Origin of the sequence: Bacteroides sp. An269 (genome assembly GCF_002159755.1) — a bacterium.
Classification (GTDB): Bacteria; Bacteroidota; Bacteroidia; order Bacteroidales; family Bacteroidaceae; genus Phocaeicola; species Phocaeicola intestinalis.
Window position 1 is genome coordinate 1 of sequence record NZ_NFJG01000013.1, and the last position, 51,121, is coordinate 51,121.

Annotated in this window: 39 protein-coding genes and 1 pseudogene; 29 read left to right on the top strand and 11 right to left on the bottom strand. The window is 46.8% G+C overall.

Going from position 1 to position 51,121, the window contains the following annotated elements:
• The first annotated feature begins 130 nt into the window (after positions 1 to 130).
• From B5F71_RS04415 to B5F71_RS04430, 4 genes are all read left to right on the top strand, one after another.
• Positions 131 to 637, top strand: a complete 507-nt coding sequence (locus B5F71_RS04415) for a hypothetical protein (protein ID WP_143269843.1) — start codon at positions 131 to 133, stop codon at positions 635 to 637.
• A gap of 204 nt (positions 638 to 841) precedes the next feature.
• The gene (locus tag B5F71_RS04420; RefSeq protein WP_087207971.1) at positions 842 to 4,090 is read left to right on the top strand and encodes a SusC/RagA family TonB-linked outer membrane protein; all 3,249 of its coding nucleotides are present in this window, start codon (positions 842 to 844) and stop codon (positions 4,088 to 4,090) included.
• Positions 4,091 to 4,109: 19 nt separating this feature from the next.
• Complete coding sequence (locus tag B5F71_RS04425) at positions 4,110 to 5,528, top strand: RagB/SusD family nutrient uptake outer membrane protein (RefSeq protein ID WP_087207973.1); 1,419 nt, start codon at positions 4,110 to 4,112, stop codon at positions 5,526 to 5,528.
• Between the two features lie 20 nt (positions 5,529 to 5,548).
• Entirely contained in the window at positions 5,549 to 6,721 is a 1,173-nt protein-coding gene (locus B5F71_RS04430; RefSeq protein WP_087207975.1) for a TlpA disulfide reductase family protein, read from the top strand.
• Between the two features lie 177 nt (positions 6,722 to 6,898).
• On the opposite strand, the gene B5F71_RS04435 is transcribed toward B5F71_RS04430, so the two are convergent.
• A complete protein-coding gene (locus B5F71_RS04435; protein WP_087208022.1) occupies positions 6,899 to 9,241 on the bottom strand; it encodes a glycosyl hydrolase 115 family protein in 2,343 nt (780 codons plus the stop codon).
• A 241-nt stretch (positions 9,242 to 9,482) separates the two neighbouring features.
• Here B5F71_RS04435 and B5F71_RS04440 point away from each other — a divergent pair, with 241 nt between their 5' ends.
• The 6 genes from B5F71_RS04440 (at position 9,483) to bla (ending at position 19,160) form a co-directional block, all read left to right on the top strand.
• Positions 9,483 to 10,163: a hypothetical protein gene (locus B5F71_RS04440; protein ID WP_143269844.1), complete on the top strand. Its 681-nt coding sequence runs from the start codon at positions 9,483 to 9,485 to the stop codon at positions 10,161 to 10,163.
• A 351-nt stretch (positions 10,164 to 10,514) separates the two neighbouring features.
• Positions 10,515 to 12,377, top strand: coding sequence for a hypothetical protein (locus tag B5F71_RS04445; protein WP_087207979.1), 1,863 nt, complete (start codon positions 10,515 to 10,517; stop codon positions 12,375 to 12,377).
• 25 nt (positions 12,378 to 12,402) lie between these two features.
• Positions 12,403 to 14,622, top strand: coding sequence for a hypothetical protein (locus B5F71_RS04450; protein WP_087207981.1), 2,220 nt, complete (start codon positions 12,403 to 12,405; stop codon positions 14,620 to 14,622).
• A 39-nt stretch (positions 14,623 to 14,661) separates the two neighbouring features.
• Positions 14,662 to 15,564, top strand: a complete 903-nt coding sequence (locus B5F71_RS04455) for a hypothetical protein (protein WP_140399969.1) — start codon at positions 14,662 to 14,664, stop codon at positions 15,562 to 15,564.
• 17 nt (positions 15,565 to 15,581) lie between these two features.
• The gene (locus B5F71_RS04460; RefSeq protein ID WP_143269845.1) at positions 15,582 to 17,873 is read left to right on the top strand and encodes a hypothetical protein; all 2,292 of its coding nucleotides are present in this window, start codon (positions 15,582 to 15,584) and stop codon (positions 17,871 to 17,873) included.
• 345 nt (positions 17,874 to 18,218) lie between these two features.
• Positions 18,219 to 19,160, top strand: a complete 942-nt coding sequence (gene bla / locus B5F71_RS04465; RefSeq protein ID WP_087207987.1) for a class A beta-lactamase, subclass A2 — start codon at positions 18,219 to 18,221, stop codon at positions 19,158 to 19,160.
• A 24-nt stretch (positions 19,161 to 19,184) separates the two neighbouring features.
• On the opposite strand, the gene B5F71_RS19780 is transcribed toward bla, so the two are convergent.
• From B5F71_RS19780 to B5F71_RS04475, 3 genes are all read right to left on the bottom strand, one after another.
• Entirely contained in the window at positions 19,185 to 19,370 is a 186-nt protein-coding gene (locus B5F71_RS19780; protein WP_140406872.1) for a hypothetical protein, read from the bottom strand.
• 97 nt (positions 19,371 to 19,467) lie between these two features.
• Positions 19,468 to 19,947: an S-ribosylhomocysteine lyase gene (locus tag B5F71_RS04470; RefSeq protein ID WP_087207989.1), complete on the bottom strand. Its 480-nt coding sequence runs from the start codon at positions 19,945 to 19,947 to the stop codon at positions 19,468 to 19,470.
• A 12-nt stretch (positions 19,948 to 19,959) separates the two neighbouring features.
• On the bottom strand, positions 19,960 to 20,655 hold the full coding sequence (locus B5F71_RS04475; RefSeq protein WP_087207990.1) for a 5'-methylthioadenosine/adenosylhomocysteine nucleosidase: 696 nt from the start codon (positions 20,653 to 20,655) through the stop codon (positions 19,960 to 19,962).
• Positions 20,656 to 20,744: 89 nt separating this feature from the next.
• Between B5F71_RS04475 and B5F71_RS04480 the strand changes: the two genes are divergently transcribed.
• Complete coding sequence (locus tag B5F71_RS04480) at positions 20,745 to 23,237, top strand: YfhO family protein (protein WP_087207992.1); 2,493 nt, start codon at positions 20,745 to 20,747, stop codon at positions 23,235 to 23,237.
• A gap of 116 nt (positions 23,238 to 23,353) precedes the next feature.
• On the opposite strand, the gene B5F71_RS04485 is transcribed toward B5F71_RS04480, so the two are convergent.
• Positions 23,354 to 24,103, bottom strand: coding sequence for a glycosyltransferase family 2 protein (locus B5F71_RS04485; protein ID WP_087207994.1), 750 nt, complete (start codon positions 24,101 to 24,103; stop codon positions 23,354 to 23,356).
• Between the two features lie 9 nt (positions 24,104 to 24,112).
• Positions 24,113 to 25,375 (bottom strand): glycosyltransferase family 4 protein, encoded by a 1,263-nt coding sequence (locus B5F71_RS04490; protein ID WP_022039013.1) that lies wholly within the window; start codon positions 25,373 to 25,375, stop codon positions 24,113 to 24,115.
• 76 nt (positions 25,376 to 25,451) lie between these two features.
• On the opposite strand from B5F71_RS04490, the gene B5F71_RS04495 reads away from it, so the two are divergent.
• Positions 25,452 to 26,273, top strand: a complete 822-nt coding sequence (locus tag B5F71_RS04495; protein ID WP_241148552.1) for a glycosyl transferase — start codon at positions 25,452 to 25,454, stop codon at positions 26,271 to 26,273.
• Between the two features lie 106 nt (positions 26,274 to 26,379).
• Positions 26,380 to 26,943 carry an NUDIX hydrolase gene (locus tag B5F71_RS04500; RefSeq protein WP_087207996.1) on the top strand — a complete coding sequence of 188 codons (564 nt, stop codon included), beginning with the start codon at positions 26,380 to 26,382 and terminating at the stop codon, positions 26,941 to 26,943.
• A gap of 38 nt (positions 26,944 to 26,981) precedes the next feature.
• On the opposite strand, the gene B5F71_RS04505 is transcribed toward B5F71_RS04500, so the two are convergent.
• Both B5F71_RS04505 and mnmA read right to left on the bottom strand, forming a co-directional pair.
• A complete protein-coding gene (locus B5F71_RS04505; protein WP_022039010.1) occupies positions 26,982 to 27,881 on the bottom strand; it encodes a serine acetyltransferase in 900 nt (299 codons plus the stop codon).
• Positions 27,882 to 27,971: 90 nt separating this feature from the next.
• Entirely contained in the window at positions 27,972 to 29,105 is a 1,134-nt protein-coding gene (gene mnmA, locus B5F71_RS04510; RefSeq protein WP_262483242.1) for a tRNA 2-thiouridine(34) synthase MnmA, read from the bottom strand.
• 268 nt (positions 29,106 to 29,373) lie between these two features.
• On the opposite strand from mnmA, the gene B5F71_RS04515 reads away from it, so the two are divergent.
• From B5F71_RS04515 to B5F71_RS04545, 7 genes are all read left to right on the top strand, one after another.
• Positions 29,374 to 30,090, top strand: coding sequence for a hypothetical protein (locus tag B5F71_RS04515; protein WP_022039008.1), 717 nt, complete (start codon positions 29,374 to 29,376; stop codon positions 30,088 to 30,090).
• Positions 30,091 to 30,178: 88 nt separating this feature from the next.
• Entirely contained in the window at positions 30,179 to 30,949 is a 771-nt protein-coding gene (locus B5F71_RS04520) for a lipopolysaccharide kinase InaA family protein (RefSeq protein ID WP_022039007.1), read from the top strand.
• Positions 30,946 to 31,845: a glycosyltransferase family 2 protein gene (locus B5F71_RS04525; RefSeq protein WP_087208002.1), complete on the top strand. Its 900-nt coding sequence runs from the start codon at positions 30,946 to 30,948 to the stop codon at positions 31,843 to 31,845. Before B5F71_RS04520 ends, B5F71_RS04525 begins: the two co-directional genes overlap by 4 nt.
• Before the next feature lie 17 nt (positions 31,846 to 31,862).
• The gene (locus tag B5F71_RS04530; protein WP_087208004.1) at positions 31,863 to 32,705 is read left to right on the top strand and encodes an alpha-1,2-fucosyltransferase; all 843 of its coding nucleotides are present in this window, start codon (positions 31,863 to 31,865) and stop codon (positions 32,703 to 32,705) included.
• A gap of 13 nt (positions 32,706 to 32,718) precedes the next feature.
• Positions 32,719 to 33,621: a glycosyltransferase family 2 protein gene (locus tag B5F71_RS04535; RefSeq protein ID WP_022039003.1), complete on the top strand. Its 903-nt coding sequence runs from the start codon at positions 32,719 to 32,721 to the stop codon at positions 33,619 to 33,621.
• Positions 33,621 to 34,502 carry a beta-1,6-N-acetylglucosaminyltransferase gene (locus B5F71_RS04540; RefSeq protein ID WP_022039002.1) on the top strand — a complete coding sequence of 294 codons (882 nt, stop codon included), beginning with the start codon at positions 33,621 to 33,623 and terminating at the stop codon, positions 34,500 to 34,502. Before B5F71_RS04535 ends, B5F71_RS04540 begins: the two co-directional genes overlap by 1 nt.
• Position 34,503: 1 nt before the next feature.
• On the top strand, positions 34,504 to 35,310 hold the full coding sequence (locus B5F71_RS04545; RefSeq protein WP_087208006.1) for a glycosyltransferase: 807 nt from the start codon (positions 34,504 to 34,506) through the stop codon (positions 35,308 to 35,310).
• A gap of 166 nt (positions 35,311 to 35,476) precedes the next feature.
• Here B5F71_RS04545 and B5F71_RS04550 read toward each other — a convergent pair whose 3' ends face one another.
• On the bottom strand, positions 35,477 to 36,742 hold the full coding sequence (locus tag B5F71_RS04550) for a glycosyltransferase family 4 protein (RefSeq protein WP_022039000.1): 1,266 nt from the start codon (positions 36,740 to 36,742) through the stop codon (positions 35,477 to 35,479).
• A 326-nt stretch (positions 36,743 to 37,068) separates the two neighbouring features.
• Entirely contained in the window at positions 37,069 to 38,901 is a 1,833-nt protein-coding gene (locus tag B5F71_RS04555; protein ID WP_022038999.1) for an ABC transporter ATP-binding protein, read from the bottom strand.
• Positions 38,902 to 39,163: 262 nt separating this feature from the next.
• On the opposite strand from B5F71_RS04555, the gene B5F71_RS04560 reads away from it, so the two are divergent.
• The 6 genes from B5F71_RS04560 to B5F71_RS04585 all read left to right on the top strand — a co-directional run bounded on the left by B5F71_RS04560 (position 39,164) and on the right by B5F71_RS04585 (position 46,555).
• Entirely contained in the window at positions 39,164 to 40,087 is a 924-nt protein-coding gene (locus B5F71_RS04560) for a lysophospholipid acyltransferase family protein (RefSeq protein ID WP_087208008.1), read from the top strand.
• Positions 40,077 to 40,793, top strand: a complete 717-nt coding sequence (locus tag B5F71_RS04565) for a glycosyltransferase (RefSeq protein WP_087208010.1) — start codon at positions 40,077 to 40,079, stop codon at positions 40,791 to 40,793. The genes B5F71_RS04560 and B5F71_RS04565 overlap by 11 nt, the downstream gene beginning before the upstream one ends.
• Before the next feature lie 5 nt (positions 40,794 to 40,798).
• Positions 40,799 to 42,511 carry a glycosyltransferase family 39 protein gene (locus tag B5F71_RS04570; protein WP_087208028.1) on the top strand — a complete coding sequence of 571 codons (1,713 nt, stop codon included), beginning with the start codon at positions 40,799 to 40,801 and terminating at the stop codon, positions 42,509 to 42,511.
• Positions 42,508 to 42,885: a GtrA family protein gene (locus B5F71_RS04575; RefSeq protein ID WP_022038995.1), complete on the top strand. Its 378-nt coding sequence runs from the start codon at positions 42,508 to 42,510 to the stop codon at positions 42,883 to 42,885. Before B5F71_RS04570 ends, B5F71_RS04575 begins: the two co-directional genes overlap by 4 nt.
• A 4-nt stretch (positions 42,886 to 42,889) precedes the next feature.
• A complete protein-coding gene (locus tag B5F71_RS04580; RefSeq protein ID WP_087208012.1) occupies positions 42,890 to 43,834 on the top strand; it encodes a glycosyltransferase family 2 protein in 945 nt (314 codons plus the stop codon).
• 180 nt (positions 43,835 to 44,014) lie between these two features.
• Entirely contained in the window at positions 44,015 to 46,555 is a 2,541-nt protein-coding gene (locus tag B5F71_RS04585; RefSeq protein WP_087208014.1) for a glycoside hydrolase family 9 protein, read from the top strand.
• 129 nt (positions 46,556 to 46,684) lie between these two features.
• Here the strand turns inward: B5F71_RS04585 and typA are convergent, their stop codons facing one another.
• Positions 46,685 to 48,490 carry a translational GTPase TypA gene (gene typA, locus B5F71_RS04590; RefSeq protein WP_022038992.1) on the bottom strand — a complete coding sequence of 602 codons (1,806 nt, stop codon included), beginning with the start codon at positions 48,488 to 48,490 and terminating at the stop codon, positions 46,685 to 46,687.
• A gap of 218 nt (positions 48,491 to 48,708) precedes the next feature.
• Here typA and B5F71_RS04595 point away from each other — a divergent pair.
• The 3 genes and pseudogenes from B5F71_RS04595 to B5F71_RS04605 form a co-directional block, all read left to right on the top strand.
• Positions 48,709 to 48,870 (top strand): annotated as a pseudogene (locus B5F71_RS04595) (DNA adenine methylase); the annotation flags it as partial.
• 65 nt (positions 48,871 to 48,935) lie between these two features.
• Entirely contained in the window at positions 48,936 to 49,679 is a 744-nt protein-coding gene (locus B5F71_RS04600) for a hypothetical protein (protein ID WP_087208018.1), read from the top strand.
• Between the two features lie 167 nt (positions 49,680 to 49,846).
• Complete coding sequence (locus B5F71_RS04605) at positions 49,847 to 50,920, top strand: DNA methyltransferase (protein WP_158098035.1); 1,074 nt, start codon at positions 49,847 to 49,849, stop codon at positions 50,918 to 50,920.
• The last annotated feature ends 201 nt before the right edge of the window (positions 50,921 to 51,121 follow it).

The following is a 51,121-nucleotide window of genomic DNA, read 5'->3' on the forward strand; positions in this document are numbered from 1 at the left end:
TAACTTAATACCCCCATGACTTTATGCGTAAACAAAGTAACACATTAAATTTTGAAGGACAAAATATTTATGTAGGAATTGATGTGCATCTGAAGAGTTGGACAGTAAGGGTTTCTTAGGGCACAGGCATGTGATATTCGAAAACGCAGACGCCTGTATCGGATGTAATAAATGTATAAAGACCTGTCTTCAAGGTGTTTTCTTCAAACCGGATGCATCGGTTTCTTGTACGATGAATATGGGGATGGCATTCCGCATAGAGCGGTTGTTGCCATTAGCATTCGTGGCATCTGCCGTTACGGGCATCGGGCTGCACATTGCCGGGCATGGTACCAGTCATGAAACGTGGCACAATTGGGGAGTAGCCCATGTGGTGGCATCTTTCATCTGGCTTTTATCGGTAATGGCTCATGTGAGGCGGCATAAGCATTGGTATAAAACTCTTGTTTCAAAGAGAGTTACGTGCAAACGCCTGATAACCTTTTTCCTGTCCATAGCCTTTTTGATTGTGGCAGTTACGGGCATCTTGCTGGTAGCTTATGTGGAAGGACCAGGCTCTTCCATAGGATTGTGGCATTACAAACTCGGCATATTGTTATGGGTGCTTTCCCTGATTCATGCTCTTTATCGGAAATAGTGGGAAATATTCGTTTCATGCCGAACCACTGGATGGTTGGTAATGTTTAAAGGGAGATTCAAGAAATATCCGGTTGACGTATTCTAGATGCTCTAGTGGCATTCCGTTACAATATTTTCAGGATTTGCTTTCATATATTAAAACAATTTTGTAATATTGCAACAATTTTAGCGAATGAAACACCTTTAAATAACACAAGAAAGTATGAGACGAACGACATTTTATCGCTACCGTTTCTTCCTGACTTTGGCAGCTATTTGGCTGCTCACTCTTGAAGGAATGGCACAAGGTGCGTATAACCGTACCATTCACGGTATCGTGACCGATGAAAATAACGAACCGCTTCCTGCGGCATACGTTAAACAGGTAGTTGAGGCAGAAGGCAATTCCATTGCCGGCATCATCACAGACATGAACGGTCATTTCAGTCTGACACTTCCCAAATCAACACAAGAAATCGAGGTTTCCTTTGTAGGCTACGAAACCCAGCGGGTTCGCCTGACGGCAGCAGTTGATTATGCCATTCACCTCCAGCCTGCTACCGAACTGCTGGACGAAGTGGTAGTGACTGGTTATCAGACCATTTCGAAGGAGCGGGCAACAGGAGCTTTCTCGAAAGTAAATGCCGATCAGCTGGAAACCCAACGCATACCGGACATCAGTTCGATGCTGGAAGGACGGGTGGCCGGATTCAGCGACGGGCAAATCCGTGGAGTCACTTCCATGAACGGACTGACTACTCCTTTGTATGTCATCGATGGTTTCCCTGTAGAGAAGACTACCAATGATGGTTACGGCAACTGGATAGAAAGCGTGCCCGACATGAATCCTGAAGACATTGAAAGTATTACCGTACTGAAGGATGCAGCCGCCACTTCCATTTACGGAGCACGTGCGGCAAACGGCGTTGTGGTTATTACTACCAAGCGTGCCAAGAAAGACCAGCTCAACATTTCATTCTCTGCCACACTTACCGTACAGCCTTATTCTACCTATGCCGACAAGTATCTTGCTGATGCTGCCACTATGATAGGACTGGAAAGAGAATGGGCAGCACAGAATCCTAATTTGCAGGGAGAAGGGGCTTCTGCTTATGCGCAAAGCCTGTTGGATGACAATACCTACACATCGCAAGGAATCCGCGCCCTGTTAGGGTATTATGCCGGAACACTGTCCGAAGCCGATATGAACGCGCGCCTGACATCACTGGCATCGCGCGGTTATCGTTATTACGATGATATAGAACGCTACGGCATGCGCAATCCTTTTACGCAACAATACAACCTGAGCATCGGTAAAGGAAGCGAACGAAACACATTCAATGCTTCGGTCAGCTATCAGGGACAACAGATGAGCGACAAGTTTTCGGATAACCGCTCCATTGGTATCAACCTGCAGAACTCGACCCAAATTACCCGATGGCTGACCTTGGAGGTAGGCACTTACCTCAATTACGGAAGCGGTACAACGCAAAGTTACAGTCTTTTCTCGCCAGGATATACGTATATGCCTTACGATGGATTGATGAACGATGACGGTACGCGGTATACCAACCGGCAGGAAGACCGTTACAACGCATCACAAATGAGTACGCTGGTTTCCAACGGGCTGTATAACCTCGATATTACGCCATTGGACGAAACTGGAATGAATCTGACAGACCATCGTAATTTCAGCAATCGTACTTTCGCTCGCCTGAGTTTTAAGTTCACCGATTGGCTGAAATATACGGCTTCGTTTCAGTATGAATATGCGAACTACACGACCGAACAACTCCAGAATAAGGAATCGTATGATGTGCGTAATACCATTAATACATACGCCTCGGCAAACGGTGATGGTACGGCTACGTTCAATATCCCTTACGGCAATATCTTCTTTACCTCGGGAAATGTAACCCATGCCTATAACTTCCGCCAGCAGCTGGATTTCGACAAGACATTCGGCGGCATACATGAGGTAACGGCACTTTTCGGAACCGAGACGCGCGAAAACAAGAATAACTTCGACAACCGTACCTTATATAATTACGACCCCGACCTGCTGACGTATTCACTCATCGACCAAGCTGCGCTCAGCACCATGGGAAGCATTTGGGGATGGGGCAGTTTCGGAACTGGGAATGTAGCATACATCAATGAACTGACCAACCGTTATGTGTCATTTTATGGTAATGCGGCATATACGTACGACGGAAAATATACCGTGACCGGCAGCATCCGTTGGGATAAAACAAATCTGTTTGCAACTGGTTCGAAATATCAAAAGCGTCCCATCTGGTCAGTCGGTGCGGCGTGGAATGTCAACCGTGAGAAATTCATGCACGATATTGATTGGATAAACATGCTTAAATTACGCTTCAGTTATGGTATCGGGGGTAATATCGCCAAAGATTCGGCTCCTTATATGACTGCTTATTATAACAATAATATGCATGTGGGCGGAATTTCCGGAACCATACAAAGTCGCCCTAATCCTGATTTGCGTTGGGAAAAAACAACCACTACCAATATCGGTATTGATTTTTCTCTTTTGAAAAACCGTCTGAACGGTTCTATCGAATATTACAATAAGAAAGGTTCCGATTTGCTTGCCAATACAAACGGTGTGCCTACCGAAGGTTGGGGGTATAGCACCTATACCATTAACAACGGTAAGATGACCAACCAAGGATTCGAACTTTCGCTTTCAGGCACCGCTATCAGCACGCGAGATTGGACATGGGACATCGGCGGCGTATTGGGATACAACAAGAATAAAGTGACATACGTCAACGTAGAAGCACCTGTTTCTTACTTGGTTATTGATTATCCTTCTGCTTATCCGCGTGTGGGGAATCCTTACAATGCCATTTATGGATATCAATGGGCGGGATTGAGCGCTACCGGTACTCCGCAAGTATATGATGCAGAGGGAAACCTGTTTACTGATATGGAACCGACTGAAATAGAAGATCTCATTTATTTGGGAACCACAGTACCTGTTTACAGTGGTGCTATCAATACTACATTGCGTTGGCGCAACTGGGAATTGGCTGCACAGTTCCTTTTCGAGGGAGGACATAAGATGCGCAATACCAATGTGGCTTATCTCTCCGGTATGGGTCCCGTAAGCAAGCGCATTGCTGACCGCTGGCAACAACCCGGTGACGAAGCACATACGGATGTGCCACGTTATATCTCTTCGGAAAGTACTCTTTACAATTACAATTACTATAATATGTACGCCCGTTCTTCGGTTAACGTTATTGATGCCAGCAATTGGAGGATGAAGAACCTTTCGCTGACTTATCGTCTGCCAAGCAGTGTATGCGACAAATTGTATGTGAAGAACGCACGCATCATGATAGGTATGGAAAACGCGTTTACCGTAGCCAAAAGTGATGATGCCAAATACTTACTGGGTGGCTATGCCAAGCCGAATTACCTCTGTGGTATTTACCTGAACTTTTAACTAAAATGATTACAGATTTATGAAACACGTCATTTACATCTATATGCTTGTATGCGGGCTGGTTTTCAGCTCCTGCAACGATTATCTGGATATTGTGCCAAAAGGCAATAAAATTCCGTCTACTCTTGCCGATTATGAAGCTCTGTTGCGTGATGAGTATGCTATCGGACAGACTTCCATCAGCAATGCCCTTTATTTGCTGAATGACTATTACGTAACGGTCTCTAACCTGAATAGTCCCACCCTGACCCGTGCTAACTATATGTGGGATGAGACTGCTGATCGTATCTTGTTGAACAATGCCGATGAAAGTACATATTATCAGCTTTATGCTGCTATCTCTTCGTGCAACCTGATTGTAGAAAACGTGCCTTTTGCCACCGAAGCCACTGATGCCGAACGTGCCGAAGTCATCGCTTATGCCAAAGTTATCCGTTCCCTTTGTTATTTCGTATTGGCAAACTATTATGCCGATACGTATGATGCGGCAACCGCCGGCGAAAAGCTGAGCGTACCCCTCATCACAAGTGCCAATATCAATGCTCCTTCGCAGCAAGTGACTATACAAGCTATATACGACTTCATCATCCAAGGAGTGCAGGAAGCAATTGACGGTGGATTGCCCGAACAATCGATGACCGTGCTTCATCCCAATCTGGGCGCCGCATACGCCCTGCTGGCACGTGTATATTTGCAGATGCAGAATTACAGCGAAGCATTAAGCTATGCCAACTTAGCTCTTGGACAAAATGACCAGCTTTACGACTGGAACGCTTATTACGATGAACATCGTTTCACGATTGAGAATCCGGAAGACTATACCGGACTACCCACACCTACCGATTACTCGTATGTGGAGAACTATTATTTCCGTTGCGGAAACGGTTCGCCAAACTACACGACCAATGAACTCAATATACCGGTAGAGCGTGCCGAACGTTTTGAAGAGGGAGATGCACGTTTCTTATCCCGTTGGAAACTTTATTCGCAAAACCAAGACACGTACTACCGTGGAGTAGGAAACGGTTATTTCAACTGGGGAGGACTGACCACTACAGAAGTTTATCTTATCAAGGCAGAATGCCAGGCACGTCTGGCACAAGGAGGAGATTTCACAGAAGCGATGAACACCCTGAACGCTGTGCGCCAAACCCGTATCCGTCCCGAAGTATACCAGCCGCTGACTGCCTCGACATTAACCGAAGCTATCGAACTGATTCGCCGTACCAAAGACAATGAACTGATATTCTCCATTGTACCCTTTGCCGATGCACGCCGCTTCAACCAAGAAGGTACGTATGCACGCACCATGACGAAAACCTACGAAGGTGAAACTTATACGCTTCGTCCGGATTCTCATCTGTGGACAATGCCTTTCCCGGCAGGTGCTATTAACAATCCCGGAAACGGAAGCATTCAACAAAACGTGTCTAAATAAAAATACATAAAACAACAAGTATGAAAGTAACAAACTTAATGCAAATCTTGCTGCTGGGAACCCTTACGGCAGCTTGTACATCCCAAGCCCCTAAAGACGGTTATCTGATAAGTGGAACGATTGAAGGACTTCCAGACAGTGCCTACGTGCAACTCATGCCAGTATGTCACGAAAAAAGTGACCCGATAGCCGACACTCTGGCAATCGGAGGCAAATTCACCTTTATCGGGAAAATGGAAGAACCCCGCGCCGTATTACTTACCGTAAAAGACGCCTACGGCTCGCGCCGCCTGATGTTGGAAAATACAGCTATCGAAATCAAAGGTGCGGTTGTATCGGAAGATGTGAATGGAACTCCCTCGTATAGTCTCGACAAGTTATCCGTAAGTGGGTCTCCCCTGACAGCCCGTTACGATTCGCTGATGGCGGTACGCGGTCGTATGGATTCTCTATTCAATGCCAACCAGCAAGAACATAAAGCTCTCCTCGATGCTATACAAGAAGCCTATCAGGCAAAAGACCAGGCAAAAGTGGCAGAGTTGCGTGCAAGCGAGGCCGGTAAGCAAATGGCAGAAGATGAAATGCGTTTCTTCCAAACCGTAGATTCTGTTTATCGCCAAACGGTAATGGAAAACAAGGACACTTACTGGGGACCGTTGCTGATGATTTCGCTCACTTCTTACATGAACGAAGGCATGCGCTCGTGGTACGAAGAACTCTCACCTGCCGCACAAGCCTCTTATTATGGAAAACTGGTGAAAGACGAACTTTACCCGACTGGTAAAATTGGTGATAAGATGCCTGAATTTATGGTAAAAGATGCATCGGGAAAAGAAATCACTCTCCAAGAACTCTGCCAAGGAAAGAAATACATCCTGATTGACTTTTGGGCATCGTGGTGTAATCCGTGCCGCAAGGAAATTCCTAATATCAAAAAACTTTATGCACAGTACGCTTCTGAAGGTTTTGAGGTAATCAGTATTTCCATTGATAAGAAAAAAACCGATTGGGAAAAAGCTGTAAAAGAAGAACAGTTGAAATGGCCTAACTTCTTGGATGAAACCGGAGTGGCAAAGCTTTACAAGGTAAGAGCTGTTCCGACCATGTATCTGATAGATGCCGAAGGTCGGATGGTCGGTGATAATCTGAGAGGAGAAGCGTTGGCAGAAAAACTGGCTGATTTATTCGATTGACTTTGACTTCATTATGCCAATATGCAGTTACGGAAATGCAATGGATTTTTTCAGATGCATTTCCGTGATTGTTTTATATACAGCCTCTGGTAAGTTGAGATAATGCATGCATATATCTGCGTGAGGATGTGTAATATGGCTTACGCTTTCATCAACTTGTATGGTATAAGTTTCTGGCTACTGTTTAGCATAAAGATAAACCTGATCCAGCAGTATGCCTTCGTCTATCGCATGTACCGTCAATCGGTGTGAAGTGGATTTGCCGAGAGGAAAAGTGATGCGTCGCACAGCTTGGTTGGAAAGGATGTTTTGCTTCCATTCTTCGCTTCTTCCATACGTGCGGTACGAAATGATGTCCGACGGCTGACCGTCTACTTCTACCCGGATGCGCAGGTCTTTTCCATTGATGGGATGAGTGGGCAGGAAGCGGAGTTCCACCTCTACTGAATCGGCACGGCAATTCTCGAAGCTGAAGGATACAGCCTCACCTTGGCGGATGCCTGCTGCTTTGCCCTCGTAGCCCAAGTGTTCCCACATCACGGGATTACCTTCAGCGGCTTCCAGTGCGTTCCATTTATAAAGGTACGGGCGGTCGGGCTTCAGTGATTCCGCAGTATGCGTTTCGGGAATGGGCAGAAATACCGCTAAGTTGCGCGGCTTGTAGTCCATAATGCCTTTCCACTTCGGCGTATTGTAGTGGCGGGTAAGGGAAACGATGCTGTCGAATGCTGCTGTGCTTTGCTTCCAGTCTGTTTTGCCGTGACGTGCCAGTTGGGCGTAGAGGCATTTCTTGTTCATTTGGGAAGCTCCCTGAATGGGGTATTGTACTAGCTGGTAATACGTAGCCTGTTTGGTTTCAGGCATGAGTCTGCCCCATATAGCAACTTTGTCTTCCAGTTCCTGATAGGCGGCAAGCCGTGTGTGGATAAACGATTCGCTCCACGGCAGATCACTTACTATTTTGTACTGTGGGTCTTTCTCCTCAGTGCGTGTGCCTCCCATGAATTCCGGCTTGCGGATATGGGCAAGGCGATAGTGCTCTTGCATCATCGGAAGCAGGTAGGAGGATGCCTGAGTACCGAACTCGCGGGCAAGAAAGTTTTGCAGATGTCGGGTTACTCCTTCCTGTTCTATCTGGTTTATATTCCAAGCCATGTCCATAAACAATTCTATCTGATATTCGGCAGGTTTGATATCTCCTACATTTAGAATCCACATCTTACGGATGCCGCGGTCGTAGGCGGTCTTCATCTGTTGGTAGATGAGATATGGGCTGAGGGTGGATAGCCACAAATAGTCGTGTGGGCGCCCCCAGTAAGATATGTGGTAATAGATACCGTTGCCGCCCGGGCGTGCCGCTTCTTCTGCAGTAGGGAAATGGGTGATATATCCGTAATTGTCATCGCACCACATCAGAGTCACGTCTTCGGGTACTTCCAACCCTGCATTGTACACATCGAGTACTTCTTTATACGGTATCAATACTTGTGGCACGCGGGTTACATCGCCTTTGTATTTCGCCAGCAGTGCCCGCTGGTCTTTCAATATGTCGGTCAGTGCCCGCTTCTGTTCGTCTACGGTCTTGGCACCTAACATTCCGCTATCGTGTATGCCACGCATGCCTAACGTATAGATGTCATCCGATTGGCGGAGCAATTTTACCCGTTCTTCCCAAAAGGCTAGCACGTTTTCGCGATTGGTCAGGTAATTGTAGTCGCCTTTGCCCACGCGTCGCCATTCACCGTTGGTATTGCGCATCATTGGTTCGCAATGTGAAGTGCCGAGGTAGATGGCGTAACGGTCTGCTATTTCTTTGTTGCCTTCGGTAAAGAAGAAAGGTACCGAACATTCGTGCATTGCCGGCCAAAAGGTATTGGCACGCAGGCGTAAGAGCAGTTCGAAAATGCGTGCATGGGTTTTCGGACCGATTTGTCCCTTTATATTCGAAGGTTCGTGGTTGGTGTAGCTCCAAGGCATCAGTCCCCAGTCTTCATCGTTGATGAAAATGCCCCGGTAGGGTACCGTCGGATAGTCCAGCTTGCAGAAGCCCGCTTCGATGCGCCATTCCGTTTTTTTCTCCGGTGTAGCGTCTGCCCACCATTCCCAAGGCGATACGCCCAGCATACATGAGAGTTCTAAGATGCCATATGCTGTACCTCGTTTGTCGCTACCAGCCACCAATAGTTTTCCGTTTTTTAATACTTTAATGAAAAAAGCCTCCGGATGTCCGTCCAGGCAAGAAAGGTCTATCCCTTCTCTTTTTGCCACTTTTTCCAGAAGTGTACTCTTTCCTTGCGTTCCTATATAGATATCCCCTTCGGTTTCCATAACCGAGAAGGGTTGCGAAAGTACGGCTTCGCAATCCCGTTTCAGTAAGTCCAATGCAACCTGCACTACGGGTTCTTCACCTGATGCACAAGCCACATTCATCGTGCTACCTGTTTTCCATACAAAGTCTGTTGCTCCCAAAGCGCAAGAGGCAAGCCAACAGCACACAACAGTTAACCATAGTTTTCCCATAATTTCTTTATTGATGTTTTCTGCAAAGGAAAGGCATTTTCCAATATCCGTACATGGATTATTGTGCCTTTTTACTGGGAATTTGTGCATTATTGATGTTTGGTCTTTATTGCAGTACGTTTTTTCGGGAACTTGTTGAGGATAATGCGGTATGAACAAAAAACAGGAATGAGTGTTATGTTGTTTATAGGATGAATTGCTTCTATGATATGTATGTTATTTTGCTATTTTTTACTGTATTATGAGACGATTTTTGTTTGGCTTATGTCTTATATCTTGTTTGCATGTCAGGGCACAGGAAGAGAAACAACAGGTTTGGGGATGCGATTTGTATGCATCGTTTGACAATTACGGATGCTGGAGTGTGGAACCATCCGTCACATTCCGTCCTGTTTGTTATGCGGGGGTGTCGGTGGGTATGTTTTATAGTAGGCCATTTGTCGCAGATTATTCATTCAACGGGGTTACGTCTGATAACCGTTTGCGGTGGAGTGTGGAAGATGTGGAAAGCATCGGAGAAATATTTGCCTTTCGCTCTTCTCTCAGCCTGTTTACACCTCCTGTGCTTTTGGGCAGTGATAAAGAGTATGCACTTTATCTTACGGTATCGCCTGGTGCTACCGTTCCTTTTGTTGCAGATCGAAGGGTAGTCATTGATTATTATCCTAATCAAGCTGGAGCCTGGACTGCCATTCATCAGGAATCGATAAAAAATAGAGGGGCACGTAAAGTGTTTTGGCATATACGTACAGCACTGACTTTGGAAGTTGATGAACATCTGGCTTTTTTGCTGGCTTATACGTGTTCCGATTTTGATCCTTATGCTTCTTTCCGTAATTTGGTATGGGAAGGCAGGTGTTTCGAGGCAAAGAAGCACAGATTGTCGCATATGGTTTCGATTGGAATAGGTATTCGTTTCTGAAGTTTATATACATTAGACAGGCTTGCATCTCTGTATGGTAGAATATGGTATGGATGTTCTTTAGATTAGTCCAATAAGGATGCGCAAAATGAATATATACTTACTTTGCCGTTGCAGTTATCTTCGTAGGCTGTAGCAGTTATCTGAAATTGCTTATGAATATATCTTCGTTTTGCAGACATGTTAAATAGAAGGGATGTTCATAAATTGTTGAAAAAGCAAAGTGATGACATTGTTTTTTTGTCCCGTCTGAACAAAAAGCGGTTATCGGTTGTTGTATTGCTGGTGCCGGAAAAGAGTTCCGGCCGTTTGTAATTGATTGACTATTTATTTAATCAACCAACTGACAAAATGAAAAAAAGTTTTTGGATTACGTTCTTATGCAGTCTGATGCTGACGGCTTGTAGCCGGGAAGAATGGATGAAACCTCCAGGAGGGGAGGGAAGCAAGGCAGTCTTTGTCTTGCAATGTGCCGATTATGAAGGTGAAGATGTTCCGTCACGCCTTGTTACAAGCAAGGGCAGGACATACGACCGTGTTGTTTTTTATGTAGCGGACGAGGCAGGGCGTGTAGTGACCAACCTGAAAGGATTTTATGATTATGCAGCTTCAGAAATACACCTTGAAGGTTTGCAGGAAGGAGATTATACCTTGCTGGTATTGGGTATCCGGGGGGATGCCGGACAAGATGGGGTTTCTATCCGCGAACTGAATAATGTATCCGAGCCTTGGCTGATATTTCCTGCTCAATTGTCGAAACCGCTGGAAGCGGATTATTTCTATTCACGTACTTCTTTTTCTGTTTCCCGGAAACTGGGTGTAGACGGAGCCGAGATTATTGTTTCGGCACCTGGGCAGATTGTGCAACGGCGGATAGCCGGCAGGGTGGACTTTTCGTTCGCTTTTCGCAATCCTTACGTGCGTACCGCGGTCGTACACAAGGAAGTGATATGGGATGCAGTGTCTTTTTATACGACTCTTTCGGGCGACGGTTCGCTTTCGGACGAGGTGGATATGCAGCCTGCGGTCTGGCCGCTTGATTCGGTAGCTTCTTTTTGCTTGCCTCCAGCTTCCGGTGAAGTGCCTCTGCAGGGAACGGTCACGGTATTGACACGCGATTATCGGAAAAATCAGATAGAGCGGACGTATGATTTTACCGTCGATTCGTTGGTTTCAAACCGTATTTATCGGGTGCATACTCCGGTTGTACATCCCGATGATAAGGCAGGAGTGATGTTTGTTACTCCAATGGCGTATGAAGAAGGCGGGCACGCGAAAATCTTGCAAGATGAAGAGCGGAAAGAAATCTATACGGATACCCGCCAGCGTTCGTTCGACACTTCTCAGCCTTTACAGGTAGAGATAACCGATGACGGGCGTTTGCACATGCGCTTTTATTCACCGCGTGATTTGAGTGATGTGCTGGTGCGTGCCCGTTTTCCTTCGGTGAGCGATGAATACATTGACTTGGCTTACTTTGATACGGTACCGGCTTTTGCCGATTTTTACGGTCAGATTCCGCTTTTCACTTCAGAATGTATGTATCGTACCGTTTCGGGGAAATGGATAAAAGTGCCTCCGCAACCGTTGACGGCTGCCCTTGATGCCAGTTACGAAGTGATTTCGGGCGATGCTTATTGGGAAAAACTGCAAGCCATCCGTCATGGTTGGAAGGTGACTTTCAACCTGTATGGAGGTGATCCCGACCAGCCTAATGGCGGACCGGCAGGAAACTGGATGGGAATCCGTCCGGTGCATTGCCGTGAAGTGGTGGCGTTTTTCCTTAATTTCACCTATATGATTGATATGCAAGAACACGAGGATATCTTGCGTGCCAACGAGGACCGTCTTTACGGAAATGGAGGAGTAACCGACAAGGTAAGTGCTGAAACCGTATTGAAACAGATGCGCCAGCCTCGTTCATTGCGGGTAGGATTGGTCTATACGGGAAATGGAGTGCTCGGGTTGGGCGGAGGCGATGTGTTTGGGGCGTATCAGGGTGCTTGGCTCAGCCATTATACCGATACGTATGCCTGCGAGGTGATGTTTCACGAACTGGGGCACGTTATGGGGTATAGCCACGATAGTGCGTTCACTTACGGACCGTGGGCACAGGAGCTGATGAATCAGTTTTATGTAGACCATTTGTATTTGATGCCTATTGATTCGCCTGATTATCTGAAAAGCAAACAGAGTCCGGCTCTTTATAAATAATGAGTAGTTTAAAATGTAAGGAGTTATGAAGAAAAAGAGAATCATTTTATATGCATTGGGAGGCCTGTTGCTTGCAGGCTGTACCCGGGAAACGATGTCGGTCCCTTCGGTGTCGGAAGGAAAAATCATTGCCCGTGTGTCGGTGGATGATTTGGAAGGGAATGGGATAGAGCAGGATGCACGTATCCTGACGATACAAGGATATCGGTTTGAAGGGGAGGTGCTGAAAGAAATCATTACTTCATTCCGTGCGGGAGAAGACGGCAGCTATATCTTCCAGCCCCAAAGGGCGGAAGGAGAAATCTGCCTGCTTGCCAATGCCGGAAAGGTAAGGAATTTGCAGGAGGTGTTGCCTGATGTAACAACCAAATCAGAGTTTCTGAAACTAAGTGCCGATAAAGATGAATTGGCATCCGAAGAAGGTGGTCTGGCAATGAGCGGATGGATGAACCCGAACGGGATTTCGTCGGGGAAAAGCGAAGTATCGCTGAGGCGTAGCGTGTCGCGGATAGACCTTTCTTCTTTTGATAAAGGAGTAAAGGTACACCGTGTTACGGTTTCCCATATTTACCGGCAAGGTTATTTGAATGGTCAGGAATCGGTAGAAACACCAGATGGTGCCTCTACGTATGATTTTCGGAAAGAATATGTAGCTTTTGAGAATGGTAGTGAATGCTTGTTTTATTTGCCCGAACAGACAAATAACAAGTTGCAGGTGGAAATACTGGCTTCGTTCGATGGAGCGCAGCATCGGTTGGAAACTTCTTTGCCTGCCGCAATCCGGCGCAATGTGGTTTATACACTCTCGGTTTATGGAAGAGGGGGAAACCTGTCGGTATCGGTGACCGAAGACAATTGGCAAGCTGGTGGTGAGACAGAGTCCGGCCTTCAATTGAATGGGCTGGTCGATGTGGATGCTTCCCGCTTGTCGGAAGGTGTCCGTGTCAACCTTTCGAGAGATACGGTATTCATTCCTTATACACGTTCCGATTCACATCTGGTATTGCTGGGAGAATCCGGGGCGGATGTAGAAATAGAAGGGCAGGTAGACGGGGTTGTTGTACAACGGGTGGCAGGCAGGGGGCTGCAACCAATAGCCGACATATCTGTTTCGACCAGTATGCGGATGCCCGGAACAGAAGAGGAATATATATACTTGGAGGTATATCGGCAAAACGTGTATGCGGGCAGAGTCGTTTTGGTGGTCGAACCCAGTCCCATCCGACTGGAAGGACAAATCAAGCTGAACGAGCAAGGGATATGCGATTTCGACCGTTATGTTGAGGGTGAATTGGGGCGTTTGACTCTTCCTGCCGGCAAGATAGCCGGTATGGAGTTTGATTCTGGCACTTCCCGTTGGATAAAGCTGACGCCCGACGGAGAAACTTACCGCATCGTAGGCGGATGGAAACCGAACGACCCTCAGGCGGACGGACGTGTGCAGGAAGGCAGGTTGGTCATATCTGATGCAGATGGAAAGAACCGGGAAGTATATGTGATACGCCGGCGAAACTGGGGGCTTCCGGTGGTGAACATCAACGGTACGTGGTGGTGTAAATACAATTTGCGCGGAAATGTGAAAACATTCAGCGACCAGATATTGGCCGGTACAGATCCGGCAAAGGAAATAGACTTGGCAACTTATTTGAACACGTGCGACGAAAACGAACTGTTGCATTTGCTGGGATATCAGTATCAGGCAGGTTATCCCGACGGATATCCGTTGAAGCACAACGAAACGGCTTTTTATTATGAAGGTATGCGAAACTCTGCCGAAAATTTCGGTCTGTTATCTTCCGAAGAAATGGCTCCTGAAGGATATCAGATACCTGATTACGATGATTATGCCTTTTTTACCCGGAATACGGATTTCAATTTGGGCGGACAGGGAACGCATACGTACCGGAACGCGGCAGGGCAGGAGCTGACGGTCACGATAACCGAACGGGAAGTATCGTTCGAAGGGCATCTGTATGGAGTAATTGCCTTTTATGAGTTTCAGTACGAAGGTGCCCGCTGGGTACTTTGTGGGTTGGGACATCAATGGAACACCACTCCTGGAAACATTGCCCGGATGTCGTTGTTGCTTGCCACGCATGGGCATTCTTCGAACACGTGGGTAATGGAAGGATATGCGCATACAGAAAAACCGGGTGAGAACTGGTTGAAGTATGTGCCGCAGAACAATACAAAAACACGTACGATACGTTGCATAAAGAAACCGGTGGAATATATATATGAATAAATGAATGTTGAACAAATGATTATCAAAAACAAAAAGTGTATGAGAAAAATGACAAACGCGAAAACAGTATGGATGGGAAGTTTATTGTTTGGTATGTTCGGAACAATGGCTTGTGCCGATTCTGAGCATCCCGGTAATGAAGAAACGGCTGTAAGGCCTGTTGTCAAAGCCAGAGTAGCAGGTTATGACCAGCTGGCTGACACTGTAGACGGTGAAGACAAGGTAGAGCATATACAGGCTTGTCAGTTTATCGGAGGAACATTGGCTAAGGTGTATGACGACTTGGCTTTCGATGGTTCCGCTTTCAATTTACAGTTGACCGATTATGAAGGGGCGCTGTATGTGATTGCCAATACCGAAGGAATGATTGATTTGAACGCATTGCACGACCGGCGCATCACCGAAGACGAATGGAAACAGACCGTGCTGAACTTGAAGGAAGGGAAGGAGGTGCACTTCTTTAGCGGCAGTTTGAGTCTGGATAGCTTTGACAAGTCGCAGACCGAGCTTCCCTTGTCGATGAAACGAGGAATGGCACGCTTTGACATTGACCTGCAAACGGCAGGTACGGCATCTGTCGAAAGTCTGACATTGAAGAATGTGGCACGTTCGGTTTATCTGTTTGCCAATCCGGATGCCCATTCGCCCACAGGAGTAGAGCGCAAGGATACAACGGTCGTATTCTCCCGGCCGCTTACGGCAAATACTCCTGGTGTGTTGTACGTGTACGAGCAGGCAAATGAAGGGCTGGAGGTAAGTGTTACCGCAGTGATTGACGGCGAGCGGAAGACACTGACCAAGGTTTTATCGGAACCTGTGATACGCAATACAGTCAATAAGATTATCGTGCGTAAAGACTATATCAGTGTGAATCTGAATGTGAGTTTCGATGAATGGGAGCCAGGCAATGATACGGAACTGGAAGCGAAACATGCTTCTTAAACGTTTAAGGCATGTTTATGAAAACAAGGTTATATACAATCGGTTTGCTCTGTAGCCTGCTGTTTATCTCTTCCTGTTCCGACAGATGGGAACCGGAGGAAACTGTTTCCTCCGGGACAGCGGAACTATGTATCAGCAGATCTTCGTTTCAGGTAGCTGGAAAGCCGTCTTTGCTTTCTGGAGAAGACGAGATAACATCGCTTAGGGCATACCGTTTCGAAGAAGGCGTTTTGCAGAAAGTGTATGAGCCGTTATCGGTCGGGGAAGATGATTATCGTCTGCCGCTCGACCGGCTTTCGGGTACACTTTATGTAATAGCAAATGAAGAACCTGCGTGTGAAGAAGGAACGACAAAAGAAACAGATTGGTTGCAAACTGTACTGACAGCTGACCGGCACCGGATATCGAATTATTTTACCGGAAAAGCAGACTTGTCAGGCAAGATGGGAAAGGCTGTTTCAATACCGTTGGCTTTAACGCGTGGAGTAGCCCGTTTCGATTTCCGGATAGAAGTTCCGGAAGGGACGGTATCGGTGAAGCGTTTTGCGGTGAAACAAGTGGCACGGCAGGCTTATCTTTTTCCAGGGGATGCAGTGCGTTCGCCCGAAGGGACAGCCAAGGAAGACTGCATCATCAGTACGCCGGATGCGCCCCTGACACGCGATTCGTTAGGAATACTGTATGTGTACGAACAGGCTAATCCGGATTTGTCGGTGAGTCTGGAAGCAGAAATAAATGGCAAGGTGTATGCTTTCGAACAGCCGTTGCCGTCAGATATCCGGCGCAATACGGTATATGCCATCGTATTGCGGAAAGACGTTCTGCAGGTTGATGCACAACTGACGGTGGAAGCTTGGGGAGAGGGAGATAGTACGGCAGCATATCCCGACCTGACTGCCCCTCCGCAAGTAGATGCCGCGGCGTCAGAATTGCCTGCCGGAGCCGAAGTGACCGCAGGGAAAGATGGCGTGAATCTGCCATACGGACCTGTAGAAATGGTACTGGCAGTAGCGTGTGACGATGAATTGGAATTGCTCCCGGTAGATGCTTCGGCATCGTTGGAAGTGGAGCCGCTTGCCGGTCAGGGGCTGTTTGAGGGCAGACAGCGGTTCCGTATCCGCAAGCCGCTTTTCCCTCCCGAACAGCCACCTGTCGAAACCGCTCTTCGCTTTCGCCGTAAAGGAATGCAGTACGTGTATCCTGAAGATGTAATCACGCTGAGGCTTGCCGGGAACCCCAGCCGGCTTTCGGGAAAATTGCAGTATGCCGTCGGGATGTATGCCTTCGATTTCGACCGTTATATAGATAATGAGCTGGGTGTATTTACATTGCCTGCAGAGAAAGAATTGACGGTGGAATACGAAGCAGGCGAAGATGCGTGGATAAAGCTTGACCCTGTTTCTGTAAGAAGCGGAGAAGGTGCGTATCGGGTACTGGCAGGCTGGCGCCCGAATGACGTTACGGCAAACGGGCGCAGGCAGTCGGCTACGCTGGTCATCCGCAACCGTGCCGATGGCTCGCAGCGCGAGGAATATACCGTGTCTCGCCGCAACTATGGATTGCCAGTGACGTGGATGCACGGCATCTGGTGGTGCAAGTACAATGCCCGTGGTGATTCCCGCTCGTTCGAAGACCAGGTGCTTTCGTCCGATGATCCGGCGCGCTGCGCAGGCCAGACCGTTTTCGAGTACTTGGGAGCGTGCCCGCCCGAAGCGTTTTTTGATTTGTGGAAATGGGCATATCAGGGCGACAGCGGCACAGGTTTGCAGGTAATAGACAAAAACGGTACGGCAGCATTGGATGGCTACAATCACCAGGTGTCCGTGCATATCAACCGCCTGCCTGCCGATGCGCTTGCCCCCGAAGGTTACGAACTTCCGTCGATGGAAGATTTCAACCGCATCTTTGACGCAACCGATTATGTATGGGTGATGTGGAACGGCACGCACACGCTGCGCACTCCGTGGGAAGGACACAGCCAGGTGAAGCGGCTGCAGAAGCGGAGAAACGATGTGACGGTAGGCAATGTAGCCTTGCCCAGCCTGATTCTCATCGAGATGTGGAGCCCCGATTTCCCCGAGCATGAACCGGTTACGTGGTATGGCGTGGCATCGCAGTGGAACGACAGCGAAGGTGTCTTTCATAACGGGCATTACAACAATATACTCTTTGGCGTACACTCGCCGGAAGGTACAGGTTGGTTTATTCCCGGGAAAAACGATGCGCTTTATTTGCATAAGAACGGCGGCGCAGCCAAGGACACGCGCGTGCTGCGTTTCCGCAAGTCGGAGGTGGAGTATGTGTATTGAATACCTTACTTGATTTTGATAAAGAAATTAGGTAAGAGCATATAGGTTCATCTGGTGTAAGATTATTAATCTTCAGGCTGCAAGATTATTAATCTTACAAGCGGGAGATTATTAATCTTACACCAGACGAAGTTATCTGAAGGGAAACTTATATAATGAAGTACAAGTGCACAGGTATCTTCTTCAAGTAAAAGCCTTATCTTTGTAACCGTGAGTTTAGAGCTTACCGCATTGTGCATATTGCTTTTCTTGTAAAGTGAAATAAAATTCTCAAATGCTTCCGGCTTTATCTTTTTTCGGTAAAATCATGTATCTTTGCAAGCGGTTAATTAATTGTAGTAGAAGATGGCAACAATCAGGAAAAAACATATCGTTCTTTTGTGCTTGGCTTTGGCCTGCGTTGCAGGTTTGACTTTATTCTTCTCCAAACCGGCGAAAAGCGGTCGTGCTGGCATGTCATTGGCTGATGTCCTGACCGACAGCATTTCTCGAATCGTATCAGCCTGTCCGGGTGAGGTCGGGGTGGCTCTTATTGTCAACAACTCCGATACCGTTACCGTCAATAACAAAAGCATTTATCCGATGATGAGCGTGTTCAAGCTTCATCAGGCATTGGCTATTTGCAACCGGTTTGACCAAGACGGATTGTCTCTTGATACTTCATTGACTGTCCGGCGGGAAGACCTTGACCCTAAGACATGGAGTCCCATGCTGAAGGAGCATCGGGAGCCATTGATTACTTTGCCGGTCAGGGATTTGTTGCGTTATACGCTCATTCAAAGTGACAATAACGCGAGCAATCTCCTGTTTGAGCGCTTGGTAAGTGTTGCCGAAACAGATAGCTTTATCGCTACGCTCATTCCCCGTTCGAGTTTCCGGATAGCTTATACAGAATCGGAGATGGCGGCAGACCATGCGAAAGCCTATGCCAACTGTACATCTCCGCTTGGAGCGGCGATGCTGATTCACAGGCTGTTTACGGATGCTCTTGTAAGCCGTGAGAAGCAAGACTTCATCATGAAATCTTTGGGTGAATGTACTACCGGGAAAGACCGTATCGCAGCCCCTCTCCTTGGAAAGGAAGGGATATCTATTGCCCATAAGACCGGTTCCGGTTATACCGAAAACGGAGTCCTTGCAGCCCATAATGATGTTGCCTACATTTGTTTGCCCAACGGTGTAAATTATGCGCTGGCTGTATTTATCAAAGATTTTAAGGGCAATGAGTCACAGGCTTCCCAAGTTGCGGCACGTATATCAGCAGCCGTGTATTCGTTATTAGCGTAAGTGTTTGAATATTTTCGAGGGCATTTATAGCACAATGACTTGCGACACTCCCAAACACGGGCGTACGTGTCGTGCAACGTAATCGCTTGACGTGCCCGGTAGGACCGTTCGTCTCAGCCTGTATGGGCGTTCGCGTTTGTTCTTCGTCAGATAGCCCGCTATCTTCTCATCACACAAGCAGAAATGCCTCAAAAACTCATCTCGAATCATCGCACGATAAATTCAAAACAGCTTCTAAGTCAAAATAAGAACAAGCCCCCGGAACACAAGAGAAAGCGGTTTTCGGGGGCTTTGTATCCAGAGAATATTATTCCGGATAATTTAAATTATCGTCCGTCAGCTTCTCCAGCACCTCGTCAAGGAACTTTTGGGCTTCCCATCGTGCCATCGGAAGATTCATCATCAGGTAGTTGCCGCAATCTTTGGGACTGGCTCCCGGCACGTCACCTTCGAAAGTGGCGATAAAGCGGAAAGTCTCTTTCATCAGTCCGACGATATCGGTGGACTGAAGGTCGCCTTTCACAACCAGATAGTTGCCCGTAAGGCATCCCATCGGTCCCCAATAGATAATCTTGTCTGCCCATGTGGGATGATTGCGCAGGAACGTGGCGGCAAGATGTTCTATCGTGTGAATAGCCGAAGGGCTGAGGCACGGCTCGCGGTTGGGTTCTTTCATGCGGATATCGAATGTAGTGACGGTTTCGTCTCCCACCGCGTCTTTGCGTGATACGTAGATGCCACGCAGCAGGCGGATATGGTCTACGGTAAAGCTGGGTATCTTTTTCATATCTGTAGGGTTTTAAAGTTTGTTCGGTAATGCTTTCAGGAAGGTTTCGGTCACACGGAACGAGTTATCGGCTATTTCGCCCCAGAAGTTCTTGTATTGTTCCAAGTGTTTGTCCGCTCCCGGCGTATCGCTGATGATACGGAAACTGATGAAAGGCACGCGGTAGAGATGGCATACTTGGGCAATGGCAGCCGATTCCATATCGACCGCAAGTCCTTCGGGAAAGTTCTGCTTGATGGCATTCAGTTCCGTGCGGTCGGTGATGAATTTATCGCCCGTGCAAATCAGTCCGCCGTGAATCGGCGTTTCGGTATCGAGCGAGAGTGCACAATTATATAAGGTGTCATCACCACGGAAGAAAGTGGGGAAACCTTGTACTTGTCCGTAGGCATTTCCTTCGCCGCACCACACGTCGTGGTAAACGATGTTCCGGCTTACCACTACATCCATTACATTCAGTTCACTGTCAATGCCTCCCGCCACTCCGGTGCTGATAATGCAGTCGGGCTGGAAATTGCGGATGAGCTCTACCGTTCCGGCGGCAGCGTTTACTTTCCCGATGCCGCATTGCATCAGGATGTGCGTGTTGTTCTTTACCGTTCCTTCAATGTAAGAGAAAGGTCCCTCACGATGTTCCGTTTTATTGTCCAGTTGGTTTGCCAGTTGCTTCTGCTCGGAAGACATGGCGGTGATGATTCCTATTTTCATAAATGATTTTATTTTACGCCGCAAAGTTAGCATTTTCAAGGAGTATTGTGTTATCTTTGCCCCCATTAAAACTCAAAAACTTATATCGTATGAATGAATTAAAGAAACTTCTTCCGGATGTGGCGGCGGTTGTGCTTTTCATAGCGATTTCGTTTGCTTATTTCTATCCGGCGGTGTTCGAGGGGCGCATCTTGGCGCAACACGATGCGGTAGCGGGTATCGGAGCCGGACGCGAACATCAGGAATATCATCAAAAACACGGAAAGGTGACCCGTTGGACGAACTCGCTGTTCAGCGGAATGCCTACATATCAGCTGGCTCCGGGATATGATTCGAGCCGTACGCTGAACACGGTGCAAGATCTGTATCATTTGTATTTGCCCACGTATGTATGGTACGTGTTTGTGATGTTGTTGGGATTTTACATCCTGCTTCGTGCGTTTAATTTCAAAGTCTGGATGGCGGCATTGGGAGCGGTTATATGGGCGTTCTCCTCGTATTTCTTCATCATCATAGCCGCCGGACATATCTGGAAATTCGTCACGCTTGCCTACATACCGCCTACCATTGCGGGAATGGTGCTGGCGTATCGCGGCAAGTATTGGGCAGGAGGTATCGTCACCGCGCTTTTCGCCGCACTTCAGATAGTGTCGAACCACTTGCAGATGACGTATTACTTCCTCTTCGTGATGCTCTTTATGGCAATCGCGTTCGGCGTGAAAGCATGGAAGGAAAAGGCTTTCCCCCGCTTCCTGAAGGCAACGGGCGTGCTGGCGTTGGCGGGTGTGCTGGCGGTATGCATCAATCTGTCGAACCTTTATCACACCTACCAATACAGTAAGGAGAGCATGCGTGGCAAGAGCGAGCTGGTGAAGCCGCAGTCTGCCGACCAGACCGGAAGCGGGCTGGAGCGCAGTTACATTACGCAATGGAGCTACGGCATCGGCGAAACCTTCTCGCTGCTCGTGCCGAACGTGAAAGGCGGAGCCTCCGTACCTTTGGCACAAAACGAGCGGGCGATGAGCAAAGCCAATCCGGTGTATTCAGGCCTGTACAGCCAGTTGGGGCAATATTGGGGCGAACAGCCGGGCACGTCGGGACCAGTCTATGTAGGCGCTTTTGTGATGTTTCTTTTTGTATTGGGCTGCTTCGTTGTAAAGGGGCCGATGAAGTGGGCGTTGCTGGGCGGAACGCTGTTCTCTATCCTGCTTTCGTGGGGAAAGAACTTTATGGGGCTGACCGATTTCTTCATCGACTATGTGCCGATGTACAATAAGTTCCGTGCCGTTTCGTCTATCCTCGTCATAGCCGAATTCACTATACCTTTATTGGCGATGCTGGCGCTGAAACAGATAGTGGAGCATCCCGAACTGCTGCGCGAAAAGGCAAAAGCGTTCTTCGTCAGTCTGGGGCTTACGGGAGGCTTGTCGCTATTGTTTGCCATCGCGCCCCGCGTATTCTTCCCTTCGTATGTATCGACGATGGAAATGAACGCGTTGCAGAACGCGCTTCCCGCCGAACATCTGGCGCCTGTCCTGATGAACCTCGAAGAAATGCGTGTCAGCATCTTTACCGCCGACGCTTGGCGCAGCTTCTGTGTCATTCTGGCGGGTGTGGCACTGCTGTTGATGTATGTGCGCGGGAAACTGAAATCCACCGCTCTCATCCTTTCGCTGGCGGCTCTCTGCCTGCTCGATATGTGGACGGTGAACAAGCGTTATCTGTACGACGCGCAGTTTGTGGCGAAAGGCACCGAGATGAAACCTTTCGCGCAGCCTTCGGAGACCGATAAGGCGATTCTGAAGGATACCACGTATTATCGGGTGCTGAACCTATCAACCAATACCTTCAATGAAAACGAGACTTCTTATTGGCACAAAAGCATCGGGGGATATCACGCCGCCAAGCTCCGCCGCTATCAGGAGCTTATTGAAGCGTACATCCAGGGCGAAATGGGTAATCTCTTTTCTGAACTTCCTCAGACGGGAGGTGACATGTCGGCGCTCGACCCCGATCGCATACGTATCTTGAACATGCTGAACGCGAAATATTTCATCTTCCCCTTGCAGGGCGGAGGCACGATGCCCGTGCAGAACCCATACGCAATGGGCAACGCCTGGTTTGTAGACGATGTGCGTTATGTGGGCAATGCCAATGAAGAGCTGGACAGCCTTGCAACAGTTGACTTACGCAAGACAGCCGTAGTTAATCTTCAGTTTGCCGAGCAAGTAAAAGCTCCTTCACAAGCATCGGTTGCCGATTCGACACGCAGTATTACGTTCAAGCATTACGAACCGAACGAACTGACGTACGAAATCAGTTCACAAGCCGGAGGTACGGTGGTGTTCTCCGAAATCTATTATCCCGAATGGCAGGCTTTTGTGGATGGAGAGGAAGTTCCCGTAGGCAGAGCCGATTACGTGCTCCGTGCCATCAATGTCCCTGCCGGGAAGCATACCGTCCGTTTGCTTTTCGAGCCGAAATCGGTTACTATTACTGAAACTATTGCCTACTGTGCGCTGGGCATCCTGCTCGCAGGTGCCATTGTGCTGGTTGTGCTCCGCCTGCGGAGGCGCGGGTGATTCTCACCACAGATTCACGCAGATTATTTTTATTTTATCTGCGTGAATCTGCGCCAATCTGCGTTTCAAGAGAAATAACTTAAAAAATCTGTGTAATCTGTGGTGAAAAACATCATTTATTTCTTATACAGCAGGCGCAGCGCGAACTTGAGGTGGAGCAGGATGGTCTGTACATAGCCGTAGTGGCGGCACATGATGCGGAAGCGCTCGGTGAGGGAGGCGCGGTGATTGCGCGTGGTCATGCCTTCGTTGAGGTAGTCGATGAGCGTGAGGCGCGTGTTATGCAGCACGGTGCTTTGCTTCATCACGCGGATACACCAGTCGAAGTCAGCGGAGAAGCGGTAGCGGAGGTCATAGGGCACGGCATGGTCGCGGCGGGCGAAGAAAGCCTGGTGGCAGACGAGCATCCCTTGGCGGAAACTGTGCCATGTAAGGTTCTCAGGCGGTTCGAGGCGGCGCATTCGCAGAAAATGCCCTTCTTCATCGACGATGGCAGTACGCCCGTAAATGACATCGGGCAGTCCGGTCAATCCCGTAAGGCTGTGGACGATAAGCTGGAGGGTGTCGTCTTCGTGCAGCTCGTCGCCGGCATTGAGGAAGCACACATAGTCGCCTGTGGCGAGGCGGATGCCTTTGTTCATCGCATCGTATAGTCCGCGGTCGGGTTCGCTCACTACGGTATGGATGTGCTTGCGGTAGCGTCCGATGATTTCCATTGTGCGGTCGGTAGAGGCTCCGTCGACGATGATGTATTCGATGTTCTTGTACGTCTGGGTGATGACACTCTGCAAGGTGTCTTCGATGACGGCGGCGGCGTTGTAGGTCACCGTGATGATGGAGAATTTGGGATGAAAGTGTGTCAGCATAGGCGTGTTTCAGTCGTTTTGTCCGGTGATGCGGTTGTAGATCCCGATGTATTTCATTGCTACCACGTGTTCGGCGTAGGTGCTGAGCACTTTGCGTCGGGCTTCGGTGCTGAGGCTTTGGTAATCGCCTTCGGTGAGTGACCAGCAGATGCCGTTTGCCAGGTCTTCGGCAGAGCGGTAGCGTGCCACGTAGCCGTTGTGCAGGTGGTCTATCATTTCGGGGATGCCCCCGATGCAGAATCCTACGCAGGGCACGCCGCACGACATGGCTTCCATAATGGTGTTGGGCAGGTTTTCCTGAAGCGAGGGGGTGACAAAGAGGTCTACGGCGTTATAAATAGTCGGCATTTCTTTTTCCTTACCTACATAATTGAGGCAATAAACAGGGAATGGGAAGAGGTCGGCATATTGTTGCGATTCCTTGCCTACCACCACTACTGCAAGTTCGCGACAAAAATCGGGTTGCATTTCGTTCAGGAGGCGGCAGGCTTCTACTAAATAATCGATGCCTTTTTTCTTGTCGGTAATTTTCATTGAACTGAACAGCAACAATCGTTTGTCTTCAGGGAGGTTCAATTTCCGTCGGGCAGCAAGCTTGTCGGTAGGATGAAACAGATTCGTATTGATAGGATTGGGAATATTGGTTACGGTATGTCCGTGGGTGAGGATACTTTTCTGAGCCAATCCTTCCAGCCAGCGGCTGCATGCTACAAAAGTAATGGGAGCATTCTTGTAGAGGCGTTGTTTTTTGACGAAAGTCTTATAAGAAAGGTCATGTTTGTGCCCACGGTACAACAAATGACAATCGTGACATTGCGTTTGGTAACGGATACAATCCTGTGCATGGTGACAGATACCTGTCACAGGCCACATATCATGCATTGTCCATACTACGGGTTTGCCCGATTGTAGTATTTTCTCAATGTCTTTCAGCGAGAGCATGCCTTGGTTGACCCAATGCAGGTGGATAACATCGGCTTGGTTGAATTCGGGCAACAAGGTGATGTCGGTACCTGTGTTGGCAATGTCTACGGCAAAGAGGTTGTGTTTCTTAAAGTGATTGGCTTTCCATATAATGATACGCTCCCATACGAATTGCCAGATTTGCCGCCAAGACTTCTTCAGTGCTACTACAGTTACCTGTTCAGTTTGTTTGTCGCGTACCAGCATCTTTGCTTTGATACCACTGCTTTTTAAGGCTTCCATCAGTCGGCTTGCGGCAATGGCTGCTCCTCCTATTCGTTCGGATGTATTTATGATAAGTACCCTCATATTTCATCAAAGTTTTTGCAAAGGTACGATTTTCTCTAAGATAAATTCGCTACTTTTGTGCGATATGAAAAGAAAAATGATATTTGTTCCTGCCGGAGGTTTGGCAAACCGCATCCGTGCCACGCTTTCCGCCATCGCATTGGCGGAGCAGACCGGCATTGAATTGAAAGTAATCTGGTTTCGCGACTGGGCATTGCATGCCGCTTTCCGTGATTTGTTCGTGCCCCGGCGCTTGCCCGGGAAAGTGCGTATTGTCGAGGCTTCGGCGGTGGACTTGCTGGTATTCGACCGCCCGAGGCAGAAGAATTTCCGCGTTCCTGCCTTGTTTCAGAAGCTGCTGTTCCGGGCGTGTCTGTACGAGCATCAGATAGACGCGCTCCGCACGCAAGGTTTCGACTTTGAGGGCTGGGCAAAACGGGGAAATGTGTATATGGCGTCCTATTTGCCTTTTTATGCTTATCCCGATGCGCTGCTGCACGAGGTGTTCCGCCCCGTTCCGCAGATAGAGGAGGTCATCGGGAAACGCATTTCCGCCTTTTCGGCTTATACCGTAGGCGTGCATATTCGCCGTACTGATAATGTTTTGTCTATCGAGCACAGCCCGCTGGAGGCGTTTTTCGGTTGTTTGGATAAGGAGCAGGCGGCGCATCCCGACCTTTGTATTTACCTTGCCACCGATTCGGAAGAAGTGAAACAAGCGATGCGCACCCGTTACGGCGAAAGAATCGTCTGTGCCGAAAGCAAAGCCGACCGCAGTACCACGGAAGGCATCCGCGAAGGCATCGCCGACCTGTGGACGCTGGCACACACCCGGAAGATATACGGCTCGTTCCACAGCTCGTTCTCTGAACTGGCGGCAGAGCTGGGAAGAATCCCGTTGATAGTGGTGAAGCGATAGATTAATGCTGTTATAAGGAAACGCGGATTATCGCAGATTAACGCAGAAATTATTATCTATGTAAATCTGCGTTTCAAAATCGATACAGGTTATAAACTAATACAATATGCTGAAAGAAAACAATCAAGACCGGAAATGGACGGTGCTGGAGAGCGAATACCTCATCCGGCGTCCGTGGCTCACAGCACGAAAAGACCACGTGCTGTTGCCTACAGGAGCAGAAAACAAAGAGTATTATGTGCTGGAATATCCTGACTGGATAAACGTGCTGGCGATTACCCGCGACGGTAAGTTCCTGATGGAGCGCCAGTACCGCCACGGACTGGGGATGACTTGTTATGAAATCTGTGCAGGCGTATGCGAGAAAGGAGAATCGCCCTTCGAATCAGCTCGGCGTGAATTGTACGAGGAAACTGGTTTCGGCGGGGGCGAATGGCAACACTGGATGGACATTTCTGCCAATCCCAGCACGAACACGAACCTCTGCCATTGCTTCCTTGCCACCGGTGTGGAGCGTGTCTCTACCCAACATCTGGAAGAAACCGAGGACATCAGCGTCGAATTGCTTACAGCGGATGAAGTGCGCACCCTGCTCTTGAACGACCAAATCAAGCAAGCCCTGATGGCAGCCCCGCTTTGGAAATACTTTGCCGTGAACGGGCTGCTGTAGGTTTTTATGAAAATCTGAGCTATCTGTGGTGAAATGACTCAGCTTTTCCGCTGTACGATGCGTGCTCCAGCCGGAACACTTTCGGTTACCCAGATATTTCCTCCAATGGTAGCTCCGCGCCCGATGGTGATGCGTCCCAGGATGGTGGCATTCGAATAGACAATTACATCATCCTCCAAAATTGGATGGCGGGGGATACCTTTGATGGGGTTTCCATGTTCGTCAAGCGGGAAGCTTTTTGCTCCTAGTGTCACTCCTTGATAAAGCTTGACATGATTGCCAATGATGCATGTGGCGCCGATAACCACGCCTGTACCGTGGTCGATGGTGAAGTGATCACCTATCTTTGCTCCTGGATGGATATCGATACCCGTTTCCGAGTGGGCCATTTCGGTGATGATACGTGGAATGAGTGGCACGCCTAGCGTGTAGAGTTCGTGGGCTATACGGTAATTGGTGATGGCACGGATAATGGGATAGCAACAGATGATTTCACCGAAGCAGGTAGCGGCAGGGTCGCCGTAGTAAGCCGCTTCTACATCTGTGGCTAGAGTGTGGCGTATTAGCGGCAGGCGACTGATGAACTGGGCAGCAATGTTTGAGGCCGTAGTATGGCACAGGCATTCTTCCGGAGATTCGTCGGAAAGTGCATTCTCGATGCCGAAACAGAATCCTGCCTCCACCTGTTCGGTAAGCAGGCGGAACAGTTCTTCTACATCTACACCGATGTGATAGTTGAGGGTGCGTCTGTGTATGGTAGAGTTGCCGAAGTAGCCAGGAAAAAGAATTTCACGTGACAGTTCTACGATGCGTCTGAGTGATTTGGCAGAGGGGAGGAGTTCACCGTCTTTGTATTGATGGAACAGTCCTTCATAGGAGGCAGGGTCGGACAATTCATTGACCGTTTTGTTGAGGATAGGGGTGTAATCGGGTATCATCATGCTAAGTGTTTTAATTTGTATGCGAGCAAATGTACAAAAAATATTGATTGATTGAAACAGAAAGTTGTAAAGACATAGAAAAACAATTTATTCAACTACGGCATCGATAATTCCTCCACCCAGTACAATGTTGTCTCGATAGAATACCGCCGCTTGTCCGCAGGCAATGGACGCCAACGGTTCGTGCAGGCAGACATGCAAACGGTTGTCGGCGGTAAGTGTAACCCTACAACGGTTGGCTTGTTTGCGGTAGCGTATTTTAACGATAATTTCATCATTGCTTCCAATGATTTCATCGGGGCATGCCAAGTACCAGTGTGAAAGGTACATGCCGTTATGTTCCAGTGCCTGCAAGCGGTTGCAGATGATGACTGCATTTGTTTCGGGAATGATTTGTTTGACGAATAATGCCTGGTTCTGATAAATACCCAGTCTGCGGCGTTGTCCGATGGTATAAAAAGGATATCCTTCGTGTGTCCCGATGGGGATGCCGGCTTCGTTGTAAAAGATGCCGGGTACGATTTTTCCAGCTTCTGTATGTTCGCGTAAGAAAGTGCGGTAATCTCCGGGACAAAAACAGACCCCCTGACTATCACGTTTGTGAGCCATTTTTGTGAATCCCCGTTCGGCAGCTAGTGCGCGCACTTCTTTTTTGGTAAGGTTACCCATGGGCAAAAGCATTCGTTGCAACGTTTCTTGCGACAATCCCCAAAGAAAAAATGATTGGTCTTTGTCTGGGTCAGAGCCGGCAGAGATATGCCAGCGTCCGTTGTGTAGGACCTTTTGTACATAGTGTCCTGTGGCGATATGATAGATGTCTTGTTCGTCGGCAACTTGTTGTAAGAGCGGCCATTTCAGAAGATTGTTGCAAAGAGTGCAGGGCACGGGGGTGCGTCCTTTCAAATATTCGTTGATGAAATAAGTGATTATTCGTTGCTGGAAGATTTCGCGGGCATCATAAACGAGGTGTGGGATGTGTAGCCGTGTGCAGAGTTCAGCGGCATCGTCCAGATATTCGGTATGAGCATCTTTTTCGTAAAAGCGGAACGTGATACCGGTTACTTCGTATCCGGCATCCTGTAAGATAATGGCTGCTACCGAACTGTCGGTTCCACCACTCATTCCTAATAATACACGCTTGTTCTGTTTTGCTCTCATGACATACGGACATAAAAAAAGGAGTACCGCTGTACTCCAACCTTTGTTAACCTTAAATCTAATACTATGAAAAACACGATGCAAAGGTACGGACTTTTCTGGAATATGCAAGTGTATGTGCTAAAATAATATGTTTTATAACACGATTTAAGAATATAGCTTCGTATTATACGTTCATTAACAAATAGGGCTTTGCCGGTAAGGACGTGTGTGTTGAAACGAATGCTGATGTATGGCGTTGAAATATAATTTTCGGTGGAAAGCTGGTCTATGTCGAAAAGATTCCTTAGCTTTGTATTTATTATGGTAGAATGAAAAGATATTCAGCCCTATGAAGTGTTTGCATGTGATAACTCCCGTAAAGGATTCCATTGATTCGACGCTTGAAACAATACAGGCGATTATGGAATCGGAAACAAGTGTTCCTTTTACCTATACTGTGTATAATGATTTCAGTACGCCTGAGAATACGCTCCGTTTGCAGGAAGCATCAGAGCGGTATGGCTTCGAGTTGGTGAATCTGTCGGAGGTAACTTCGCATCCCTCTCCCAATTATTTGCTGGTGTTGCAGATGGCACAGGCACGTGCCATTGAGGCTGATGCCGGTCTGCTGATAGTAGAGTCGGACGTAGTGGTGAGGCGGGATACCCTGCAGGGCTTGTTCGATGGGGCTTTGCAACGTCCAGGATGCGGTATTGCCGCTTCGGTCACAGTAGACGATAGCGGGGTGATAAATTATCCGTACCTGTATGCACAGGGACAGGAGAATCGTGTCATTGCGGAAAAGAAGCATCTGAGCTTCTGTTGCTCCCTGCTCTGTACCGATTTCTTGCGGAAGTATGATTTCCATCAGCTGGATGCCAGCAAGAATTGGTTCGATGTCACCATTTCGCATCAGGCATTGAAGGATGGATTTACCAATTATCTCTTCACTTCGCTGCCTGTTGTGCACCGTCCGCACGGAAGCCGTCCATGGAAGAAACTGAAATATACCAATCCGTTGAAGTATTATTGGTTGAAGTTCACCAAGGGGCTGGATAAGATTTGAGACTATATGCATGTGCCTGCGCAGCTATATGCATGTGCGATGGCATATATATGAATCAGGTATAGGAATTATATTCGTTTGTCAGTATATGAGCTTGTTCAATCATCAGACCTTAGTACTTCATCCGGACTTTGCCGGTCTGGAAGATTTTATGATAAGTTTGCCCGACCGTTTTTTGCACGATGAGGGTGTAGTTATTCATAACGGACGAAACCAGTTGAGGCGGATTACGTATCAGGGGGCAGATTATGTGGTGAAGGCTTTCCGCAGGCCGAACCTGGTCAATCGCTTTGTTTACGGGGTGTTGCGACCTTCGAAGGCGAAACGTTCATACGACCATGCTCTCCTGTTTCAGCAGATAGGCGTGGGCACTCCTCAGCCTGTAGGCTATATGAATATCCGGAAGGGATTGCTTTTCGACCGGAGTTATTACGTAACCCTTGCCTCTACTTGTCCTTACCGGTATGAAGACCTGTTTCACCGGCATTTCGATTACGAGGAAGAGGTGTTGCGTGCCGTGGGACGGGTGACGGCGCTTCTGCATAATCACGGATATGCCCATAAGGATTACGGGCGTGCCAATATCCTGTTCGAGAAGACGCCCGAAGGCATCAGGCTGGATATTGTCGACCTGAACCGCCTTGCCATCGGACCGCTGGACATGAAGGCCGGATGTAAAAATCTGGAGCGTTTGCCTGCCACTCCTGCCATGCACCGGATTATTGCCGAGGAGTATGCCAAGGCACGCGGATTCGATGCCGGAGAATGTTATCGCCTGATGGTGGCGTACCGGAGTACCCAGCCGGGCAAGGAAGAAAAAGAAATCGAAGCTTTGAAGCATTATAAGGAAAAGATATGAAAATCATAGCCGTAGTAGTTACATACAACCGACTGGAATTGTTGAAGCGCAATATCGCTTGCTTGCGGGCGAACCGGCCGCTTGATGCTATCGTTGTGGTCAACAACGGGAGCATCGATGGTACTACCGCATGGCTGGCTTCAGAGCCGGGGCTGCATGTGGTCAATCAGGCAAACGTGGGCGGTTCGGGAGGTTTTTATACGGGCATTCGTGAGGCTTGCCGGCTGGATGCCGACTGGATATGGTGCATGGACGATGATGTGTTTCCCCGACCCGATTGTCTGGAGAGTCTTTTGCGTCATGCCGGCCGGAGCGATGTGGGTATGCTCGCACCGCGCCGTCTGATGGAAGGCAAGGTATATACGAACGATTTCCAGGCACTCGATTTGACATGTCCTTTCGCCTCCCTTTATAAAGGGAAGCTCTCGAAGATGCAGGTCGACGCGCCTACGGAGATTTGTGGAACGGCGTTCGAAGGTCCTTTTATCCGTAGGGAAGTGGTAGAGAAAATCGGTTTGCCCAAGAAAGAGCTTTTTATCTTTTGTGATGATACCGACTATTGCATCCGTACCGTGCAGGCGGGTTATAAGATAATGTATGTTCCCGAAGCGCTGATGGACAAGGAAAAGTTCTTTTCGAAAGACACGTGGGTGGAGCGCAATAAGAAAAAGAAATGGAAACGTTTCTATCAAGTGCGCAACTCCGCATACTTGAACCATCATTATGGGAAGAACTGGGCTGTAAGGTATCTGCGCGGTTTCAACGGGGTGATAGGCTATATTCTGATAGCTTTGTTTACGTGTCCGTTCAGCGATGCATATCGCCTGAGCGACATCGGCAGGTTCTGGAAAGCTTATCTGGACGGAGTGAACGAGCGGTTGGGAATGATGAAATAAGAAAAGAACAATGTGTTATGAGATTGATAAAAGTTACAGGTGGTTTAGGGAATCAGATGTTCATCTATGCATGTTATTTGCAGATGAAGAAGCGCTTTCCGCGGGTTTATATCGACTTGACAGATATGATGCACTATCATGTGCATTACGGTTACGAGATGCATCGGGTATTCGGCCTGCCCTGTGTAGAAATCTGTATGAACCAGGTGTTGAAGAAAGTCATCGAGTTTTTGTTTTTCAAGACCATCCTTGAACGTAAACAGCACGGCTCGATGCGTCCGTATACACGCAGTTACTTGTGGCCGCTTATCTATTTCAAGGGCTTTTACCAGTCGGAGAAATATTTTGCCGATATCAAGGACGAAGTGCGTCAGGCATTTACGTTCGACTTAAAGCAGGCTAACGGGCAAAGCCTTCGGATGCGTGAGCAGATAGATAAGGATGAACATGCCGTATCTTTGCACGTGCGCCGGGGCGATTACCTCCAACCCAAGCATTGGGAAGCCATCGGGTGCATTTGCCAGCTTTCATATTATCGGAATGCTTTGGAAGAAATGGGCAAACGGGTGGAGCGTCCCCGTTATTATGTCTTTTCGGACGACCTTGCCTGGGTGAAGGAGAATCTGGATTTGCCCGATGCGGTGTATATCGACTGGAACAAAGGAGAGGACAGCTGGCAGGACATGATGCTGATGAGCCGGTGCCGGCATCACATCATCTGCAATAGCACGTTCAGCTGGTGGGGAGCGTGGTTGAATCCGCGCAACGGTAAAATAGTCATTGCTCCCGAACGCTGGACACGCGATGCCGATAGCCGGGAGATTGTTCCGGCGGAGTGGTTGAGAGTATCTATTAAATAAAAGGAGTGAGGACATGCGTATGTATATGATGCGGAAGATAGGTTATGCATTGGTGGAAATCTTCAAGACGTTCCGCCGCATTTCTTCTCCACGGTTGATTATGACCCTTTTGGTGAAGAACGAAGAAGATATGCTGGAAGAGAATCTGCGCTTTCACAAGGCGATGGGGGTAGATGGCTTTATCATTACTGATAACAATTCCACCGACCGCACACCGGAGATTATCGAAAAATACCGGCAAATGGGATGGGTGAAGGAAGTGATACAGGAAACAGCTACCAATTATGAGCAAAAAGCATGGGTAGACCGTATGATATGGAAAGCCAAGACCCGATACGGTGCCGACTGGATTATCAATGCCGATGCGGATGAGTTATGGTATGCTCCTTCGGGAAACCTGAAGGATGAACTGAGCCGTACGGGCGCCAATGTGCTGAATTGTGAGATGCGAAGCCTTTATCCTGAAGAAGACAAACCCTTCTGGCAATGGGACAAGGCGGTAAAATATGTACCCGACCTGGAACATTATGGTCTGTCACTCTATTCTCTTTTCGAGCGTCAGAACAAGAAAGTGGTACATCGGGCAGCCGGATACATACAGATTTCGATGGGGAACCACAAGGTGACGATGTTGCCTAAACGTTCGGCGGACACCGATATACGCGTGTACCATTATAATATAAGGGGCAAGCAACAATTTCTGGAAAAGATGATAAATGGAGGCAAGCAGTTGGAGCAACACAAAGGGCGGCACGGAGGCCGGCACTGGCGTTATTTTTATCGTTTGTATAAGGAGGGCAAGTTGGAAGAAGAATACGACCGTGTTATCGGTACCCACGTATTCGACCGCCTGCAAGCAGACGGATATGTATATGAGGATGATACGATTTGCAGGTTTTTCGAGGAAAAGATGTAATGGACAAGCATGCTTATTTGATTATTGCCCATAACGAACCGGAAGTATTGAAGATGCTTTTGGATATGCTGGATGATGTACGGAATGATATTTTCGTGCATATTGACCGGCGTGCCCGTTCGTTGTACGAATCCATTAAGGGTTATACCCCTAACTATAGTGATTTGATTGTTTTAGAACATCCGATAGCGGTTTATTGGGGCGATATATCGCAAGTGAAGGTGGAATATATGCTTTTCGAGCGTGCTTTTTCCCAAGGTCCATACGCTTATTATCATCTGTTATCGGGTGTGGACTTGCCTATCAAGTCACAAGACTATATTCATGCTTTCTTTCGGAAGAACCAAGGAAAAGAGTTTGTAGGTTTTTGGATGAATAAAGCTCATAAGCGCGATTTGGACCGGAAAGTTTATCGGTATTATCTTTTTACCCGTTACTTTAAAGGAGGAAACGTTATGGTTCATAGTGTATGCGCCTTGTGCCGGAATATATTTCTGGCATTGCAGAAAGTAACTCATTATAAGCGGAACCAAGGAAACATTGTTTTCCAAAAAGGTTTTAACTGGGTGAGCATTACGCAAGACTTTTGTGCTTGCTTGTTGTCTCAGAAAGAAAATGTGTTTCACACATTTCGTCATACCTTGTGCCCGGATGAGATTTTTATTCAGACTGTGTTGTGGAACTCACCCTTTCGGGACTCTATATATAATAAGGAGAATGCTCTTATCGGTTCGATGAGGTACATCGACTGGGAGCGAGGTAATCCGTATGTCTGGCGAGAAATTGATGTGGACGAATTGCTTGCTTCCCCTTATTTGTTCGCACGGAAATTTTCAATAACGTCAGGAAAAGTAATGTTTACCCGATTTTCAAATTATTGATATGAAACAAGTTAAGTTAGCAATTATTATCCCTGCATACAAAGAAGAATTTTTAGCTGAAACTTTAGAGTCTTTGGCTAATCAAACAAATATGGATTTTAATGTGTATGTGGGAGATGATTGTAGCCCTTTTGATTTAGGCAAAATTGTTGATAGTTTTCAAGATAAATTGTCTGTTTCCTATACGCGTTTTTCTAATAATTTGGGCAAGACTAATTTGATTGCTCATTGGAATAGATGTCTTGATTTGTTGCAAGAAGAGGAATATTTCTGTTTGTTCTCGGATGATGATGTGATGGAATCCCGTTGTGTGGAGGCTTTCTATCAGTCTTTAGAAACTTCTCTTTTGTTTGATGTGTATCATTTCAATATCCATATCATTGATGAATATGGTAACCTTATTCGTAAGTGTCCTGATTATCCTGAAAGGCTTTCTTCTATCGATTTTTTTAAATTACTGTATACTTCTCAAATAGATGCACGGATGCCTGAGTTTATTTTTAATACTCGTCATTTCCGTTTGTGTAAAGGTTTTGTTGGATTTGATTTGGCTTTTCATTCAGATAATGCGACTGTTATGTCCTGTGCTCAAGATAAAGGGATATACACCATTCCTTTGGTTAAAGTGCTATGGCGAGATAGCGGAAAGAATATATCTTCGGATAGGAATGTTTCAATAGAAATCAAATATAGAAAAGCGAAGGTCACCATTGCTTTTTGTAATTGGTTGAATGCTTTTTTATTAGGAATTCTCAGAAGAATCCTCTCTCAAGGCGAGAAGAGAGAAAGTTGGCACTTCGGGACATAAAGGCTTTGTATCCGGATTATTCATTTAAGACATTGGGAAAATTATTGCACTTATTCGAACATTTAAGTTCGAATAAGTGTTTGTTCCTTTATTATTGGATTGATTTGTTCTTGTGTATACAGAAACGTCATGTTAAGAGGATCGGTGGTTTTTTAAGAAACTATTTCTAACTCTTTCCTGATTTTTGTTTTGTGTTATTGATGTATTCAATCTGTTGATTTAATCTTTGTATGATTAAACTCCAATTATAGTTTTGTTGTACATAAGAGATGCCTTTCCCTTCCATTTCTTTTCTTAATGCATTGTTAAAGTCCAATGTGTAAAGTTGTTTGATGAAATCTTTTTTATTACGGTAAATAATGATTGCGTGATTGCTTTTTTCTTCGTGTTCTTTCATCACGTTGCATTTCCCGTTTGCCATCATTGCCTTGCCGAGGCTTAGTGCTTCCAATAGGATAAGGGATAAGCTTTCATATCTTGAAGGATTCAAGACAATCTTTGCGTGTTGGATAATGGTGATTTTTTCGTTATCATTGACAAAGCCTGTATAAATGATGTCGGGATGTTGTGCAGCATCAAAGAATTTGCTTCCCACTAATACCAGCTTCAACTTGGATTGTTTGTATTTGGCTTTGTATGTTAGGAAATAATTGAAAATGTTGTCAAGTTTTCCTGGGTCAATCCTGCCTACGTACAACAGGTATTCTTCGGGCAATCGGTATTTTGTTTGCGTCTCTTCCCAGTCTGCCTTAGAGGCAATGTTAATGCCTACGCTGATAACGCCGTGAGGGGACATTGCAGAGCCAAAGATATTCTCAGCCAATTTCATCTCACTTTCCATGTTGAAACCAATGTAAGCCACCCTGGTAAATACTTCGGTCAGTATCGGGCGGAAAGCGTTTTTGTGTTCATGCATGGTGGGAATGACCAAAGTCTTTTCTGGAGCATAAAGGGCTGTATAATAGGTCTCCGGATAATCGATGGTCAATGGAATAAATACATCATAATCGTTTTTGTGCGACTGGATATATGAAAACAACGAAGAAGAATAGAATAAGTTTTTGCGGAAAATCCGTAATTCATCCTTCTTTTGTATGTTCCATATAGGTAGATAGTTGGCTATTGGCTTTAAAAGCGATAATCTGTACAATAGCCTTCTGATGTCACGGATGATTCGTGAGTTACACAATGGGAATTTCCGTTTGATATGGACGGGGTCGGTCTTAAAGCGGCGTACGGTTACGCCGTTTATTGTTTCTTCTCCTTCTGGGTAGTCATTGGTAGGATTGCTGTAGCTATGAATGCATGTGGTCAAGACTTCTACTTGATAGTTTGCTACCAATCTTTCCGCTAACATCCGGCAATGCAATTCTGCTCCCCCGTTTACGTCTAAACCATATCGTACAACGACAAATGCTATTTTCTTTTTCATATAAGTCGATATTGATATTTAGTTTATATTATAGGAGTTAAGGGGTGATCACTCCGCTTTACTCCGTTAGGAGTTAACCGATAGTAAGTCAAAGAGCCGTATACACATAGATATTGGTTTAACTTCTTAACTCCTCAAAGATAATATCATTTAATTTTGATTACTTACTTACTTAAAATGAATACTTTTATTTTTATAATGTATGGGTTTGAAAAAAACTGCATCCGGATGTGATTATTTTGCATTCAATATCCAATTGAGATTACTTGTATGTAATTCTTCCCGTAACTCTTCTTAGCAGGTAGCCCATATAGAATTGTTTCCTTTTACAACGCCTGCATGTCGTTCAGCCGCTTGTAATAGCCGTTTTTCTGGAGCAGTTCCTCATGCTTGCCGCATTCCACAATGCGGCCTTCGTAGAGCACGTAGATGCGGTCGGCGTTCTTGATGGTAGAGAGACGATGGGCGATGGCGATTGTCGTGCGGGTCTTCATCAGCCGTTCCAGAGCCTCTTGCACCAGGCGTTCGCTTTCGGTATCAAGTGCTGATGTTGCTTCGTCCAGTATCAGGATAGCAGGGTTTTTCAGAATGGCACGGGCGATAGAGATGCGTTGGCGCTGCCCTCCCGAAAGTTTGCATCCGCGGTCTCCGATGTTGGTATCATAACCTTGCTCGCTCTCCATGATGAATTCGTGGGCGTTTGCCACCTTGGCGGCGGCTATCACCTCTTCCATTGTGGCGTTGTCTACCCCGAAAGTAATGTTGTTGTAGAAACTGTCGTTGAACAAGATGGCTTCCTGGTTTACGTTGCCTATCAGGCTTCGCAGGTCTTTCACTTTCAGTCCTTTAATGTTCTTTCCGTCTATCAGTATTTCGCCCGACTGGACATCGTGGAAACGGGGTACGAGGTCGACCAGTGTCGATTTGCCGGAACCACTTTGTCCTACAAGTGCAATGGTCTCGCCTTTTTTCACGCTGAGGCTTACGTCGTGAAGCACTTCATGGGTGCCGTAGCTGAACGAGATGTGGCGGAACTCCAGCCCGTCATTCAGTTCGCTGATAGGTTCGGCATCGGGACGTTCTTTGATAGGGTTTTCTGCCTTCAGTATCTTGTCCACACGCTCCATCGAGGCAAGTCCCTTCGGAATGTTGTAGCTCGCTTTCGAAAAGTCTTTCAGTGGATTGATGATGCTGTATAGGATGACCATGTAGAAGATGAACGTGGGTGCGTCAATAGGTGAGGTATCGCTCAGGATAAGCGTTCCGCCGAACCACAGCACCAGCACGATGAGTACCGTGCCCAGAAATTCGCTCATCGGATGGGCAAGGCTCTGGCGCATGGCTACGCGGCTGGTGGCGTCCCGGAACTCATTGCTGCATTTCACGAAGCGGTTTATCATCTTGTCTTCGGCTATAAATGCCTTGATGATGCGCATTCCGCCCAGTGTCTCTTCCAGTTGCGACATCGTTTCGCTCCATTTATTCTGGGCATCCAGCGACTGGCGTTTCAGCTTGCGGCCTACCCGCCCCATTACCCAACCCATTGCCGGAAGCACAATGATGGTAAAGAGTGTAAGTTGCCAGCTGGTAACCAGCAGGGTGGCGAAATAGGAAACGATAAGTATCGGATTCTTCAGCAGCATGTCGAGCGAGCTTGTGATGGAGTTCTCGATTTCGCCTACATCGCCGCTCATGCGAGCGATGATGTCTCCCTTTCGCTCATCGGAAAGGAAACTGAGAGGCAGGTGCATTACTTTGGTATATACCAGAATACGGATGTCACGCACTACGCCTGTGCGCAAAGGAACCATCACAGCTGTAGAGCCGAAGTAGCATGCTGTCTTCAGCAAGGTCATTCCGGCGAGGAACAATCCCAGCCACAGGAGGGTGGTCGAAGGACCGAATGTTTCAATCAGTTGGGAGGCGTAGTAATAGAAGTTGTTGACCGCCACGTCCTTGATGTCAGCACTTCCCCACGGCATGAAGTGATACTCCTGGCCGCTTCCCCCCGTCTTGAACAAGATATTCAGTATCGGGATAAGCAGGGAGAAAGAAAACACGTTGAAGATAGCGGAAAGGATGTTCAGCATCACCGCACCAGCCACATATCTTTTATAAGGCGAGATGAACCGCCGCATCATCTGGAAAAACTCTTTCATAAAGGAACGGATTGTTTGTGAATTGCAAAGATAGTGTTATTTCCCGTAATTCAATATGCTTGAAGCAAAATTTTGGAGTAAAATCCCATTTGCGGCTTTTCGGCAGGATCCTATCCTATGCGAGGACATAAAACGAAGCCTTTTATCGGAAAGTAGGCTATAAATTAATGCTTTTGTCATTTTTTCATTCTTGAAACAAGTCGCTTTAGGGTAATATTTGTATTTTTGTGCATTGAATTGAACAACCAAAGCCAATGATGGAATGAAATTTGTATATTATATAGTCTTTGCCTCGTGGTACGTGCTTTCGTTGCTCCCTTTGAGGGTGCTGTATGTCGTGTCTGATATTTTGTATCTGCCCTTGTTTTATTGTATCCGCTACCGGAGGCACATTGTCCACAGTAACCTGAAGGCATCGTTTCCGGAGAAGAGTGAGCCGGAAATTCTCCGTATTGAAAAGCAGTTCTATCATTTCTTCTGCGATTATGTGGTAGAAACCATTAAGTTGTTTTCTATATCGAAGAAAGAGATGATGCGGCGGATGTCTTTTTCGGGACTCGACCGGGTGCAAGAGGAACTGGAACGGGAGCAAAAGAAGTATTGTTTCATATATTTAGGGCATTATTGCAACTGGGAGTATGTGGCCTCCATGCAATACTGGCTTCCGGATATACATTGCGGACAGATTTACCATCCGCTTTATAACAAAGCGTTCGACCAACTGTTCTTACGGCTCCGTGGGCAGTTCGGGGGCGACAATATTCCGATGAAAGAAACCTTGCGCCGTATTATCAAATTAGGGAAGGGAGAAAAGAAAGTTATGATAGGGTTTATAGCCGATCAGGCGCCTAGCTGGTGGGCAATGGAACATTGGACGACGTTTCTGAATCATGATACTGCTTTTTTTATGGGGACGGAACGTATCGGCAGAAAGCTGGATGCGGCTGTTTATTATTTGGATATCCGTAGGGTGAAGCGTGGCTATTATCATGCAGAGTTGAAACTTCTGACCCTGCATCCCAATGACTTGCCGCAATACCGCCTGACAGATATGTATTCCGAGTGCTTGGAAAAGCAGATTAAGGAAGCTCCTGCCTATTGGCTCTGGAGCCACAACCGCTGGAAACGTACGAAAGAGGAATGGTTGAAGGTAATTGGAAATAAAAGAAAAGACTATGGTTCCTAAAATCATTCATTTGTGCTGGTTTGGAGATAAAACCTATCCGCTGGAAGTGAAAGTATGTATTGCCAGTTGGAAACGGTTGCTCCCTGATTATCAGATACGGGTATGGACGTATGAAGATGCCCGGGCTATCGGATGCCGTTTTATCGACCAGGCACTTTCGATGAAAAAATGGGCTTTTGCCGCAGATGGCGTACGCTTTTACGCGGTGTATCACGAAGGGGGGGTGTACATGGATAGCGATATCTTCTTGCGTAAACGTTTCGACCGCTTTGTGCCCAAAGAAGGGGAGGGATGTACCACCTTCAATGAATGCTGGATGGAGCAACCGGATGACTTCGGGCTGCAGGCGGCATTCTTTATAGGCGAAAAAGGGAACAGTTTCTGCAAGGAAGTGTTCGAATATTACCGTACGCATGATTTTGTACATCCCGATGGTTCGTTCGACCAGACCATTTCGCCGATGATTATGAAAGAAATAGCTATGAAGCGTGGTTATGTATGCAGGGAAGAGGAGCAACATCTGGAAGGGCTGACCGTGTATCCTACGTTTTGGCTTTCGCCCTGCAACCATTATAATCACAGTCCGGAGGCTTTCGGAGTACATCGTTTGTACGGAAGTTGGCGGACACATAAGCTGGGACGCAAGATGGAACGTGCCGTCAAGCATATATGTAACGCAATAAGATATTATTTGTTTAAACGATGAAAGAAATGAAACGTATTCAAGGTCATTACGTATGGATATTGGCAGTGGTGTGTATCTGTTCGCTTTTCTTGTTTATCGGAGAGGCGTTTTTCAATACACGTGGTGAGCCACGTGAGGCAGTAGTGGCGCTTTCGATGTTGAAGGAAGAAAATTGGATTCTTCCCATAAACAATGGGGTGGAGCTGGCTTTCAAGCCACCTTTGTTCCACTGGATGATTGCTGCATTTTCTACCGTGACCGGAGCGGTGACCGAATATACTTCCCGTATGCCTTCGGCATTGGCACTTGCCGTGATGGTGCTTGCCGGGTACGGGTTTTATGCCCGGCGCAGAGGGGCGGAAGTGGCTTTTCTGATGGGACTGCTCACGCTTACTAACTTTGAGATGCACCGTGCCGGTACGAATTGTCGGGTGGACATGGTGCTTTCAGCACTGATGGTGCTGGCACTTTACCAGTTATACCGGTGGGGCGAAAAACGGTTGAAAGGAGTGCCCTGGCTGGGTGTGCTCTGTCTGAGTGGAGCTTTCCTCACAAAAGGACCGGTAGGTGTGTTGTTGCCCTGCCTGGTGGTGGCGGTGTTCTTGTGGATAAGGGGAATGAATTTCTGGCGCATCTTCTTTTCTTTTTTGGGCATTGTGTTGCTTTCGTGCGTGCTTCCGGCATGCTGGTATGTGGCTGCTTACCGGCAGGGAGGCGACCGCTTTCTTCAGTTGGTATTGGAAGAGAATGTGTTGCGCTTTTTGGGAAAGATGTCGTATGATTCGCATGTCAATCCGTGGTATTATAATTTCATTACTGTCTTTGCGGGTTATGTGCCTTACACGTTGCTGGTACTGATATCTTTGTTCTGTTTGCGTTATAGGCGCATTCAGGCAAAACCTGCCGGATGGTGGGCGCGTCTTAAGACGTATGTCCGTAATATGGACGATGCACGCCTGTTTTCGTTGCTCAGCATTGCGATTATCTTTGTGTTCTATTGTATACCGAAGAGCAAGCGCAGTGTGTATCTGTTGCCCATTTATCCGTTCATAGCCTATTTCCTTGCCGAATACATGATTTATCTGGTGCGTCATCATCGCCGTGTTCTTGTGTCATTCGGAGGTATTATGGGCGGTTTGTCTATTTTGTTGTTTCTGGTATTTGTGGCGGTACGTTGCGGCATGGTGCCCGATACGGTATTTTCGGGTAAGCATGCGGCAGAGAATATTGCCTTTATGCATGCCTTGGAGCAGACTTCTATCGGGTTGAAATGGATTGTTCTGTTGTTGCCACTGGTGGCGGTAGGCATTTTCTTCCGGGTGAGGAAGAAGAGTGGATGGACTTTGCTGTATGCCACAGTGGGCATTGTTTTCACCCTCTTTTTTGCCTTGGACGGTTTTTACCAGCCTACGGTGCTGAATGTGAAGTCGGACAAGCCTGTTGCCGACTATATTGCAACCGTTGTGCCGCAGGGAAGGTTGTATTCGTATCGCACGGATGTGTATACCGCCAATCGTACCCATCCGTTTACCATCAATTTTTATTTGGGCGACCGTATCGTGCCTTTTGATGTGTTTTTGCCCGATGCGGGTTATCTGGTGGTAGGTGAATCGGATGTGGAAGCTTTCCGCGAGGCTTATCCGGCATACGAAATCAGGCAGGTGTACGACAGTCGCCACCGGAGTTGTGATGACCATAAGGTAGTACAACTGTATCAGTTCAGGAAGGTTGGTCAATGAAGCAAAGGCATTTATATGGTGAAATTTTCCGCTTCGGGATAGTAGGTGTAGGGGCTACGGCGTTGCATTATGGCATCTATTACCTGTTACAGCGGTTTATCAATGTCAATGTGGCATATACTGTGGGGTATGTGTTGTCGTTTGTTGCCAATTTCTATGCTACGGCTTATTTCACTTTTGCCTCGGTGCCTTCGTGGAAGAAGCTGTTCGGGATGGGGGTGGCACACGGCGTCAATTACTTGCTTCACATCGTGTTGCTGAATATTTTTCTGTATGTTGGCATTTCGAAGGCATGGGCACCATTACCTGTGTTTGCTATTGCTATACCGGTCAATTTTCTGTTAGTTCGATTTGTTTTCAAACATAAAAGATAATGCTATGAAGTTTGTGATAATCGTTCCTTGTTACAATGAGGAGGCTGTGTTGCCCGAAACTACTTACCAGCTTTCACGCGTGCTCGACGGTTTATTAGAGCGTGGGGTCATCGGGCATGGGATGATTCTGTACGTAGATGACGGGAGTAAGGATGCTACGTGGGGGCTGATACAGAAGTATGCCGAAGAGAATCCGTATGTGGAAGGATTGAAGCTGGCTCACAATGTGGGACATCAGCATGCCTTGTGGGCAGGGCTGGAATGGGCATCGGCACATGCCGATGCTGCCGTGTCTATAGATGCCGACCTGCAAGACGATGTAGAAGCCATCGGCACAATGGTGGATTATTATAATAAAGGTATAGATATCGTGTACGGTGTGCGTCGCGAGCGGAAGACCGATACGTTCTTCAAGAAGCATACGGCGCTGGCTTTCTATCGGCTGATGCGTGGCTTGGGAGGTGAGATTGTGTACAATCATGCCGACTTTCGTCTGATGAGCCGGCGTACTTTGCAGGCATTGGTATCGTTTCCGGAGCGTAATTTGTTTTTGCGGGGTATGGTTTCATCACTGGGCTTTCCTTCGGCACTGGTATATTACGACCGCAAGGAACGTTTTGCCGGAGAGTCGAAGTATCCGCTGAAGAAAATGATTAGCTTTGCACTCGATGGCATTACGTCTTTCTCGGTGCGTCCGTTGCGTTACATCACTTATCTGGGATTGTTTTTTATGCTGATAGCCATACTTGCCATTTTTTACGGACTCTGCTCGTATGCCGAAGGCAGTGCCTTGCCCGGCTGGACTTCTCTTCTGGTATCGGTGTGGTTCATCGGTGGAGCTATTCTATTGGCGTGCGGTATCATAGGCGAATATGTGGGCAAGATATACAAAGAAGTAAAACAACGTCCGCGTTATTTCATCGAGCAGACCACTGAGCGGCTGAAATGAATGAAGACAATGATACAGAGAAAAAATCTGTGCCTCTGTGTCCCGATATGTTTAGCTTGTCATTGAATGATTGACCGATGGGGCGCTTCATTTGTTAATGTTGCGAAAATGTAGCTGTGCACACTTAAACTTCCGGTAAATCTTAGGCTCTAATAATAAATTTGTAATTTGTTTAGTAATATGAAAAACAACAAGAATTTGTTATGGGTTATGGGGCTCATGGCAGCGTCTTTTTCGCAAGCACAGGACTTGCGGTTGAATGATAGCTGTTATTTTGAGCGGCAAGGAGTCAATGTGCTGGTTTTCAGTAATAGTTTTAATGGTGGATTCAATGACGAGAAGAACTCAGGCATTGAAATTATCCAGCATGGCATTCGCGCCATTCAAGGGGGGGCTGTCCGCTTGAATAATACTCCCGAGCAATGGGACTTGGTGCCAAAGATGACTTTTCGGAAGGTGGACCGTGAGCAAGGAAGCATTGAAGTAGGCTTGCGCTACGATGACTATGATTTTGATAGCCGGATTGTGGTTACAGCCAAAGGTGAAGCGGTAGAGATAGCTGTATGGCTTGATAAGCCTGTGCCCGAAAAGCTTGTGGGCAATGCGGGGTTGAACCTGGAGTTTCTTCCGTCAAGATATTGGCTGAAGACATTTACGATGGATGGCCGTTTGAATCGGTTCCCGCGTTATGCTACCAGCCAGACTGTTGCCCGCCCCAATAGCGAGAAACCTCGGCAGTTTAAAGGATTCAAGACTTATGATGACCGCGGTACAGGATGTTTCGTAGACCCTCTTCCACTTGAAACTGGACACAGCATTACGATGGCAATGGATGACCCGGAACGTATGATCAGTATTCGTAGCAATGATGCGGAACTGAAGCTTTACGATGGGAGGATGTTGGCTCAGAATGGCTGGTTCGTGCTCCGCAGTGTCCTGCCTCAAGGTAAAACGGGTAAGGTAGTAAGTTGGATTGTAGAGCCTCATGCCGTTGAGGGATGGATAAGGAAGCCCAATATCGGATTCTGTCAGGTGGGTTACATGCCAGAGCAGCCGAAAGTCAGTGTTATTGAGTTGGACAAGCGCGATGTGCCGGAAGCCACCGCTGAACTGATGCGTATCAACAAGGACGGGACGATTTCGAAAGCTTACGAGGGGAGAGTTGATGTTTGGGGACCTTATTATAAGTATAATTATGTGAAGTTTGATTTTTCGGAGGTAAAGGAACCTGGTATTTATTACATTCAGTATGATACCGTGAAAACCAATAATTTCCTGATAGATACGAAGGTATACGACAAGATTACCGATGCTACCACAGATATATGGGTACCCATTCATATGAATCATATGTTTGTAAACGAAGGCTATCGTGTATGGCATGGAGAACCGTTCAAGGAAGGATACTTGCAGGCTCCGCCAAGTGATCATTTCGACCTGCATTACCAGGGGAGTGCAGCTGATACAAAATACAAGCCATTGGAACTCATTCCGGGCTTGAATGTCGGTGGGTTCTTTGATGCCGGAGATTTCGATATCGAGACTGGCGCGAATATCAATGTGGTAGAGAATCTGATTCGTGTATGGGAGCTTTTCAAGCCGTTACGTGATGAAACCTTTGTGAGCGAAACGCAGCGTTATGTCGACCTGCACCGTCCCGATGGAACTCCCGACATTCTGCAATACATTGAACACGGTGTATTGAATCTGGTAGCGCAGGCAGAGCAGATAGGACACATGGCTTCTACGTTGTCGAACTCAGTGCTTGATAATTATCATCACTTGGGAGATGCCGCATCCATTACTGACGGATTGCATTATGACCCCTCACTCAAGCCTTATGAAGTATCTGCGGATGGGAAGCGGAGCGGTACTCCCGATGATATGTGGGCTTTTACGACCCGTAATCCCCGGCTTGATATGCGTGCCGCGACAATGTTTGCTGCGGCAGCTCATGCATTGGAAGGTCATAATGACAGCCTTGCAGCACGGGCACTGAAGCAATCGAAGCGTCTGATGAAGGAAGCCGAAGAGCTTTTGAGCCAGCGTACCGAATCCAAGCGGAACAATGCGCGTACAGGACTGGGCGGCATAGCTGCTACCAATTTGCAACTTTATATCGCTACTCAGGAAAAGGAATATTTGGATGTATTTGAAAAAGAGATATGGAAGGAATTAGACCGGAACTTGAGGTTCAGTCTTCAGACAGCCCTTGATGCTATTCCTTATATGAATGAAGATTATCGCAAGCAGTTACGTCCTTATGTAGAGCAATATGCAACGTATATTCAAGATTTCGACCGGCAGAATCCGTATGGTGTGCCTATCGGTACAGGCAACTGGGCGGGAATCGGTCCGTTGCTCGGTTTTGGCACAACAGTGTGCTTCGCGCATCTGTATTATCCTGACATAGTAGCTAAGGATGAAGTATATCGTGCTGCTAACTGGCTTTTCGGATGCCATCCCTACCATAATTATTCATTTGTTGCCGCAGTAGGAGCTGCCCGTCCGAAGTTGGTCTTTTATGGAAATAATCGTGCCGACTTCTCATTCATACCAGGCAATGTAGCTCCCGGAGTGCTTTTCCGTAAGCCCGACCATTTTGAGAACTTTGATGATTGGCCCTTCCTGTGGGGGCAGAATGAGGGGACTATTGCTGGCAACACGCAATACATTATCTTTGGCTTGGCTTTCAAGCATATTGTTGAGGAGAAAAAATAAAAAATCTGTCTTGAAAGTAGATTGTATAGAGGTGTAGTATTCATGATAATCAATGCAAAGACGCGAAAGTGCTGTGACTTGTAAAATCATAGCGCTTTCGCACCTTTGCATTGATTAAAATATAGAGTATCAATTATTTTTGTTCGCACGTTTGCGTTCGGTCTCGTCGAGGATGATTTTACGCATACGCATGCTTTTGGGGGTTACTTCCACGTATTCGTCTTCCTTGATGTATTCCAGTGCTTCTTCCAGCGAGAATACCACCGGTGGAATGATGCGTGCCTTGTCGTCCGAACCCGATGCACGCATGTTGGTCAGCTTTTTCGATTTCGTGACATTTACCACCAGGTCGTTTTCGTGTACGTGTTCGCCTACTACTTGTCCGGCATATACTTCTTCCTGCGGATAGATGAAGAAGCGGCCGCGGTCTTGCAGCTTGTCAATGGCATACGCGAAGGCAGTCCCGCTCTCCATGGCAATCATCGATCCGTTGGTACGGCGGGGAATATCTCCCTTGTAGGGTTGGTATTCCTTGAATCGGTGTGCCATGATGGCTTCTCCTTGCGATGCAGTCAATACGTTGGTACGCAATCCGATAATACCGCGCGATGGCATATCAAACTCGATGTTCACACGGTCGCCTTGCGTTTCCATCGAAACCATTTCACCTTTACGGCGGGTCACCATGTCAATCATCTTGCTGGCAAATTCTTCGGGAACGCTGATGGTAAGTTCTTCAATCGGTTCGCAACGTACCCCGTCTATCTCTTTGTAAATAACCTGTGGCTGGCCTACCTGCAACTCGTAGCCTTCGCGGCGCATGGTTTCAATCAGTACTGAAAGGTGCAGTACACCACGTCCCGATACAATCCATTTGCCGTCTTCATTCTCGGTCTTGCGGACGCGCAGGGCAAGGTTCTTGTCCAACTCTTTCATCAGGCGGTCTTGTATGTGGCGAGAAGTCACATATTTGCCTTCTTTCCCGAAGAAAGGAGAGTCGTTGATGGTAAACAACATGCTCATCGTAGGCTCATCGATGGCAATAGGGGGCAGTGGCTCCGGATTTTCGAAGTCGCAGATGGTATCACCGATTTCGAATCCTTCTATGCCGATGATAGCACAGATGTCACCCGATGAGACCGATTGCACTTTCTTGCGTCCCAGTCCTTCAAATGTATGCACTTCCTTGATTTTCGATTTCAGCATCTGTCCGTCACGTTTTGCCAGCGTGATGTTCATGCCTTCGCTGATAGTTCCGCGATGCACGCGTCCTACGGCGATACGCCCTGTGTATGAAGAATAGTCGAGCGAGGTGATGAGCATCTGTGGTGTGCCTTCCAGTTGCTTGGGGGCTGGGATATATTTTACGATGGCATCCAGTAGCGGTTCAATGGTACCGGTAGGCGTTTTCCAGTCTTCACCCATCCAGTTGTTTTTTGCCGAGCCATAGAGCACGGGGAAATCCAGCTGGTCTTCCGTTGCGTTGAGGCTGAACATCAGGTCGAACACCATTTCGTATACTTCTTCAGGACGGCAATTCGGTTTGTCCACCTTGTTCACTACTACGATGGGTTTCAATCCGATTTGCAATGCCTTTTGCAGCACGAAGCGTGTCTGCGGCATCGGGCCTTCGAAAGCGTCTACCAGCAGGATACATCCGTCTGCCATATTCAATACACGTTCCACTTCACCACCGAAATCGGCGTGTCCCGGCGTATCGATGATATTGATTTTCGTACCCTTATAGTTGATAGATACATTCTTCGAAAGGATGGTTATCCCTCTTTCACGTTCCAAGTCGTTGTTGTCCAGCACCAGTTCGCCATTGGTCTGGTCGTTGCGGAACAGGTGTCCCGCCAGCATCATCTTGTCTACCAGCGTCGTCTTTCCATGGTCGACGTGGGCAATGATGGCAATGTTTCTAATGTCTTGCATACTATACCTATTATTTGGGTGCAAAGTTACTATTTTTCCGCAAATTATTCGAATCAATTCAAGTGTATTTGTTAAGTTTATATTTTGTATTTTTATGATTGGAGGATTAAATTTGCTCTGTTTGTATTGTTAATTTGCTCTGCAAGAATAATTATGGATATTAGCTTACCTCAAATAGATTTTATATCTTTGTGCTGTAAGTTATAATTATACTGAATATGCATAGTAAAACATATACATCTGCAAAACCTTTTGTGAAGTGGGTAGGTGGAAAGACACAACTTCTGGAAGATATAAGACGTTCTTTACCATCGGACTTTTCACAAAAGAAGGACATCGTTTATGTAGAACCTTTTGTGGGAGGAGGTGCCGTGTTATTTGGATAATACATTAACTTCCTAACCTAATATAATCAATGACATAAATTTTAATCCAATACATTCTTATGAAACAGTATGAGGCTGTTATTGAAACACTAAAGCGTTTAGGAGGAATTGCGACCCTTGGACAACTTTATCAAGAGGTTTTTAAAATAGAAGACTGCCAATGGAATACTAAAACACCATTTGCAAGTATAAGAAGAATAGTACAGGAACGTAAAGAAATATACAAGATAAAGCCGGGATTATGGGCTTTAATCTCCTGTCAAAAGGAACTTGAAGCTAATGGTTTTATTGTCGAAAATGAACATAATACAGACTCGACAATAATGAAAGATTTTAATCATTCGTATTATCAAGGTCTCTTGTTAGAAATCGGTAATTGCCGAAAGTTTTTTACGTATGTGCCTGAACAAGATAAGAATAAAAAATATGCAAGTGGTACATTAAAAGATATCCGTACACTTAATGCTATACCTCATTTCTCTTTTCCGGAATTAGTTCATAGAAGTTCAACCATAGATGTTATTTGGTTTAATGAACGAAAAATGCCATGTGCTTTTTTTGAAGTGGAACATTCTACAGATATACAAAACTCTCTTCTTAAATTTTTTGATTTACAAGATTTTTATAGTAAGATGTTCATTGTGGCTGATAATAAACGCATGAATGAGTTTGATAAGAAATTACACTATGGAGCATTCAAAGAATTGGTTAATAATAAAAGGGTAAAGTTTTTAAGTTATGATGCATTAAATAAACTATATAATCAGACCATTGAGAACCAGAAAAATCCAATCTTTATATAGATCACTTTTTAACATGATGTAAAATCAATAAATTCGCAAATGCCTGAAATATAGAATTAAAGCACCTACTCCAAATGATCTTTTCTGATCAAAAGAGTTATATAAAGATCTTTTGTCCTCTATGAATGTTTTTTGATATTCTTTTGTATTCCAAATATGAATATATAATGGAATACAACTTTGAAATAACAGAAACATTATCAAAGCAAATAGCCGTCCAATCTTCATCCGTAGAAGAAGCGTATAGGATTGTAAAAGGTTTATATGAGAATGAGAAGATTATACTCGATGCTTCTGATTTTATAGAGGTAGATATTTGTGAAAGGAATGATCCTTCAATAGATTATTTTCCTTCTTCAAATAGCCTCATATCTCCTTATTTCCGTTCCCCTGACCGCACCTTCACCCTCCTCCACGGCGATTGCATCGAACTGTTGAAGCAATTCAGTTTCAAGTTCGACATGATATTTGCCGACCCGCCTTACTTCCTTAGCAATGGAGGTATAAGTGTGCAAAGCGGTAAGGTGGTCTGTGTGGACAAGGGCGAATGGGACAAGGGCGGAACGCCGGAATACATGGATGCATTCAACAGGGCATGGATAAACGAGTGCCGGCAGAAGTTGAAAGACAATGGTACGATATGGGTCAGTGGCACATACCATAATATTTTTTCTATCGCCAATATTCTGACGGAGCAAGGCTTCAAAATTCTAAACGTAATCACTTGGGCAAAAACGAATCCTCCTCCTAATATTTCATGCCGTTATTTTACTCATTCAACGGAGTTTATCATTTGGGCACGTAAGTCGGCAAAAGTACCTCACTGTTATAACTATGATGTAATGAAACAAATTAACAGCGGCAAGCAAATGACAGACGTATGGCATTTGCCAGCCATTGCCCGATGGGAAAAGACATGTGGCAAACATCCGACTCAGAAACCGTTGGCAGTGTTGTCGCGTATTGTTCTGGCATCTACCCACAGCGGCGCATGGATTCTAGACCCTTTTACCGGTAGCAGTACCACTGGCATCGCTGCCAATCTTCTTGGAAGACGTTTCTTGGGTATTGACAAAGAGAAAGAATATTTAATTCTTAGCCAAAATCGAAAAAGAGAAATCGAGCAAATATCTGTACTTATGCAATTCCGCAAAAAGATTAAAGACATCGCCCTTTTGGACAGCATCGGCATTACATCTGTCGGTGAAGATGATACGTGTTATGGTGATTTGCCTTTTTAATTGCGGAAGTACAAATTTTGCATCATTTATTAGGAGACTTTTTGTTGGTTTATGTTTTGTATTTTTATAGCTGTAGGATTAAATTGTTTTGTATAGCCCACCGTCAAGTTAGAAGTGCAACTCCGCCACCGCCTTCCTCCGTCCTTGGAGCGTAGCGGAAAGGGCGGAGGAAGGCGGTGGAAGCCCGGAATCAGGGTCATC

Excerpts from the sequence above, each read along its gene's own strand:
- B5F71_RS04420 (WP_087207971.1), top strand. The coding sequence starts at position 842 with ATGAGACGAACGACATTTTATCGCTACCGTTTCTTCCTGACTTTGGCA.
- B5F71_RS04425 (WP_087207973.1), top strand. The coding sequence starts at position 4,110 with ATGAAACACGTCATTTACATCTATATGCTTGTATGCGGGCTGGTTTTC.
- B5F71_RS04430 (WP_087207975.1), top strand. The coding sequence starts at position 5,549 with ATGAAAGTAACAAACTTAATGCAAATCTTGCTGCTGGGAACCCTTACG.
- B5F71_RS04435 (WP_087208022.1), bottom strand. The coding sequence starts at position 9,241 with ATGGGAAAACTATGGTTAACTGTTGTGTGCTGTTGGCTTGCCTCTTGC.
- B5F71_RS04440 (WP_143269844.1), top strand. The coding sequence starts at position 9,483 with ATGAGACGATTTTTGTTTGGCTTATGTCTTATATCTTGTTTGCATGTC.
- B5F71_RS04445 (WP_087207979.1), top strand. The coding sequence starts at position 10,515 with ATGAAAAAAAGTTTTTGGATTACGTTCTTATGCAGTCTGATGCTGACG.
- B5F71_RS04450 (WP_087207981.1), top strand. The coding sequence starts at position 12,403 with ATGAAGAAAAAGAGAATCATTTTATATGCATTGGGAGGCCTGTTGCTT.
- B5F71_RS04455 (WP_140399969.1), top strand. The coding sequence starts at position 14,662 with ATGAGAAAAATGACAAACGCGAAAACAGTATGGATGGGAAGTTTATTG.
- B5F71_RS04460 (WP_143269845.1), top strand. The coding sequence starts at position 15,582 with ATGAAAACAAGGTTATATACAATCGGTTTGCTCTGTAGCCTGCTGTTT.
- bla (WP_087207987.1), top strand. The coding sequence starts at position 18,219 with ATGGCAACAATCAGGAAAAAACATATCGTTCTTTTGTGCTTGGCTTTG.
- B5F71_RS19780 (WP_140406872.1), bottom strand. The coding sequence starts at position 19,370 with ATGATTCGAGATGAGTTTTTGAGGCATTTCTGCTTGTGTGATGAGAAG.
- B5F71_RS04470 (WP_087207989.1), bottom strand. The coding sequence starts at position 19,947 with ATGAAAAAGATACCCAGCTTTACCGTAGACCATATCCGCCTGCTGCGT.
- B5F71_RS04475 (WP_087207990.1), bottom strand. The coding sequence starts at position 20,655 with ATGAAAATAGGAATCATCACCGCCATGTCTTCCGAGCAGAAGCAACTG.
- B5F71_RS04480 (WP_087207992.1), top strand. The coding sequence starts at position 20,745 with ATGAATGAATTAAAGAAACTTCTTCCGGATGTGGCGGCGGTTGTGCTT.
- B5F71_RS04485 (WP_087207994.1), bottom strand. The coding sequence starts at position 24,103 with ATGCTGACACACTTTCATCCCAAATTCTCCATCATCACGGTGACCTAC.
- B5F71_RS04490 (WP_022039013.1), bottom strand. The coding sequence starts at position 25,375 with ATGAGGGTACTTATCATAAATACATCCGAACGAATAGGAGGAGCAGCC.
- B5F71_RS04495 (WP_241148552.1), top strand. The coding sequence starts at position 25,452 with ATGATATTTGTTCCTGCCGGAGGTTTGGCAAACCGCATCCGTGCCACG.
- B5F71_RS04500 (WP_087207996.1), top strand. The coding sequence starts at position 26,380 with ATGCTGAAAGAAAACAATCAAGACCGGAAATGGACGGTGCTGGAGAGC.
- B5F71_RS04505 (WP_022039010.1), bottom strand. The coding sequence starts at position 27,881 with ATGATACCCGATTACACCCCTATCCTCAACAAAACGGTCAATGAATTG.
- B5F71_RS04515 (WP_022039008.1), top strand. The coding sequence starts at position 29,374 with ATGAAGTGTTTGCATGTGATAACTCCCGTAAAGGATTCCATTGATTCG.
- B5F71_RS04520 (WP_022039007.1), top strand. The coding sequence starts at position 30,179 with ATGAGCTTGTTCAATCATCAGACCTTAGTACTTCATCCGGACTTTGCC.
- B5F71_RS04525 (WP_087208002.1), top strand. The coding sequence starts at position 30,946 with ATGAAAATCATAGCCGTAGTAGTTACATACAACCGACTGGAATTGTTG.
- B5F71_RS04530 (WP_087208004.1), top strand. The coding sequence starts at position 31,863 with ATGAGATTGATAAAAGTTACAGGTGGTTTAGGGAATCAGATGTTCATC.
- B5F71_RS04535 (WP_022039003.1), top strand. The coding sequence starts at position 32,719 with ATGCGTATGTATATGATGCGGAAGATAGGTTATGCATTGGTGGAAATC.
- B5F71_RS04540 (WP_022039002.1), top strand. The coding sequence starts at position 33,621 with ATGGACAAGCATGCTTATTTGATTATTGCCCATAACGAACCGGAAGTA.
- B5F71_RS04545 (WP_087208006.1), top strand. The coding sequence starts at position 34,504 with ATGAAACAAGTTAAGTTAGCAATTATTATCCCTGCATACAAAGAAGAA.
- B5F71_RS04550 (WP_022039000.1), bottom strand. The coding sequence starts at position 36,742 with ATGAAAAAGAAAATAGCATTTGTCGTTGTACGATATGGTTTAGACGTA.
- B5F71_RS04555 (WP_022038999.1), bottom strand. The coding sequence starts at position 38,901 with ATGAAAGAGTTTTTCCAGATGATGCGGCGGTTCATCTCGCCTTATAAA.
- B5F71_RS04560 (WP_087208008.1), top strand. The coding sequence starts at position 39,164 with ATGAAATTTGTATATTATATAGTCTTTGCCTCGTGGTACGTGCTTTCG.
- B5F71_RS04565 (WP_087208010.1), top strand. The coding sequence starts at position 40,077 with ATGGTTCCTAAAATCATTCATTTGTGCTGGTTTGGAGATAAAACCTAT.
- B5F71_RS04570 (WP_087208028.1), top strand. The coding sequence starts at position 40,799 with ATGAAACGTATTCAAGGTCATTACGTATGGATATTGGCAGTGGTGTGT.
- B5F71_RS04575 (WP_022038995.1), top strand. The coding sequence starts at position 42,508 with ATGAAGCAAAGGCATTTATATGGTGAAATTTTCCGCTTCGGGATAGTA.
- B5F71_RS04580 (WP_087208012.1), top strand. The coding sequence starts at position 42,890 with ATGAAGTTTGTGATAATCGTTCCTTGTTACAATGAGGAGGCTGTGTTG.
- B5F71_RS04585 (WP_087208014.1), top strand. The coding sequence starts at position 44,015 with ATGAAAAACAACAAGAATTTGTTATGGGTTATGGGGCTCATGGCAGCG.
- typA (WP_022038992.1), bottom strand. The coding sequence starts at position 48,490 with ATGCAAGACATTAGAAACATTGCCATCATTGCCCACGTCGACCATGGA.
- B5F71_RS04600 (WP_087208018.1), top strand. The coding sequence starts at position 48,936 with ATGAAACAGTATGAGGCTGTTATTGAAACACTAAAGCGTTTAGGAGGA.
- B5F71_RS04605 (WP_158098035.1), top strand. The coding sequence starts at position 49,847 with ATGGAATACAACTTTGAAATAACAGAAACATTATCAAAGCAAATAGCC.